Source organism: Corynebacterium sp. HMSC070E08 (assembly GCF_001808895.1).
In the GTDB taxonomy this organism is placed as follows: Bacteria; Actinomycetota; Actinomycetes; order Mycobacteriales; family Mycobacteriaceae; genus Corynebacterium; species Corynebacterium hiratae.
Window position 1 is genome coordinate 1 of sequence record NZ_KV794753.1, and the last position, 55,950, is coordinate 55,950.

The window sequence follows — 55,950 nt, forward strand, 5'->3', positions numbered from 1 at the left end:
CCCCGCTACGCACTCTAAAACCGGAAGAGCCCCTATACTGATCGCATGGCTTCCTCTTCCACGCCCGAAACCAGCGCGCCCAGCACTGAGTGTTGCTCCTTAAGCACAGGCCCGCTCAGCGACGCCGAGGCGAGGCATTTTTCGCAGCAATTCAAAGTGCTGGCAGACCCTGCCCGCCTGCGTCTTTTGTCCATCCTGTGTGATGAAGGCTGTGGGCCCATGAGCGTCACGGAACTCACCGAGCTCACTGCGCTGAGTCAGCCCACGGTCTCGCACCACCTAGCGCGCCTGCGGGAAGCCGGCTTGCTATCCAGACAGCAATGCGGCCGCACCGTCACCCATCAGGTGCACAAAGACGCTTTTGCGGCCTTGCGCACGCTGCTGTCGTTCGACTAACCGGTACCTGATCGGATCTGCGCTCGAGCACACAGGACGGGTTCGGGTTAAGGGTCAGAAATGACAAAAGCCCGAGCGCTATGCTCGGGCTTCGTTACGCGCTCAGCGCGGTAATCATAGTTAGAGGTTCGGGAACCAGATGGAGATCTCGCGCTCAGCGGACTCCGGGGAGTCGGAACCGTGGACGACGTTCTCGCCAACGGTCAGAGCGAAGTCACCGCGAATGGTACCCGGGGTAGCCTTCTCCACCGGGTGGGTGCCACCGGCCAGCTGACGCCATGCGGCGATAGCGGACTCGCCCTCGACGATGCCAGCAACCAACGGTGCAGAGGTGATGAAGTCAACGAGCTCGCCGAAGAAAGGCTTGTCCTCGTGCTCGGCGTAGTGCTTCTTTGCGGTCTCCTCGTCGGCGACGCGCAGATCCATGGCGACGAGCTTCAGGCCCTTGCGCTCGATGCGGGAGATAATCTCGCCCACGTGGCCGTTCTTGACGCCGTCCGGCTTGATGAGAATCAGTGTACGTTCAGTCATAGGGCACATAGTACAGAATGGGTGCTCCCGCGTCCTGCCAGTGGGCCAATTATTAAGCGCTACGTAAGACGTTGCACGATTTCCTCCGCGCGCTCATGGCTCGTGCCACGAAACCACAGCTGCACTTGGCGCACGGCCGTGCCGTATTGACCGCTCTCCAGCAGGCCTTTCAGATCCTCGCGCTGCCACTCCTCCAGATCCGCAAACTCCACCGGCTTCTCATCGCGCTGCTGCTTGAGCATGCCCACGACGAGGAACACAAAGGCCGGGAGCATCAGCGCAAGCGGGAGCGCAAAGCCCCCAACATACAGCTTGGCCACGAGTGCGGCGATGCACAGCAGCGCGGAAAGACCATAGAGGAGAAAGAGCATGCCCGTTAGTGTAGCGCGTCCAGCGTCGACTGCAGCCAGGCGCGAGAACTCATGAGCAGGCGCTTTGCCACCGCGGTATGGGGAGCCCACAGCTCGAAGGCATGCACGCCGCCGTCTACGACCTCGCATTGCGTGGGCACGCCGGCAGACTTCAGACGCTCGGCGTAGTCCACAATTTCGTCGTAGAAAAGCTCACTGCTCCCCGCATACAACCAAGCCGGTGGCAGACCTGCTAACTCCGCGCGGCGACCGGGCACGGCATAGGGTGCGTCTGGGTTGCCGTTGGTGTAGTAGCGCCAAGCCTGCGCATTGGAGTCCGCGTCCCAGATGGGATTGCGGTCGGTGGAGGCAGCGCGGTCATCGAGCATCGGGCAAAAGAGCCACTGCCCCGCCGGCTGAATTCCGCCTTCATCTAGGAGGCGCTGGCACAGTGCGGCGGCGAGCCCTCCCCCGGCGCTTTGGCCGCCGATGACAATCCGATCTGGGCTGATTCCCAGATCTTCCGCATGCGTGAGGAGCCAGTGGTGGGCCGAGTGGACGTCGTCAAGCGCGGCCGGATAGGGGTTCTCCGGGGCATAGCGGTAGTGCGGCGCAATGACGGTGACACCGACTTCCGCGGCGGTCTCCTTGAGGTGTTTGACGTCTTGGCGCGGATGGCCCATGAGCAGCCCTCCGCCGTGGATCCACAGCACAGCGCCGCGCGGGTTCTCCGGGCTATAGATGGTCGCGCGGATATCGGAATTCTTCACCTGCTGCGTGCGCACGCCCTGGATATAGGGTGCGGGCCACAGCGCGGGAACTACACGCCCGGCGCGGCGGATCAGCGGATTGGTTGGATCCCACAGTGAGATGAACGCCGCGCCCGCGCGCAGCTCCGGGCGAATATACACCGCTGCGGCCTACTTCTCAGTCAGGTGCTGCGTGGTGAGGTAACCGCGTTCCATGCGGGCGACGATCACCGAGCGCATATAGGCCGCGAGCGCCCAGAGCAGGGCGAAGATGATGAAGATCGTGGCCACGGACCAATGGACCATGAAGCCGAGAACAATGCCGATAATGTGGAGGACAATCTGTGCCCCAACGATCCACGGCTTATTCATGAAGGGGAAGGATGCAAGCAGTAGCACCATAAAGCCGATCACCACGCCGTAGTTAAACGGGGTCCACAGAGTGCCGTCATACAGCTTGTACAGCATTGGCAGCGCCAGAACCAGGGTGATCAGTTCCATGGTGAGGGAGCTGGCCACCACCATGCCGCCGAATTGCTTGAGGGGATCCTTGGCCGGTGCTTGGCCTAGTCCGAGCGGGCCGATCTCCTCCTCAGGGATGGGTTTGCGGGGGCTCATGCGGGCTCCTTTCCAAAGAGTGCGCGGGCGTCACCAGCAGTGACCACCGAGCCGGTAATCACGATGCCGGATCCGGACTGCACGTCGGCGTCCTCCGCCAATTCAACGGCCTGAGTATAGGCACTAGGCAGGTCGGGCTCGACGTACACCCGTTCTTCACCGAAGATGTCGCGCGCCAGCTCCGCTAGCTCATAGGCATCGCGGGCGCGCGGCGAGGTGTTCTGTGTGATCACGACTTCCGTGAGGACCGACTCGAGGGCAGTGAGGATGCCGGCGGCATCCTTGTCCGTGAAGATGGATACCACGCCGATGAGGCGCGCGAAATCGAAGTCTCGGTCGAGCGCTGCGGTCAGGGCCTTCGCGCCGTGCGGGTTGTGGCAAGCATCCAGGAAGGTCGTGGGGCTCGTGCGCACGCGCTCCAAGCGGCCGGGGGAAATGGCCTTGGCAAAGCCGGTGCGCACCGAAGCAATGTCGAGTGGGTGGCCCGCCGACGCCCCGAAGAACGCCTCCACCGCCGCCAACGCCACGGCCGCGTTCTTGGCTTGGTGCTCGCCGTGCAGGGGCAGGAAGATGTCTTCGTAGAGACCGCCCAAACCCTGGATCGTGAGCTGCTGGCCGCCCACCGCAATGCGGGATTCCAGCGCGGCGAATTCGGAGCCGGCGCGAGCCACGCCAGCGCCGACGTCCACGGTGCGCTGCAGGATAACCCGCATGGCTTCTGGGTCTTGCTCGGCAATGATGGCGATGTTCTCCCCCGGCGTGAGCACGTCGTCGGCATCGTGCTCACGGGCCTTGATAATGCCGGCCTTCTCACCGGCGATCTCGGTGATGGTGTCACCGAGGTAGTCCGTGTGGTCGAGGCCTACCGGCATGACCACGGCCACTTCCGCGTTAACCACGTTGGTGGCATCCCACGTGCCGCCGAGGCCCACCTCGACGACGGCGACGTCGATGGGGGCATCGGCAAAGGCTGCGTAGGAAATGGCAACAAGCACTTCGAAGGTGGACATGGGAATGTCGGAGCGGGAATCCACCATCTCCACATAAGGCTTGATTTCGCGCCAGATGCGCACGAAGTCGCGCGGGTGGATGGGGTGGCCGTCGATGCCGATGCGCTCGGTCACCAGCTGTAGGTGGGGGCTGGTGACGAGGCCTACGCGGCGGTGGAAGGAGCGCAGCAGCGAATCGATCATGCGGGCGGTCGAGGACTTGCCGTTGGTTCCAGCGACCTGGATGACGTGGAAGGAACGCTCCGGATTGCCCAACAGATCCATGAGCATCTCGATGCGCTCGAGGCTGGGCTCAATGATGGTCTCTGGGGCGCGCGCGTTGAGCTCCGCGGTTACCTGAGCCAGCTCCGCGAGCTCCTCCGGCGTGGCCTGCTCGGGCGCTGCCTCCTCGTAGTCATCCTCGCCGCCGAGGTTGAGTGTTAGGCCGGAGTCGGTGATTTCGACCGGCCCGCCATCGGTGCCCTCCGCGAGGGCATCGACGACCTCAAATTCCTCGCGGTCTTTCTCCCCCGCCACTACTTGAGTCCCTTCAGACGTGCGGTGATGCGCTCGACTTCTTCCTGGGCCACCTGCTGGCGAACGCGGATCTTCTCCACGACTGCCTCCGGCGCCTTGGACAGGAAGGCCTCGTTGCCCAGCTTCTTGCCGGTCTGGTCCAGTTCCTTCTGGGCCTTGGCCAGATCCTTCTCCAGGCGCTTGCGCTCGGCTTCGACGTCGACGGCGCCGGAGGTATCCAGGGTGACCTCGACGGTGGCCTGGGACAGGCGCACCTCGATGGAAGCAGAGGCGGTGAAGTCTTCGCCCGGCTCCGTGGTGTTGGCCAAGTTGCGGATGAGCCCCTCCTGCTCCTGCAGGTCGGCCGCGGCGAAGTCGAGGCGGCCCGGGACCTTCTGGGAAGGCTTGACACCCTGATCGGAGCGGAAGCGACGCAGCTCGGTGATGAGCTTGTCGGCGTCCTGAATGCGGCGCGCGGCCACCTCATCCTTCTCCGCGCCACCGTTGGTGTGCTCCTGGGTAGGCCACTGCGCGGTGACAATGGTCTCCCCGCCAGTCAGAGCCTTCCACAGGACCTCGGTGACAAACGGCATGGTCGGGTGCAGCAGGCGCAGAACCAGGTCAAGAACGCGGCCCAGAACGATCTGGGTCGTGCGTCCGGTGGCCTGCTCCTCGGCGCTCGCCCCATCGAAGTCACGCGGGATCTGGGTCTTGGCAATCTCCAGGTACCAGTCACACAGCTCATCCCACACGAAGTGGTAGAGCAGCTCATTGGCCTTGGCGAACTGGTAGTCATCCAGGTAGGCGTCCACCTTGGCGCGGACCTCTTCGGAACGGTCGAGGATCCAACGGTCGGCGTCGGTCAGCGCGTCGCGTGCCGGCAGCTCAGCCACGCCCGCGCCGTTCATGAGCGCGAACTTGGTGGCGTTGAAGAGCTTGGTGGCGAAGTTGCGACCGGCGGCGGCAGCGTCGACAGCCAGCGGCAGGTCCACGCCCGGGTTCGCGCCGCGAGTCAGGGTGAAACGCAGTGCGTCCGCACCATAGTCGCGCACCCAATCCATCGGGTCGATGCCATTGCCCAGGGACTTCGACATCTTGCGGCCCTGCTCATCGCGCACCAGGCCGTGCAGGTAGATGTCGGTGAACGGAACCTGCGGGCGGCCATCCTTGCCCTCACCGAGCAGCTCCGGGGTGTGGGCGCCGGCGAAGGTTCCGAACATCATCATGCGGGCGACCCAGAAGAAGAGGATGTCATAGGCGGTGACCAGCACGTTCGTGGGGAAGAACTTCTCCAGATCGGCGGTCTTTTCCGGCCAGCCCATCGTGGAGAAAGGCCACAGCGCGGAGGAGAACCAGGTGTCCAGAACGTCCGGATCCTGGACGTAGCCTTCCGGTGCTTCCTCGTCGGGGCCGAGGCAGACAATATCTCGCTGGCCGTCCTCGCCCTCCGGGCCGTACCAGATTGGAATGCGGTGGCCCCACCACAGCTGGCGGGAGATGCACCAATCGTGCATGTCATCAACCCACTCGAAGTAGCGCGGCTCCAGGGACTTCGGGTGGATGGTGGTATCGCCCTCGCGGACGGCGTCGCCAGACATCTTCGCCATCTTCTCCACGGCCACGAACCACTGCAGGCTCAGGCGCGGCTCGATGGGCTCGCCGGAGCGCTCCGAGTGGCCCACGGAGTGGACGTAGGGGCGGATCTCCTTGACGATGCGGCCCTGCTCGCGCAGCGCCTCGCGGATCTCCACGCGGGCTTCCTCGCGGGTCAGGCCGTCGAACTTCGTGCCGGTGTTCGCGATGTGTCCGGTGGTGTCCATGATGGTGGGCATGTCCAGGTCGTGGCGCTGGCCCATGGCGTAGTCATTCGGATCGTGCGCCGGGGTGATCTTCACCGCGCCGGTACCGAATTCCATGTCCACGTAATCATCGGCGATGATCTTCAGGCTAAGATCATCGCGGAAGGGGTGCGGCAGCTCCTTGCCCACCAGGTGGGCGTAGCGCTCGTCCTCGGGGTGGACGGCGATGGCGACGTCGCCCAGCATGGTTTCCACACGGGTGGTGGCCACGATGAGGTGCGGTTCATCGTCGTTCAGCGAGCCATAGCGAATGGACACGAGCTCGCCCTCGACGTCCTTGTACACGACCTCAATATCAGAGACGGCGGTCTCCAGCACTGGGGACCAGTTGACCAGGCGGTTGGCCTGGTAGATCAGGCCCTCGTCGTAGAGGGTCTTGAAGATGGTCTGCACGGCGCGGGAGAGGCCATCGTCCAGCGTGAAGCGCTCGCGGGACCAGTCCACGGAGTCGCCGATGGCGCGCATCTGGTTCTGGATGGTGCCGCCGAACTCTTCCTTCCACTCCCAGACCTTGTTGATGAATTCTTCGCGCTCATAGTCCCAGCGCTTCTTGCCTTCCTGCTCGCGCAGGCGGGCCTCCACCTTGGTCTGTGTGGCGATACCGGCATGGTCAGCACCCGGCAGCCACAAGGTGGCATAGCCCTGCATGCGCTTGCGGCGAATGATGGAGTCGATCAGAGTGTGGTCCAGGGCGTGGCCCATGTGTAGCTGGCCGGTGACGTTCGGCGGCGGCAGCACGATGGAATAAGGCTCCGCCTCCGAGGACGCATCCGGGGTGAAGTAACCGGCGCTTACCCAGCCTTCGTAGAGGTCCTTCTCTACTGCCTGCGGCTCCCAGGACTTGGGAAGCTGGTCCGCGCGGTTGGTGCCAACGAGTTGCTCTTTATTCTGATCAGTCACCTGGCCAACTCTACCCTGTGCGTCAACTGGCACCAGCGGCCTGTCTAGAGTAAGGGCATGTCTCACAATCCTGGCCGCCGCGCCCGTCTCCGCACCCGCCATTTCGCCCGTGCCAAAGAAAACTCTCAGGCCTTCCCGTGCCTGACGAGCTATGACTGCATGACCGCCGAAATCTTCGATGAAGCCGGGGTCGATCTCCTGCTCGTCGGCGATTCCCTGGCCAACGTGGTGTTGGGCCGCGAAACCACGCTCTCGCTCACGCTCGATGAGATCATTCCGCTGGCCCGCGCCGTGGTCTCAGCCACCTCCCGCGCCTTCGTGGTGGTGGATCTGCCCTTTGGTTCCTATGAGGCCGGCCCCACCCAGGCCCTGGAGTCTGCCGTGCGCGTCATGAAGGAAACGGGGGCGCAAGGCGTCAAGTTGGAGGGCGGCGCCGAGCGCGCGCCCATTGTCGCCGCGCTTGTCGACGCCGGCATCCCCGTCTGCGCCCACATCGGCTTCACGCCCCAGCAGGTCCACGCCTTGGGCGGCTTCGTGGTCCAAGGCCGCGGTGCCGGTGCGGACAAGCTTCACGACGACGCCCGCGCCCTCGCCGAGGCCGGCGCCTTCGCCGTGGTGCTGGAGATGGTCCCGGCCGCGTTGGCTGGGGAGGTCACCAAGGAGCTGCCCATTCCCACCATTGGCATCGGCGCGGGTGCGCAGACCGATGGCCAGATTCTGGTGTGGACCGATGCCTTCGGCCTGGGCGGGCCCAAGGCGCCGCGCTTCGTGCGCCGCTACGCCGACCTGCGCGGTGCGCTGCTGGAGGGTGCGAAGGAATACGTGGCGGATGTGGGCGAGCGCTCCTTCCCCAACGCCGAGGAGTCCTTCGAGGACTAAGGTTTTGGCCATGCAGATCCTCACAACTAAATCTGAACTCCGTGCCTTCCGCGCCGCAGTCTCCGGCACCGTGGGCTTGGTGCCCACGATGGGCGCGCTTCACGACGGCCACGCGTCCCTCGTGCGCCGCGCCCGCGAAGAGAACGACACCGTGGTGTGTTCGGTCTTTGTCAATCCCCTCCAGTTCACCGACCTCGGCGACTGCGAAGACTACCGCGCCTACCCGCGCGATCTGGATGCGGATGCCGCGCTGCTGGACTCGCTGGGTGTTGATGCTGTCTTCGCCCCCAGCGTGGAGGAGATGTACCCGGATGGCACCCCGCGGGTGTGGGTGCGCACGGGCGAGATGGGCTCGGTCTTGGAAGGAGCCTCGCGCCCCGGCCACTTTGACGGCGTGGCCACCGTGGTGAGCAAGCTGTTCAACCTCGTACGCCCCGACCGCGCCTACTTTGGGCAGAAGGATGCCCAGCAGGTGGCCATTATTCGGCGCTTGGTGGCGGACCTTGACCTGCCGCTCGACATCGTCAGCGCACCCATCGTGCGAGCAGCGGACGGCGTGGCCGAGTCCAGCCGCAACGCTCGTCTGCGCCCTGCCGAGCGCGAGCAAGCCGTGGCGCTGTCCCAGGCGCTCTTTGCGCTGCGGGACGGTGCTTCCCTCGACGAGGCTGAAGCCCAGCTCGCCTCCTCCCCCGGCGTCATGGTGGACTACCTCACCGTGGTGGACCCGGCCACGCTGGAGCCCATTGATGCGCAACACCGGCCCGCCCTGGCGCTGGTGGCGGCGCAGGTGGGGCCGGTGCGGCTCATCGATAACTTGGTGCTTGAGGCTTAGCCCTTGAGCAGGTGGGCTACGGCCTCGCGCTCCTCACGCAGCTCCTGCACAGAGGCCTCGATGCGTTCCTTCTGGAAATCGTTGAGCTCGAGACCCTGAACGATTTCCCACTTGCCGTCGCGGGCGACGGTGGGGAAACCTGCGACGAGGCCCTCGTCCACGCCATAGGAGCCATCGGAGACGACGGCTGCGGTGCGCCAATCCTCGGTGCCGTGGATCCAGTCGTGCATGTGGTCCACTGCCGCAGACGCTGCGGAAGCGGCTGAGGACTTGCCGCGCACAGCAATGATCTCGGCGCCGCGCTTAGCCACCTTCGGAATCATTTCTTCCTTGTACCAGGTCTCATCAACCTCCGCGTTGGAGAAGGTCAGGTCCGGGAACTGGGATGCAGAGTGGTTGCCCCAGACGGCAACCTTGGTCAGCTCCGCGGTGGGCATGCCCGTCTTGAGGGAGACCTGGCTCTGGGTGCGGTTGTGGTCCAGGCGCATGAGCGCGGTGAACTGGCTCGGGTCCAGGTCCGGTGCACTGTTGGCAGCGATATAAGCGTTAGTGTTGGCCGGGTTACCCACGACGAGGACGCGGACGTCGCGCGCGGCGACGTCGTTCAGCGCCTTGCCCTGCACGGTAAAGATGGCACCGTTAGCCTCCAGCAGGTCTGCGCGCTCCATGCCCTTGGTGCGCGGGCGGGAGCCCACGAGGAAAGCGGCCTTGGTGTCCTTGAAGGCCACATTCGGATCATCGGTCACGGTGATGCCGCGTACCAGCGGGAATGCGGAATCATGAAGCTCCATCGCCACGCCCTCAGCTGCGCCAATGGCGTCCGGGATTTCCAGCAAAGCCAGCTCCACCGGGGTGTCCTTGCCATAGACATCGCCCGCAGCGATGCGCCACAGCAGAGAGTAAGCGATATTTCCGGCGGCGCCGGTCACGGTAATCTTGACGGGTTGGGAAGCAGTCATGTGTGAATCCTTTCGGCTCGGTACTCACCTTCCCAGCCTAGTCCCGTTTTTCGCCCCCATGGGGTGTAATTTTACCCCCGAAAGATGCGAGTTCTTTGTACTTGAGCTCCATGACCGTCTTTTTTCGGCATAGTGGACAACTGTACGCATATTCATCGACTAGACGGGACTTTCCATGAGCACTGAGACTGCATCGGTCGACTCCGGCTCTGTTGAGCGCGTGATCGATGTTGCGATTGCAGAGTTTGCTGAGCACGGCTATGCCGAGACCAAGCTCGAATCCGTGTCGAAGCTGTCTGGGATGTCCAAGCGCATGATCCACTACTACTTCGGGGACAAGAAGGGCCTCTACCAGCAAGCCTTGGCGGCGGCGGCGCGGCGCCTCAACCCGCCGGAGGGCAGCCTGGAGATCAACTCCGCCGTTCCGGTCGAGGGCGTGCGCACCTTGGTGGATTGGTTGTTCCGCCAGCATGTGGATAACCCTGAAGCCATTCGGATGCTGACGATGGAATCCGCCCACAGTGTGCTGGAGTCCTCGCAGGCGCTTGTCGACGTTTCCGAGATCTCCCTCCACCTAGACCGGCTGCTTATGCTGGGCCAAGATTCCGGCGCGTTCCGCCCAGGCATTTCCGCCAACGACATCTTCACGTTGATTTCTGCGCTCACGATGTACCGGGTGACGAATCACGCGATGATGAGCAACCTGCTCGACATCGACATGCATACCCACAACAACACCGAAGGCCTACACCGCATGGCCGTCGATGCCGTGCTGGCCTTCCTCACAGCGAATATCCCCGACATCGGTTTTGAGTCCTACCTCGCTCAGAACGAAACTGAGCTTGACGCCGAGTCAGCACCCTTGGATGTCTACTCCACCGAGGATGAGGGCGACGTGCCCACGGGTCTCTACGGCTAGATCCCTCTCCCAGCACCGCGCGGGCAAAGAGACCAAAGCAGAGGAACCATGTGCGCGCCGGCCTGAGCAAAAGCCCAGGTCACGATCTCACGCCATAGCTAAATGGTCCCACTCATCTGGTCCCTTTGCCTCAGCACGAAGATGGCGGCGTTTTCAGTCCTGAAACGCCATGTAGACAGCACAAAAGGCACCTTCAGTCTTGAAGATGCCCTTTAAGAGATGCCGTTTAAGCGGATTCCTTCGCCTCGTCCGAGTACACGAATTCCGGCTCGCCGCCGTCAGTCACGCAGTCCTTCGTGATGTGGACGCTGGCGATGTCCTCGCGGTCTGGGAGGTCATACATGATGGGCACGAGCAGCTCCTCCATGATGGCGCGCAGGCCGCGGGCACCGGTCTTGCGCTCGAGTGCGAGTTCGGCGATTGCTTCCAGCGCCGCGTCTTCGAAGTGCAGCTCCGCACCGTCCATGCTGAACAGGCGCTGGTATTGCTTGACCAGAGAGTTCTTCGGCTCCACGAGCACCTTCACCAGCGATTCGCGGTCCAGGTTATCCACCGTGGCAACCACCGGCAGGCGGCCGATGAACTCGGGGATGAGGCCGAACTTCACCAGGTCCTCCGGGCGAACCTGGGAGAAGAAGTCGACTGATTCCTTCTCATCCTTAGTCTCCAGCTTGGCACCGAAGCCCACGCCCTTCTTACCCACGCGCTCCGAAATCACCTTGTCCAAGCCCGCGAACGCGCCGGCCACGATGAAGAGGATGTTGGTCGTATCCAGCTGGATAAATTCCTGGTTCGGGTGTTTGCGCCCGCCCTGCGGCGGAATCGCCGCCACGGTGCCCTCGAGGATCTTCAGCAGCGCCTGCTGCACGCCCTCACCGGACACATCACGCGTAATCGAGGGGTTCTCCGACTTGCGAGAGATCTTATCCACCTCATCGACGTAGATGATGCCGTGCTGCGCGCGCTCCACATCAAAGTCCGCTGCCTGCAGCAGCTTGAGCAGGATGTTCTCGACGTCCTCGCCCACGTAGCCAGCCTCGGTCAGGCTGGTGGCATCCGCGATGGCGAAGGGGACGTCCAGCAGACGCGCCAGGGTCTGCGCCAGGTAGGTCTTACCGGAGCCCGTCGGGCCCAGCATCAAGATGTTGGACTTGGAAATCTCAACTTCTTCATCCTGTGCCTTCTTCCGGCGGCCCTCCAGGCCCGCGGCCTCTTCAGCCTTGATGCGCTTGTAGTGGTTGTAGACCGCCACCGACAACACGCGCTTGGCCTGATCCTGACCAATGACGTACTTATCCAGAAAAGCCGAAATCTCCGAAGGACGCGGAAGGCGCATCTCCTTCTCTTCGTCCGCCTCGGCCTGAGCCGCGCCGAGCTCCTCCTCGATGATTTCGTTGCAGAGCTCGATGCACTCGTCACAAATGTAGACGCCGCCGCCGGCGATAAGCTTCTTCACCTGCTTCTGGCTCTTTCCGCAGAAGGAACACTTGAGCAGGTCAGCGCTTTCTTGCATACGTGCCATGAAGGCCTTTCAACTCTTTTCTCTGGGGCTATGGTGGGGCGATTTTACCGCAGTTTGTTCCACTCTAGTAAACCACTTGGACCCAAGCGCTATTCCGCACGCGACGGCGCGCCACTGAATTTAAAACGGCAGTTAGTAGACATAGACAGAGCGGTTCACTAACTTACATCGAAACCGCTCTATCAGCAGAAAGATTTTCATGGACATCCGCGAACTCATCGACCGCTCCCCCATGGGCGCGCGCCAGTGGCTCATCATCGCCATTGCCCTCTTCCTCAATGCCCTCGACGGTTACGACATGGTCGCCATGGCCTTCGGCGCCGGCACCGTCAGCGAAGAATTCGCGCTGTCCGACTCTTCCCTCGGCTGGCTCCTGTCCGCCGCCCTCATCGGTATCGGCCTTGGCTCGCTCTTCCTCGCCCCGTTGGCTGACCGCCTTGGCCGTACCACGCTCATCACGGTCTCGCTCGTCATCGACCTCATCGGCCTTGTGCTCACCGCTCTCGCGCCTACGTTCAGCCTTCTCCTTATCTGCCGCCTCATCACCGGCATCGGCGTCGGCGGCGTCCTCGTCTGCGTCACCGTGCTCGTCAGCGAATACTCCAACCTGCGCTTCCGCGGTCTCGCCGTCGCCATCTACGCCTCCGGCTACGGCCTCGGTGCCTCCTTCTGCGGCGTCGTCGCCTCTTCCTTCGATACCTGGCAGCCCATCTTCTGGGTCGGTGCCGCACTGACCGTCGTCGCCCTTCTCCTCACGGTTGCTTTCGTCCCCGAATCCGCCGACTTCCTCGCCGCGCGCGGCCGCATGGATTCTGTCCGTACCATCGCTGCCAAACTCGGCCTCACGGGAGAGGTCAGCGTCCGCCCCCGCACCGCCCACAAGGCCTCCTACAAGGACCTCGTCTCGCCGCAATTCCTGCGCACCTCCATCAAGCTGTGGCTGGCCTTTAGCTTCATCATGTTTGCTTACAACTTCACCTCGCAGTGGACCCCGAAGTTGCTCACCGCCGAGGGACTTACCGCGCAACAGGGCATCATCGGGGGCATCATGCTCTCCTTCGGCGGTGCCATCGGCGCCATTCTCTTCGGCCTATTTACCACGCGCATCGACGCCCGTCCCTTGCTCATCGTCTTCTGTCTTATCTCCTCCGTCGTCCTTATCGGCTTCATTAACTCCACCACCGTGCCTTCCCTCATGTTTGCTCTCGGCGTCGGCGTAGGCCTTACTCTCAACGCCTGCATCTCCGGCCTCTACACCGTCACCCCGGAGGCTTACCCTTTGGCGCTGCGCACCACCGGCACGGGCGCTGCCATCGGCATCGCTCGCGTGGGCGCTACCCTCGCCCCCATCCTGGCGGGCTACCTCCTCGAAAGCGGCTGGACCCCCACCGGCCTGTACACCCTTGCTGGTGTCACCGCAGTACTTGCAGCAGTCTCCCTCATCGGTGTGCGCGCCTACACGGCAACCACCAAGCAGACAGCACCCCAGCCTGTGGCGGCCTAGGCTGGAGGGCGCACACAGACCCAACCACTGAGGAGCACCACATGTTTGATCTTCAGGACCACGTCGCCATCGTCACCGGCGGCGCCGCCGGAATCGGCCGCGGCATCGTCAGCGCTCTGCGCGAAGCAGGTGCCACGGTCGTCATCGCCGACCTCAACCTCGAGGCCGCCCAGAAGGCCGCCGAGGAACTCGGGGCGGACGCCCTGCTTGTCGACGTCACCTCGCGCGACTCCGTCCGCAACCTCTACAGGGACGTCGTCAAGCGCTATGGCCGCATCGACATCGTCTGTTCCAACGCCGGTGTCTTCCCCAACTGCCCACTCGAGGACATGACCGACGAGCAGTGGGATACCATGTTCGCCATCAATACGCACGGCACGTTCACCGTGGTGCAGGAAGCACTGCCCTACATGAAGAAAGCGGGCTACGGGCGCATCGTCATCACGACGTCTATCACCGGCTCGCACACCGGTTACCCAGGCTGGGCGCACTACGGCGCTTCGAAGGCCGCACAACAAGGCTTCATGCGCTCCGCGGCACTGGAAGTTGCCCGTGATGGCATCACCATCAACGGTGTTCTGCCAGGCAACATCCTCACCGAGGGTTTGGAGGGCCAAGGCCAGGAGTACCTCGACCAAATGGCACGCTCCGTCCCCATGCACCGCTTAGGTTCCCCGCGCGATATCGGCAACGCCGCGGCCTTCCTCGCCTCCCGCGAGGCAGGCTACATAACGGGACAGACCATCATCATTGACGGCGGCCAGATCCTGCCTGAGTCCCCGGAGGCTATCCTGCCTCCCTACGAGAGCTAAGAGCCTTATAACGACGTCAAGCCCCGCTACCGGAAACATCCGAAAGCGGGGCTGAATTCGTCTATTCAGCTATGCGTTGAGCTTGCGGTAATCAAAGACGGTATCGATAAGACCGTATTCGACGGCTTCCTGCGCGGTGAGGATCTTGTCGCGGTCGGTATCGATGCGCACCTGCTCCGCAGTGCGGCCGGTGTGCTCAGCCAGGGTCTCCTCCATGAGGCGGCGCATGCGCTCGATCTCGTTGGCCTCGATCTCAAGGTCCGACACCTGGCCCTGCGTGCCCTGCGTACGCGGCTGGTGAATCAGCACACGAGAGTTCGGCAGAGCGGCGCGCTTGCCCGGAGCACCGGCTGCCAGCAGCACGGCGGCAGCGGAAGCAGCCTGGCCCAGGCAGACGGTCTGCACGTCAGGACGCACGTAGCGCATGGTGTCGTAGATGGCCATCAGCGCGGTGAAGGAGCCACCCGGGGAGTTGATGTACATCGTGATGTCGCGGTCCGGATCCTGGGATTCCAGGACCAGCAGCTGCGCCATGATGTCGTTAGCAGAGGTGTCATCGACTTGGGTGCCCAGGAAGATGATGCGCTCTTCAAAAAGCTTGGAATACGGGTTGGTGGTCTTCGATCCCTGTGCGTTCTGCTCAATGAACTCCGGCAGAACGTAGCGGGAAGAAGGCATCTGAAGGTTAGACATAGTGATAAAACTCCTTGTTCCCTAGTTGGTGATAGGACCGTTAACGGACTCGATGACGTGGTCGACGATGCCGTATTCCTTGGCCTGCTGGGCGGTAAACCAGCGGTCGCGGTCCGAATCCTTAGTAATTTGCTCGAAGGTCTGGCCCGTGTGCTCAGCGATGAGCTCCGCCATCTCACGCTTGGTCTGCGCGAACTGCTCCGCCTGGATGGCAATGTCTGCAGCAGTACCGCCAACACCGGCAGAAGGCTGGTGCATCATAATGCGGGCGTGCGGCAGCGCGTAGCGCTTGCCCTTGGTGCCGCCTGACAGCAGGAACTGGCCCATCGAGGCAGCCAGGCCCATGCCATAGGTAGCCACGTCGCACGGCGAGTACTTCATCGTGTCGTAGATGGCCATGCCCGCGGTAACGGAGCCACCCGGGGAGTTGATGTAGAGCGAAATGTCGCGCGTGGGGTCCTCTGCGGACAGCAAGAGGATCTGGGCGCACAGCTTGTTCGCAATCTCATCATCAACCTGGGTTCCCAGGAAAATAATACGCTCGCGCAAAAGGCGCTCATAGACGCTATCACCCAGGTTCATACCCGTTGAGGATGAGTCCATGGAAATATTCTCAGACATTAGTGGTTCTCCTTGAAGTGAAGAATGCTTTAACTGGCCCCACCTTACCGGCATTCCTCTCAAACTTGGCCTCTGTTCGCTATGAGCGTTGGGGCGCAGCGCCAAAGGCGCATACGGAAGCTGGGTTAACATTTACTCATGTCTGTTTCCGAGCTGTCCACCAGTACCCAGAACTATTTGAAAGCTATCTGGGGGCTAAAAGAATGGTCATCCGAGCCCGTTACCGCCACACTTATAGCGAAACAGCTGGGACTCAAGCTCTCCTCGGTCTCCGATGCAGTGCGCAAAATGTCGAAGCAAGGGCTCGTGTCACACACGCCCTATGGCTCTGTGGAGTTAACCGAACTTGGCAGGCAGTACGCATTGGTCATGGTGCGCCGCCACCGATTGCTTGAGTCTTTTTTGGTTCAAGCATTGGACTACACGTGGGACGAAGTCCATAATGAAGCCGAAAATCTCGAACACGCGGTGTCCGACATGCTCATAGAACGTGTAGATAAGTTCCTTAATTACCCCACTAGGGATCCGCACGGCGATCCTATCCCTACGGTTGATGGACAGATCACAATCCCCAGTGCGCACCGTCTCACCGACAGCGGTGCACAACCGCAAGTGACCGTGGAACGCATTTCTGATTCCGACCCACAACTGCTGAAGTTCCTTGAAGAGCGCGGCATTGTCACAGGGGCTGTTCTTAGCACGCGCGAGGGAGCGCCCTTTTCAGATTCTCTCGAAATACAGGTGGCCGGCAGCACTCAGTGGGTAGTGCTTGGACGCCCAGCTACCGACGCAGTGTTTGTAGCACACCACAGCCGTTAGACCTTCCCCTTTGCATTAATCCTACTCTCACCTGCCCTTTTCAAAACTACGTTGGGCCGTAGTTGCAACTACGCCATTGCGCAGTTAGTCTTTTCGAATATCACCTATCCCACTTATGGCTAAGGCCAGGATGAGCAGGATTGCTATGTCAGACTCACCAGATTTGGTGTATTTTTCTAGCGTTTCAGAAAACACAAAAAGATTCGTCGAACGCTTAGATAGACCCGCGGTGCGCATTCCGCTGCGCCCCAAGAAAACCGGGATGATCCAGGTTTCACACCCGTACGTACTCATCGTTCCCACCTACGGCGGAGGCTCGCTCAAACGCGCAGTCCCCAAACAGGTCATCGACTTCCTCAATGACCCAATCAACCGCTCCTTTATCCGGGGCGTTATTACCTCAGGGAATACCAACTTCGGAAGTGCTTACTGCGTCGCCGGACGCATCATTTCCGCCAAGTGCCACGTACCGGAGCTGTATCACTTCGAGCTTCTCGGCACCCAGAAGGACATTGCCGCCGTAAAGCAGGGCCTTCAAAAATTTTGGGAGCAGCAAAAGCAGCTAACGATGACACCCCATTAATCCCCCACAAGATGAAGAACACATCCGCATCACACAGATTGGACAACACAATGCGGCCTCTTGATGCCACCCCCACACAGACTATTGGCGCTACGCCCCGCACTGCTTCAGCAGACAATGCCGGCGGTGTCGGCAAGCGCAAAAGCTACCACGCACTCAACGCGCAGCTGAACTTGTTCGACGCTTTTGGAAAAATCCAGTTTGACAAGGACATTCAGGCAGCACAAGACTATGTCACGCACCATGTCGCTCCCCGCATGCATCAGTTCGATTCCACCAAGCAACGCTTGGAATGGTTGGTTGATAACGAGTACTACGAGCGGGATTTCCTTGAGCTTTATGATGACGCCTTTCTGTGCGCCATGTACGACAGAGCACACCAAGCTAAACACCAGTTCCGCACCTTCCTCGGCGCATTTAAGTTCTTTACTTCATATGCACTGAAAACCTTTGATGGCTCGCGATTTCTGGAAGGCTACGAAGAACGCGTCGCCACCACAGCTTTGTACCTTGCACAGGGCGATGAAGAGCTTGCGGGGAAGCTGGTGGATGACATCATGACCGGACGCTTCCAGCCCGCCACCCCTACTTTTCTCAACGCAGGAAAAGCCCAGCGTGGCGAAATGGTCTCCTGCTTCCTCCTTCGCATCGAAGACAATTTGGAAAGCATTGGCCGCAGCGTGAACTCTGCACTGCAGCTTTCAAAACGCGGCGGTGGTGTGGCCTTGTTACTGAGCAATCTGCGCGAATCCGGAGCCCCAATCAAAAAGATTGAGAACCAAGCTTCCGGCGTAGTCCCAGTCATGAAAATTCTGGAAGATAGCTTCAGCTATGCCAACCAATTGGGCGCTCGACAGGGCGCTGGAGCCGTCTACCTACATGCGCACCATCCAGATATTCTTCGTTTCCTGGATACCAAGCGGGAAAATGCCGATGAGAAAGTCCGCATTAAGACTCTTTCGCTGGGAGTTGTTATTCCAGATATAACCTTCCAGCTGGCCAAAGAGAACAAGGATATGCATCTTTTTAGCCCGTATGACATCGCTCGCGAGTACGGCGTAGCCATGTCTGACATGTCTATCACCGAGTATTACGACGAGCTGGTTTCCAATCCGCGAATTTCTCACACGACCATTAAGGCCCGCGAGTTTTTCACCACGCTGGCTGAGCTTCAGTTTGAATCCGGATACCCCTACATACTCTTTGAGGATACGGTCAACCGCGCTAATCCCCTCAAAGGACATATCAATATGTCCAACCTGTGTAGTGAAATCCTCCAGGTCAACACGCCATCCACCTACGGAGCTTCGGGTGACTACACCACCGTCGGCCAGGATATTTCCTGCAATCTAGGTTCGCTCAACATTGCGAAGGCTTTTGAATCACCGGACTTTGGGGAGACCGTCGAAACCGCAGTACGTGCCCTCACGAAGGTTTCAGACCTGACGAATATCGAAGCTGTTCCTTCCATCGCTCACGGAAATGCCTCCATGCATGCCATTGGTCTGGGCCAAATGAATCTCCACGGTTTCCTGGCTTCCAAGCGTATTCCTTATGGCTGCGCCGAGGCACTGGACTTTACAAATATCTATTTCCTCACGGTGACCTACCATGCGCTCCGCGCATCCCATGCACTCGCGGTTGAAAAAGGTCAACGATTCACAGGCTTCGAAGAATCCACCTATGCCACTGGCGCCTACTTTGACAAATACATCGACAAAGACTGGGTGCCAGCCACTGAACACGTAAAACAGCTCTTCCATGAAGCAGGCGTGCAGATTCCTCAACGCGAGGATTGGCTACGGCTCAAGAAACAAGTGATGCAAGACGGCATCTACAACGCCTACTTGCAGGCAGTTCCACCCACTGGATCAATTTCCTACATCAATGACTCCACCGCGTCCATCCACCCGATTGCCTCCAAAATTGAAATACGCAAGGAAGGCCGCTTGGGGCGCGTGTACTACCCCGCGCCGGAAATGACCAACGACAACCTGGAGTATTTCGATGACTCCTACGCCGTGGGATACAAAAAAATCATCGACACCTACGCCATGGCCACCCAACACGTGGACCAAGGACTTTCCCTGACCTTGTTCTTTACCGCTGATACCACCACGCGGGACATCAACAAGGCACAAATCTATGCCTGGAAAGCCGGAATCAAGACCCTCTACTACATCCGTTTACGCCAATCCGCGCTCCAAGGAACCGAGGTCGAAGGCTGCGTCTCCTGTGCTTTGTAGGAGCACGGCCCTCCCCTTGTCTACAACCATTCACTCAGAAAGAAGGAAGCTATGTCTTCAACATCAAACAGTGCTGAACTAACCAGCATTTCAGTTACTCCGCCGAGCTACCGGCATGATCCTTCAGCCCGCATCCGCGCCATCAATTGGAACCGGGTGAGCGATGACAAGGATCTTGAAGTGTGGAACCGTCTCACCGCCAATTTTTGGTTGCCAGAGAAGGTCCCGCTTTCTAATGATCTCCCGGCGTGGCAGAAGATGACACCCGAGGAACGCAACCTCACCATGCGGGTGTTCACGGGACTCACCACCCTGGATACTGTCCAGGCCACTGTGGGAGAAATCTGTCAGATTCAAGATGCCCGCACCGAACACGAGGAGGCCGTGTATACCAACATCGCCTTCATGCAGTCAGTCCATGCCCGTTCATACTCTTCAGTGTTTTCTACCCTGAGCAGTACAAAGGAAATTGATGAAGCATACCGCTGGGCGGTGAATAACGACCTTCTCCAGGCACGCGCCAAGAAAGTGCTCGCGCACTATTTTGGGCCGGATCCACTCAAACGCAAGGTGTCATCGACGCTGCTTTCCTCATTGCTTCTCTACGCGGGTTTCTATCTTCCCTTGCACTTTTCTGTCCACGCCACCCTGACAAATACGGCAGACATGATTCGCCTCATTCTGCGTGACAAGGCAGTGCACGGCTACTACTCGGGCTACAAGTATCAGCGCGGTTTGGAATCCACGACCCCGCTACGGCAGAAGGAAATGCATGATTTCACCATTTCTTTGCTCGAAGAGCTTTATGCACTAGAGCTGGACTATTCCGGCGAGCTATATGAGCCTTTGGGACTCATGGATGATGTAGCCGTGTTCGTTCGCTATAACGCCAATAAGGCACTCATGAATTTGGGCTACCCGGACTATTTCCCGCCCGAAGAAACGGAAGTGAACCCAGAAATCCTCGCGGCCCTAGCCCCCGGAGCAGATGAGAACCATGACTTCTTCTCCGGATCTGGTTCCTCCTATGTCATTGGTACTGCTGAAGAAACGAGTGATGATGACTGGGATTTCTAAACCTTTTCCGCGACCGGACCAAGGAAGCTGGCTTGAGACCATCGCGCTGTTTGAAGCCATCCGCGAAGGAAACCAACCCGCAGCCATGCGGCTGTTGAATACATCCGCCGCACGAGAGGCCGTCCTCGGGGGTCTTCTAGGGCTCATCGAACTGTACTTCCGCCATGAAGAAGGAGACAAAGTAGATGGCTTCCTCACCGCCGCCCACGCTGCCGGCCCACCACCGGCCTTTGGCTGCAAGCCTTTTCTCCCTTGACCACGTCTCCCTACACCCAACTAAGAAAGAAGGTTTACCATGACCACCCCACGTATCAGCGTTATCGTCGGCAGCCTGCGACGAGGGTCATTTACACGCAAGATTGCACACGAGGTGCTCACGATGATCCCTGAAGACTACGAGGCAAACATCGTGGAAATCCGTGACTTGCCGCTCTATGACTTCGACTATGATGACCCCGACGTCACGGACAAGCCCACTCCGGCTGAGTACACCACCTTTCGCGAGTCCATCAAGAACTCGAGCGGGATCCTCTTCATTACGCCAGAGAACAACCGCACTATCCCCGCCTGCCTCAAAAACGCAGTGGACATCGGCTCTAAACCCAACTCAGATGTGGCGTGGAAGAACCTTCCCGCAGGTATCATTAGCCACTCTGTAGGCCGCATGGGCGGCTACAGTTCACAGAAGAACCTTCGCCTCGCCCTGTCCTACTTCGATATGCCGCTTCCTGGTCAGCCCGAAGTATTTCTGGGTCAATCCCCCACGCTTTTCGAAGAGTCCGGACATCTCAATGAACGCACCGCAGACTTTGTCAAGGATTACGTTATGCGATTCCTGCAGCTAACCGACAAGGCCTTTAGAGCCAAGAACGGCTAGCGGTATCCCCAGCCAACACCCATCACGCCCTCTACGAAGTACTCAAAGACTCCTAGAGGGCGTTCACAATGACACAAACCCCGGATTCAGGCTCATCCTTGAGTTACCTAAATCCGGGGTTTCACGCGCGCACGCCACCACACATGTGGCAGCGGCACATTACAAGCGGGAGATTACTTCTCCTCGGAAGCCTCAGCCTCGTCCTCGTCGATCTCACCGAAGTACTGGTCAACATCAACCTTGTTGCCGGCCTCGTCGGTGACCTCGGCGCGGCAGATAGCCGTAGCCAGAGCCTTGCCGCGGCGAACGTCGGAGAACAGGTTACCCAGCTGGTTGCTGGACTGCAGCTGCTGGATGAACTGGTTCGGGTCCATGCCGTAGGACTGAGCGGTGAACAGGATGTGGTCGGTCAGCTCCTGCTGAGACACCTCCGGCTCCTCAACCTCAGCCAGTGCGTCCAGGAAGAGCTGGGTGCGGACAGATTCCTCAGCGGACTTGCGAGCATCAGCGTCGAACTCCTCGCGGGTCGTTCCCTGTGCCTCAAGCAGCTGGGCCAGCGCCTTCTCGTCGTGAGCCATCTGACCCAGGATCTGATGCAGCTGAGCGTGAACCTGCTCATCAACGATGGAGGACGGCAGCTCGAAGGAAACCTCTGCCAGAGCGGCCTTCAGGACCTCATCGCGGATAGCGGCAGCCTGCTCAGACTTCTTGGTCTCCTCGACGCGGGTCTTGGTGTCCTCGCGCAGCTCGTCGATGGTGTCAAACTCGGAGGCCATCTGTGCGAACTCGTCGTCGAGATCCGGCAGCTTGCGCTCCTTGGTCTGCTGGACGTGGACCTTCACGGTGGCCTCTTCGCCCTCGTGCTCACCGGACTGGATGGTGGTGGTGAACTCGTTGTCTTCGTCGGTCTTCATGCCGCGCAGTGCGGTGTCGAGGCCCTTAATCAGGTTGTCGTCACCGATGCGGTAGGTCATCCCCTCGTGGGAAGCCTCCTCCAGCTTGGTGCCATCAACCTCGGTAGTGATGTCGATGACAGCGAAGTCACCGGTCTTCATCTTGCGCTTGGTGTCCTTGAGCTCACCGAAGCGGGAAGCCAGGTCCTCGAGGGCCTTGTCGACGTCTTCATCGCCAATCTCGAGCGCCGGCACCTTGACGGAAATCTTGGAGAAGTCCGGCACCTCGAACTCGGGGCGGATATCTACCTCAGCGGTGAACTCGACGAAGTCGTTGTCCTCCAGCTTGGCAATGTCGATCTCCGGCTGACCAATGACCTTGAGATCGTTTTCGGTAACAGCCTGCTCGTAGCGGGACGGCAGCATGTCGTTGACGACCTGCTCGAGGATGGGGCCACGACCAAAGCGGGCGTCGATAAGCTGGCGTGGTGCCTTGCCCTTACGGAAACCCGGGATGGAAACCTGCTGCGCGATCGCCGCGTAGGCCTGATCGATTTCCTTGTCCAGCTCAGCGAACGGAACGTTGACGGTGAGCTTGACGCGGGTATCGCTCAGCTTGTCTACGGTGGTCTTCACGAGAAACTCTCCTGATTGTGATCGTTTAAAGATGTAATTAAGGGGCCTGGATGTACGTCCAGGCCCCCATACGTCGGGGCGACAGGATTTGAACCTGCGACCCCCTGCTCCCAAAGCAGGTGCGCTACCAAGCTGCGCCACGCCCCGTATGGAAAGCCTCTGCGCCCGGAAGTTCCGCACGCAGCTGCGCTTCATACTGGGGCTAGTGTACCGATAGCTGCTTGACTATCCCAACACCGGCCCCAATTAAACTTTGTTTCCCCACGTCAGGGGCAGCTTTAGCGCTAGAAGTCGAAGTCGAAATCAAACATTCCGCCATCACCCCCGTCGCCGCCAAAGAGGCCATCGAAGAAGCCGCCTTCCTCGCCTCCCCCGGCGTCACCGGCACCCATGTCTCCGGCACCATCCATGGCACCGGGGTCCATGCCGTCGGCGCCGCCCATGTCTCCGCCCCAGTCACCGCTTTCTGCGGCTGCGGCGGAGTAACCAACGCCGGACATGCCCGCGAACATCGCGTTGAACATCATGGAGTAGCCCACCATCCACACGCCGGTGGTCAACGCGTCAGCCCACCACGGGCGTGAGTACCAACCGGCCGGGACCGGGCGTCCTGCTACGACACCACCCGGGTAGTAGTTGGGGGTTTCTGCGGATGCGCTTGGCGACGCCGTCAGGGTCTCCCCGTTGGCCTCCACCGTGCGGGTCTCCGTCACCTTGCCGGCCTGGCGCTGGCCTTCCAACGGCGGCAGCTCTGGACCCGGGTCCATACCCATAATTTCACGGGCCGCCGCAACATAGTAGAGACCCTCCAATGCAGATTCGCGCGCTAGGTGCGCCTGCTTGACCGTGGTGGCCTGGGAAATCGCGGAGTTTGCTGCGGTGAATCGCTCGGACGCATCCGCCATGGCCTGCTGGGAGGCAGTATCCGTACCGCTCAAGTTCATCACCTGACCACCGAGACGCTCGGTCCACCGGCGGGCATCCGCCATCGCATCATCAAAACGTTGGGATTCTCGCAGCTCTTGCTGCTTCTTCCCGTTTCGCGAGGACAGAAACCAAGCGCCGCCGCCAACGACGAGGATAAGGAGCAATAACGAGCTCACGAAAGCACCACTTTCATCTCAGTGTCGAATTGTGTGTTGTCGTAATTATGTACCTACCCAAAGTAACGCCTTTTACCCCTTTCTAGTTCCCATTTTCGTTTCAGCGCCCACGTGCGCTAAAGTAGTTCGCACGCCGATTCAACGGCTTTCAACGTTGAGACTTTCAAAGTCAAGGCCTTGAAAGTTGAAGATTACCGGTTGTGGGAATGTCGTATAGTGGCTAATACCTCAGCCTTCCAAGCTGAAGACGCGGGTTCGATTCCCGTCATTCCCTCCACTTGTAAGCTGGGACAACACACAATTCTAGCCTGTTCACGCACCGTTTGTGAACCAGTATGTGAACCACCCGTGAGGGTGGCCTAGTTCGTGTAAACAATCACCGCCCACGCTTTACCCGCATAGCCCTGCGGCGTGATGTAGCCAGACGGATTAAGCGCCACACGCGGGGTATAAGAATTCGTTGTTGATTGGGCAGACACCGGAACATAAGTCATTTTCGTGGGGGCAAATTCGGCTGGCATGACCTGTTGAGATTCCAGCCCTTCCAGACGAAGTTCAACCAGGTTCCCGGTTTTCCGCGCCGCCCAACCATCACCGGAAGCCGTCAGCACCTCGGGGTAGATACGCTTAAGAGCCATTAGCGCCCACCCCCACAGGGGTTAGTACAGCGGATAATTCACGGTGTGCCATACCTTGAAGTCGGCGGGAATTTGCTTGATATTGATTACCCCGTTGTACCCGACGTCCATCATCCCGCCGGTAATCTGAAAAGCGTAATCGATTGGGGGCCAGTACTCCTCCGGAAGTTCGATCCGCCGCTCCAATGTTCCGCGAAAGCGCAGGAACACCGTATGCCCTACCCTTGTCGCAGAGCCTCCCTTGAAGTTGTATCTGGTCATGCCCTCGTGAATCAGCTTTAGCGCCATGTCGCCACCACCTCACGAATGCGGCGGCAAAGTTTCCTAGACCGAGGGGGGGGGGATTGATTATCACCATGTGGGCGTCTCCCCTATCCGATTTCGATTTCTTGACCATGACCAATCCGTTCTCCTTAATCGTGATGCAATGCCACGACGCAGACCCCGTAACCGGGTACTCAACCCACGGGCTACTACCATCCTTGACCTGCACACTCATGTTCTCCATCGTGTTACTGATAAGCAGGAAGTACCGCCCCGGGGCAAACACTAGCTGGCGTGGGTTACTTGCTGCCGGGTCACTAAACCGGCACATACTCGGATAATCCGGGTCAGTGACCAACTTTTGAAACCCAAACGGGCCACGAACCTTCTTCAGCATCGCTAGTCTCCTTAGAATTCCAGTAGTCCAAGTGTCAGAATCACCTTGTCCGAGAGTGAACGACCGCTTGGTCTGGTGACGTGAAAGGCCACACTGTCATTCGTGGTTGACGACAGCACTGGTGCCATGTTGAACTTCAATAAGTCAGGACTATAATTACTGCGGCTCTTGTTGTTAGTCCGGGCCATAGCTAGCTGGTACACGTCAATCAGGTCATGCGGGTGTGTGCGCAGGACTGTCAGGTATGTACTTTTGTTGGCGTATGGCCTAGTGAAGCGGATATAGTCCACGTCTGCTTGGTACACGCTCACATGCGATTTGCTGCGGATTGTGGACGATTGGATTGGCAAGCACCACTCCCCATCTGACCCGTCATAGCGCCCTTTGTGTCCGGTTTGAAACTCGATACTGATAAGCGCAGATAGTCCCATGTTTGCGTTCGTTACCGCATTATCCACATATTCCTTTGACGGTGCGTAGTACCGCTCAGACGGCGTGCCAGTCGGAACGGTAATGTGTCCACCTGCGCTGCGCTGCACCAAGTCATCGGCGTACGCGCCAGTGGTAATACGCGGCAAGTTGGTTAGGTCTGCAATGGAATGCTTATGGGACTCCGGTGGGAACACGCGTGGCTTATCAGTGATGCCAGACCATGAGGTAGTACCGCCTTGCCCTGCCGGGCCAGGTGGGCCTTGCTCACCCCGCTCACCCGGAGGGCCGGGTGGGCCTTGTGGCCCTTCTTTACCGGTCGCGCCGTCTGCTCCACGCGGGCCTGCCGGGCCAGCAGGGCCAGCTTCGCCTTGCGGGCCAGGAAGACCACGCAGCGCTTCGATTTCCTGCCTGCCACCATTACCGTCTGGAATGAAAAGACGCATAGCTATTCCTCCCTGTAGATATTGCCGTTGGTTTCCACAATCACGCGGGTGTCCTTCGGAACTTTGCCGGATAGTGTCATGGCCTCCGCGTCCGTGTTCACGTAGATGGCGTTGGAGATGACGCGCCCTACCGTGCCTGACGGGTCGAGCCACACTAGGTTCTTATCCTCTGGCTCTTCGGTAGACACGACGATGCCTGCCGGGCCAGGCGGGCCTGGTTGACCATCCGCACCGGGCTTACCGGGGTCGCCTTGCTTGCCGGGTTCACCTGGTGGGCCAGCTGGGCCTGTATCGCCTGGCGGGCCTTGCTTGCCAGGAGTACCGGGTGCGCCAGGGGTGCCATCAACACCGTCTTTGCCCGGCGCGCCTGGTAGGCCATCTTTTCCGGGTGGGCCTGCCGGGCCAGTGAGCGAGGGTGATGTTTTACCGTTGACGGTGAGCTTGTCACCATTCCAGCTGGTGGAGTCAGCTATTTTGCTTGCGCGGTCTGCGCTGGTTTGTGCGGCCTTTGCCGATGCGGAGGCTTTACCCTCTGACGATTTTGCTGCTTCAGCGAATACTGCTGCCTTAGTAGCGCTGTTAGCCGCGTTAGTTTCTGAGGTTCCCGCGTTGGTTGCCGATGTGGCGGCGTTTTCCTCATGTGTGGTGATATTCTCCGCAGCCTCAGTAGCCTTTGCCGCTTCATCTTTCGCTGTGGTGATAGCCGTATCGAATTCACTGCGCACAGACTCCACAGCCGTTTTGGATGCGAGTTCTGCTGCGGTCTTGGCTTCTGCCTTCACCACATCCTCTAGGGGGATGCGGGCCATCTCGAAAGTGCCTGCCTCACTACGGGCGGTGATGACCAAAGCGCCTTTTTCTACACGGATTTTATCAATACCGGTACCGGCTGGACCGCGCACAATAGGCTCTGACGCGCCAGCTACAGGGGCAACCATCGTGAGGTCTACTTCCCCATCCGGTACCGCATCAAACATCACCGGCTTCAGCTTGAAAGCCCACCCACCGGCCTGCATATTGCTAAACGTGGCCTTCCACTGAATAAGGTTCGGTTCGCAGCCCTCACCGCCAGCAGCAAGGTAAATACCTTCGCCGCCACGGTGCATGATGATACCGTCACTGATTCGGCACTCGATAGGAGCAAGTACTAGGGATTCTGGGCCTTTCGGGCCAGCCCACTGCACAACATCGCCGTCCTTCAGCAGTGGGGTGAAGGTGACGCGCCCGTTAACCTTAATGTGTTCTGGGTCGCGGTCTTCATCCCAACTGTCAATAACGACGGCGCTGACAGCGCGACGTACACGGGTGTATTGCATCCAAGTCTCCTACAAGCATTTGACTGCCTGTAGTTGTACGGCGCTCACCGCGTTGTCTAGTTAGTCTTCGGAGTAATCGACGAAGTGGGGAAAATCAGTGCCGTAGCGTACTTATAGCTGCCAAACAGGCCACCATTACCCGAATAGAAACTCCGTGTCCGTGAGTCAATGTTGGACACCACAGTATCCACAGCACCATTATCCGAAACGGCCATCAACCACACGTAGCCAGACCAATTGCCCCTAGCCGTAAACTCAACCACACCACGTGACACCACACCGCTACTACTCCACGACAAAGTGCCAAAATTCCTACCCAAATCCACGCTAGTGGCCTTACTAGACCAAATAGTGTCATTGCCATGCAAGAACAGGAATCGGGGCACAATATCAATGGCAAGCTGTTGAGCCTCAATAGCTGACGTATTCGCAGCCGATGCGGCAGTCACAGACGCAATGGCCTGACTATTCGCCAAAGTAGCGTTCTTAACCGCCACCACAGCACGGTTAGTAGCAGAAATAGCAGTACTATTCGCCTCAGACGCTGTCACAACAGCGCTAACAGCTTTATTCGTTGATTGAATCGCCGTGCTATTCGCCTTAGACGAAAGCAGCGCTGACTCAACCGCTTTACTATTCGCCGCCACCGCTGTATTCGTCGCCGCGATCGAACGCGAGTTAGCTGCCGAAGCCTCAGACAAAGCATCAATCGCACGCGAATTAGCTGCCGAAGCCTGAGTCAACGCCGCCACAGCCTTATTCGTAGACGCAATAGCAGACGAATTCGCCTCAATCGCTGTAGTGTTCGCAGACACAGCCACATTCGTCGCACTCACCGCTTTAGTCAGCGCCTCAATCGCCGTCTTACGGCCCTCCACAGACTCCAAATCCGCAGACTCAGCCTTAGATAAAGCATCCCCCGACGTGGACACAGCGGCCTTAGAATCAGCCACAGCCTTCCCCGCCTGCTCCAACGCCTTACCGGAATCCTTTAGCGCCTTGTCCGCATCCGTACGTGCCGAAGCCGCATCCGCAGCCGCCACAGTGACACGCGCCCTAGCATCCTGCGCATCACGCAAAGCGTCCTGCGAATTCTGTAGCGAATCCTTCGCATTCTGAAGAGACTGCTTCGCATCCGCACGCGCACTAGCCGCATCCTCCAACGCACTGTTAGACGAATCCACAGCCTGCCTAGCCTGCTGCTGAGCCTCCCCCGCCTTCAACAAAGCCTTATCAGACTCAGCCAACGCCTTATCAGCCTGCTCACGCGCAGCCTGCGCATCCGCCAAATACCGCAAAGCATCCTGCTGGTGCTTACGCGCCTGCTTAATCAGGTCATCAACCGTTGACTTCTTCGTCATCGCCTGATTCAACGAATCAAAAATGTCAGGACGAATACCGTACGTGTCAGCACGGGTACGCGAGTTCTGAGGATTCGGAGGCGTGCCACCATAATCCAGGGTGCGTCGCTCCGCCTCATCCTCCAGCCACGGGTCTTTACCAGGATCCATCTCAGCCATGCGCCATCACCCCCTTAGGCGTAGGACTGGTTTACGGGCATAGCCATGAAAGACAGAGAGCTGTTTTCGCGCCAAAAGTCCCAGCCACCAATCGTGCCCCGCGTCTTCTTCAGCACGACGTAGATGGTCGTGGCAGTATTCGCTTTCACGACACCCACCGCACTACCTGGTGTCATCCTGGATGCTGTAGCCGGATAAATCTGTGTATGGTCTTCACGACGCTGATACGGCTTACCGATACCCCGCCCGATAATGTCACCACGCTGTGCATTGCCCACACGTACTTCCGCGTCGTACTGCACACCAATAGGCGTTTCCACACGCAGCTGGCCACCCAACACCACAGGGTGCCAGTCATACGGCAAACCAGGCACCGTGTAAGAGGCGATCATCTTTTCAGACACGTCACCAGACCCGATAAGGCCTTGGCTCACACTGGTGAAATCACCCTCACCCAGCACCCACGGGCCGATAGGTGCCAGCACGTTACGCGGTGCCCACTTAGACCCGTTCCACGTCAATGCTTCACCAGGAACCGGGGGGCGCGACACATCCACATCCGGGCTAGAAGACACATTGGACGCGGCACCCTCGTCACCCTTCTTGCCCTGCGGCCCCACCGGCCCCTGCGGCAGCACAAAGTCCAGAACAAACGTGTCCTTCGTCGATGCCGCCTGATTCACAGACACAGACGCATCCCCGCCAGGCTTCACAGAGCCAATCTGCACCTTTGGTGTTACGCCCGGTTCACCGCGCACACCAACAAAGTTGGGAATCTCGATGTAGTCTTGGCCGTTCCATACCCACGCAGACCGCGAATTCGTATCCACGTAGCACGCGCCTTGGTCTACCTCACGTAGATTCTGCGGCAGCTGGTTACGATTCGTAATGAGGTCACGAATCCACATCTGTGCACCAGCGTCACCCTTTTCGCCCTTCTCGCCACGGCGACCACGCGGCAGCTCCAGGAACGCGGCCTCTGGGGTTACCTCAATCAGGGCACGCTGAGTGGCTAGCACATCTTCGACGTCCGTCCACTTGAGGATAAGCTTTGTCTCAAGGTCGCGGTAAGTTGGGACGCTATCAGCCATGGGTGGGGACTCCTAACAGGGGAAACATCTAAAGCTGTCCCCATCGTTGCCCCACCGCCGCGTTGTCTAATCCACGTCACTTTGCGTGGTCTTGCGCCACACAGAAAAAGACATGAGCGGGGTAATCTGCGGATTCCATGAATGCTGCACCGCTAGCGAATACACCTCGCTAGCCCACTGCATTGCGTACTCCATCCACTTCTCCACCACGCGGCGCTCTTCCACCACATCCTCGATTCGTTGTTCTAGGCGCTGTGTTTCCGCCTCGTTACGGTCGCGCTCAACATGAAGTTGTTCCTCATACCATTTCCGGTCATAGGTGATCATGTTCTCCAGTGACTGAATCTTTTCCTCAAAGACCCGCACCCTTGCGTCTTCTAGGCGTTGCTCATGCTCAATCTGGCGGCGCTCTTTGTCCCGAAACCAGCGCACAATCTGTGATGCTTTGTGTCCGAACCATCCGAAGGACTGCTCCATCTTGTCGGTATCAGCCTTCGCAAGTGTCTTGACACCAATCCAGATAGCCAGCACCACGGTCACGAAAATGCCCCATGCCCCATCATTAGGCAAGCGGTCTAGCAGCTCTGGTGGAATCAATGTTATTGACCTCTTCTAGCTTTCTGCATCACTTTCGTGCCCCAGGCGAATAGTGCCCAGATGGTTGTGGTGAGGGCGAAGGATGAGGGGGTGCGCCATCCGTCGAGTGGGAATGTTTGTGCGGAGTGGTAGATGAAGGTGGCTAGGTGTCCGTAGGTGGCGAACATGCAGGTCAGTAGGATAATGATGGTTGATGCGATGCCTACGATGAGGCGGTGTTTCTTCACCACGATGGTTAGCGCTGCACACCCAATGCACATGAGGATGATGACCGCCCACATGAACGGTGTAGGGGCATGAATATCAGGGTCAACCAGTGCCGCCCAAAATTCAGACAGTGGGGTCATCCTAGTTAGCATCTTCATCGTGAGTCCCCACGTGATGCCGGAGTACAGCACCACGAAGTACAGGCACCCAGCGATGATGATGTTATGGCGACGGAACAACATACCTACTGTCACTACTAGGGAGGCCATGAGGAAAAGTGCGCCCCACCATTGCAGTGGCATGGCCTGCTCCACCAAGGTTAGCGACTGGGTAACATCCGGCCTGTCCCCGGTGATGTAGTCCACGCCACGGTTCGCGCCCTGCACCGTGAAAAGCGCAAAGATAATGAATGAGATGAGGGACGGCATACCGGGCGACCAGTCTCCCTGTCTTTGCGCTAGCCAGCTGTCACGGTTTTGGGGCCACTGCATCTTAAGCCCCTGTGGGGTAAATGCCCGGCGCGTCTTGGTCTACCTCATCCTCAGGTTCCGGTGCGGGGTGCTCTACTAGGTGGGTGAGGTTGGCTACCTGGCGTTGCAGTTGGGCTAGTAGCACTTCGCTGGTGGTGTCTTGTGGCTGTCCTGCCGCGTTGACGGCGGCGTTGAGTACATCCGCCTCAGTGCTCTTATCGTCACTGCCCCGGTGGGTCTTGGTGGCTGCGAAAATAAGACCAGCAGACGCTAGGTAGGCGGTGACTCGCTCAGTGGTAGACAGGGCGGTCTCAATCTGGGTGTCAGTTACCCACCCTGCTGTGATAGCCACAAACAGTGCCGCACCAAACAGGACGTACAGAATCTTTCGGAGAGGCCAATCAGCCTTATTGATGTTGCTCATTTACTTTACCTCCGGGTTTCCGCCTGCAAGCTGGGCCACAGATTCATTAAGGGCGGTGACTGCCTTAATGAGTTCGTCGAAGCTTTCAGACAGGTGCTGAATGGCTGCTTCTTGGCTGTTTTGCTTGTCCATGGTGCGGGCCACCATCTCTACTAGGGTGAGTCCCTTGCCGTTGGCAAGCTTGTCATTCGCCACCTTGACCAGGTGGTCAAAATCCCAGCCGTTGAAAGTAGGCTCGCCGTTCTTGTTGGTGCCGTAGCCTACGAATTGGTCTAGGGAGTACTTGATGCGCTTCTTGTCAATGTCGGACAAAGCTAAATCCTCTTTCTTTGCTGTGTTGGTTCCGTAGAACAAGTCTTTGAGCTGGTCTTTGGTTCCTCGGAATGCGTTTACGTCTACGTCCGCGAAACCGGCTACTTCTGCTTTGCTGCCGTATTGGAATAGCACCGGCTTTTGGTTGCCCAAGGGATAGTCCCAGTAGCGGGAGTTGTTGCCGCCCCGGGCTGCGTAGACCTGTGCGGGTGTGCCGTCCGGGTTCGTCCCGTAGTGTGCGAGCCAGACTTTGCCGTACGGCGCGGTTGCTGGCTCCCCGCCAATGGTCTTGCCCTCCCACCACGGGATATAGCTGTAGATGCCGATGACTCGCACACCGTGGCGCTCAAACTCCGTCTTGAATTCCTGCACGTGTTGCGCGGATAGACCAGCGGGGGTTTCACAATCCAGCCAGATGGGGCGCTTCATATCACCCATGACGGACACAGAGGTGGCTACCTGCTGCGCGATGCTGGTTCCCTCACGCGGGTTGCGGCAATAGTGGTAGGCGGCGGTGACCATGCCCGCGCTCTCCGCATCCAGCATGTGGGATTGGTAGGCCCAATCGCGGTGTGTGCCATCCGATGTTCGGATGATGGCGAAGCTAAGCCCCTCACTGGCGGCGCGCTTCAGGCTCATGCCGTTCTGGAAGTAGGACACGTCCACACCCAAAATATGGCCATTAGACGGTGTGGGGGTGGGCTGTGCTACTGGTTTAACTGCCCCTCCCGGCTGTGCCGCGCCCTGCAAATACTTCGCGGGGTCTTGGTGAGCACCACCCAGGCGACCAGGATGCCCCCACACTTCAAAGTGCAGGTGAGGGCCGGTGGACTGTCCTTCGTTGCCCACCACGCCTATCTGTTGGCCTGCACGTACACGGTCACCTGCTTTGACTAGGATTCCGTCGTGCTTTACGTGACCGTAGATGAAGTCCTTGCCTACGCTGTTCTGGCAGTCGAGCCAAATCCAGCTACCGAAGCCAGCTACGTTGTAGCGCTCTTTGCCTTGGACTACTACACCATCCGCTGCCGCGTAAATCGGGGTGCCTATGGGTGCTGCGAAGTCTAGGCCAGCGTGGAAGGTTCCCCAGCGCGAGCCGTAGCCGCTGGACACCCTGTAGGTGCCCTGTTTCATGGGGTGTGTGACCATGCATCCTCCTTTGTTGCCGACCATGAGGATGCGTTAGCTAGCGCGTTGTCTAGGTTGCTAGGCCGAAGTCGCGCACGGTCTCTGTCACCTTGTTCATTTTGTCCGTGAAATCAATAAACGGGTTGCTGGTGTTCTTACGCTTGCCGATGCGGGGTGAGATGCGCATACGCTCATCGTGATTGTCCTTCACGGTCACGCCAGTAATAATGTCAGACACCACCACGCCGGATAGGTGCTCTTCAAAGGTCACGCGGTCGCCAATGCGGTATCCGTAGCGAATCTTTCCGGTACTGTGCCGCTGGTCATCACCCAGCACCTTCGAGATAGTGTGCCCCATCGTCATAGTCACGGACTTACCGCCCTTAGAATCCAATAACGCACGCTCAGCCAAGGTAGATGTATCAAACGTGAACGCGCCAGCAGACGATTGAGTGAAACCCTCACGCAGATGGAACGGCCCCATCTGTGCCGCACGCTCAACATCCGTCCTATCAGTGAAAGACAACACTGTATCCTCCACCTGGTCTTTAATAACGCCACCCACCAAACCGCCAGCAAGCGCACCCAACGGGCCAAGAGCCACACCACCAATCGCGGTCAGAATGCCCTGCACAGCCCAGTCAATACCAAAGTTGATAGCCTCATTGACCCAATCATCCGACTTACCACCCACCACTTGGCGGGCAGCACCCGGCGCTTTACCAGACAGAGTGAACGAATCCACCTCACCACTGCGGGTGCTAAACCGCACATGAGGCCGGTCACGCACCTTGCGGACTGCCACAATAAGCCCCGGCTTGCTGGGAGGTTGAATCGGGTCATCATTCGGGGAGAATACTTGGTCAATGTTGGCATGAGTAAGGCGGCGTAGACGCTCACGCCCATCACCCTCAACCAGCGGAACCACCTTGCCCTCTGGGAAGGGTTGGCCAGGCCACCACATGCGGCACTCTACGTCATAGTCATACTGATTAAGAATGTCGCGCAATAGGCTATCCAAATTGGTCATGCGTGCCGATAGGTCGATACGTGGTGATTTGTCTTCGACCCGCTTGGGTGGCATGACGATATAGGCGGGCAGGCCAGAGCGGGCGATATTCTCACTCAGGTAGTGGTACACCACGGACTCTAGCGGGCCTGCCTGGTGGTCACGCTTGCCCTGCAATGCAAGCCCCGTGCGAGTATTCGCAAAAGCTAAGATGCTGCCCAGCTGCACCTTGTCATCAATCAGTGTGGCGGTGACTGTTTCGCGGCCTGGTTTGCCAGCGGCCTCGAATGATTCCACACGGCCTGTCCACGACCAGCCGTTGAATTCTGCCGTGATGGGGACTACATCGTGGTCGCACTGCATGATACGCGCCGCGAGCTTATGGTCAGCTGGAATAGTGACAGTGCCTGTACCAGCGTTCAGCCCAAACTCCGCGTTGAGTTCCACGTCAATGTATCCGGGCATACGGTACCGCTGCGTGTACTCATTATTGTGCACCATGAGGTTCAGCGGGTTAGCGCTATAGGATTCGTTAATGTCAGCTACCATGCTTGCTCCGCCCTAGGCGTATAGGACACCTCAACTCGGAAATTCTCGCCGGGGTTAATAGGTGTGATGTTCAAAGGCACCGTATTACCCCTGTGCACGCCACGCGGCGGCAGCGGCTTAGTCCAATAGATGTTAGGGAAATCAGGCTGCAAATCATCACCCGATGAGGTGAGGAAGGACGGCCAGAGTTCATTGGTGTCAATCCAATAGCCGTGTACAGGGTTCATGCCTGCTAAGAGTTCTTCTTCGGTGCGCAGAGTACGCGGGTCAGGGAGGAAGACCTCTTCTTTATCCACTCCAATAAAGCAGCCGTTGTGGTCGCCGGTGACAGTCCAGCGTAGCCATGCGGGCTGGTCGCCAAGGTTGAGCATGTGCGCGTTGCGGCATGTGTAGCGGTCGAAGCGTTTGCGTTCCTCAAACCGCTGCCAGAATGACCTATCAGTCTTCAACGTGACTAGCTCACCCATCTCACCTACTAGGCCGGGCCGTTGGTCAAAATAGTTCACGTCGCTAATGGATTCGACACGGGCATCAATCCACCAGTAGCCGGATTCCTTAGACACGGCAAACAGTCTCACAGTGTCCTTACCCCGTCCTAAAGACTCACGCCATAGGGAATGCTGCCGCCTAGCCCACGCCGAAGAACGCGGGTCACTCACCCACACCTGAAGCGTAATCGTGGCCTGCTCATCAATAGTGCCCTTGTAAATCGCGCCATCCATACCCGTCACAGTCTGGTAATCGTGCGTCACCGGGGCACCCTGCAACCCAGACGGCGGCTTATTCAACCGCACCGGCGACCCCGGCCCACCAAACCACCAGCGGGTCTTATGGTCAGCACCCACAAGGTAGAAACGCAACAGGTCGCTCGATTGGTATTCGTCACGACTCTGCCAACTTGTGTCAGTCAGTATCAGGCTCATAGCAGCACACTCCTCATAGCCATTCCTAGCTGCTTCTGCGCGTTATCCACCTGCCCCTGTAGATACTTCTTCGGGTCATTAATCTGCACCGGCCCATTGAACACCGCACCCACAGCGTTCTGGGCAGTAGCCTGCGCATGACGGCGCGTACGGTACTGTGCCGCCTCAGTATTCAGGCCAAGCTCAGCAGCGCTCAAAGACCCACCGGTGGAGAAATCGAGACGGCCCTCCACCAGCCCAGGGAGGCCGGAGGCAATGAAGTTGACCATGCTCATCACGTCCACACCCAGGCGTTTGCCGGTCTCAGCCCAAATATCTAGCGACTGAGCACGCTTATCACTAGACAGTGGAATGTAGGCTTCTGGGCCTGCCTCAGCCCACAACACAGCAGAATCACCCTCATTAATCTGCGCCTGGCGCAAACCGCCTAGAATGCCACCATCCGCCATAGCCGTAATCTTGGCATTCTTAGTGGAATTGTACTTATCCAGGAATCCCTGCGCTTCATCCATACGCTGCGCATAACGACCAGGGAACGCGGATACTTGTACGCGCTGGGCGTGGGCACCAGGGTCACCGGTGTTGTAGTCAGCCTTAACCAACTGGTCATAGAACATGCCAGCGCTCTTCGCGGGATCCATCCGGTCAGCCGTCGTTCCCCACGCGCCGTTATTACGCTGCTGGAAAAGACCCACAGAATCGTGGTCGTAGCCCACCGCGTCATGCGGCATCTGCATAGAAGCCGGGTCAGCAGGGTTGGCGTACATCTTCATACCGGATTCCACCAGCGCGGTCGCCAGAGCAATCTTGATACCCGTGTCCGTAATGCCCCTGCGCCTGCCTTCCTTGATGATGGCATCCGCGTACTTATTACCAGACGTGCCGCCCACGCCCTTCGTGGTGGTGAGTAGGTCACCGTACACGTCCAGGCCATCGGCACCGGATTGCAGGCGTTGCATTTCAGCTTCGAGTTCTTTTTGCTCTTGTTCGAGCTTGGCAATCTTCGCCTTAGTGTCCGCCACCTTCTTCTCAGCCTTAGCTACGGACTGGTCAGCAGCCGCCTTTTGCGAATCGGTGGCGGTCTTCTCGCCCTTCTTGTTGGTCTTGCCGTAGACCTCATCGCGCTTCATCTTCTTGATGCGGAGGTCTTCTTCAGCCAGCGGCAAATCCTCATTGGCCTTGTCCAGCTGGTCTTGAATCTTCTCTAGCTTCGCGGCGGTCTTTTCCGCATCCTTGGCATTCTTCTTTTGGGACTTTTCGGATTCCTTCGAGTACAGGCCAACCACGGTGCCCCAAGAGACAACATCGTCGGCCATGGGGGTTCCGGTCTTCTTCGAGTAGAGCGCGGCCATAAGCTCTAGGAATGAGCCATCCTCGATGAGGGTGCCAGCCCCACCGTTCAGCTCGCGGGATTCACTCTCCCCACCATCGGGACTGTAGGTGGAGGTGACCATGCCGCGCATAGCGTCCGTGACGGTACTGTAGCCGGGCATGCCGACAACACCATTGAGGGAATCTAGGGAGTCCAACCCCTCAGTGGTGAGGCCCATGCCTCCGCGCTTGTAGTACCAGTCTGTGAAGCCCCGGCCCTCTAGCGGGCCTGCCTTGCCACCAATGGTGAATCCACCACCGGTGTTACCACCGGATTCAATGTAGGTGCCGTCATCGAGCTGTAGCGCGGTGTGGCCACCACCAGGCCCACCATTGACCACGCCTACACGAATGTCACCGCTTCTGCCTCGGCCTTGCTTGTAGCCGCGTTTGCGCATGAACCCGTCTTGTCCTGCGGTTGCGGTGCGCTCTACCCATTCGTCTAGGCCTTCTGCCGCGTTGACTACTAGTGAGACCGCGCCGGAGCAGTCCACACCGGCACGTGACCAGCCGCCGAAGATGTATGGTGTGCCGTTCATGTAGGCAAGCCGCGCCTTAATCGCAGCAGCAGGAAGAACTGCACCATCCGCGAAGGTTTGCACCATCCCGGTTTCCCCATCGACTAGGTTGTAGCCGAATTGCCTTGCAACCTCATTGAGGATGCGCTCAGAGCGTCCACGCTTAGACGGGGCCATGGGGATGTAGGCCTCGCCGCCGGTTTCAGCCTCAGCCCACACGCGGTACGCACCAGCGGGGGCAATCTGTGCTTGGTGGGATGGCTCATGGTTAGAGTTGGCGCGGCGGGCCACTGCACGGTCAACGTTCTTATCACGATGACCACCGGAAGCGTAGGTTTCCACCGGCTTGTCGATACCGCCGTTGGCCCGCTCAAAAATATCTTTGATATAGCGGACAATACTAATCTCATGGTTGGAGAACGTATTAGTGTTTTCCTTAGACAGAGTGGTCTGGATGTGGCGGCGTGTTTCTTCCGCATTATCCGTGACGATTACGCGACCATCTGGCAAAGTAGTAGTTCTAATTCTTAGTTTGTCCAGCCGTTCCATATTCTCCTGGCTGGTGTCCGTAATCTCAATAGTTCCAGGCGGCAAGGACTCAGTTTGGATACCTAAAGCTTGCAGGTTAGCTAGCTTCTCCGGGGAGTTATCAGAAATAGCAAGGTGCCCATCCGGCAACTCAGTCGCCTCAATACCAACAGCAGCCAAGGCGTCGCGAACTTCTGGAGTGTTATCCAAAATGCGAACCTCGCCCGGGGGCAAGCTGTTAGCCGCGATACCAAGACCGTTGAGCGAAGCCAGCACCTCGCCCGTATTGTCTTTCATATAGACGTATCCTTCTTCGGTCTTGACAGCACCACCTAGCTCAATCTGCTTGCCAATAACCTCAGAAATGTTGTCCTTAATCCTGACTTCGCCAGTCACCGGGTCTTTCGCAGCTACACCCAAATCAATAAGGCGTTGCTGCACCTCGGGTGTATTATCGTCAACGCTAAATCGCCCGTCTGGAAGCGCCTTAATTTGAGCACCCAGATCCGTGATTATTTGGGTGATGTTGTGCCCCTCTGGGAACTTCACCTCAACCTGGCCGTTAGGAAGATCGTTAATCTCAATGCGGAGTTTATCCATTTCCTTACGCACTTCGGGGGCCATGGATTCCACATGAATGGTTTTTTCGTCAGGGATAGCTGTAATGGAATCCCCCACAGCGGAAAGAACCTTGCTAGTCTTCTCAGACTGAGTTTCCAAACCGTTCAGCTTGTTCTGAAGTTCTTTAGCCTTCGCTGACTCTAAGTCGCTATTTAGGGTGCCAACTTCTTTACCCAAGGTCATGGCGGCACCGGTGGTATCCTCCATCTCATTTTTGAGCGCCTCCCATGCTTGGGCCACACCTGGCTGGAGCATTGCATCGGAACTATTAATCTTGTCCATTGCGTCTTTATTGCCCACTAGGGCTTGGGTGACATCATCAATGGTGAGGCCTGAATCCTCAAATGTGCTACTAAGGGCTTCCCATTGCTTAGATCCAGTAAGTGCAGAATCTACAGCGCCTTCGGTGGCTACCTTCACCTCACGCATCGCATCAACGTTTCCGTTTACCGCGTCACGCACAGTGTCTTGCGCCATGCCTAGTTCGCGGGCAGCGTCCGTAGCGCCGGATTCCTCCAGGCGTTTGTTAATCAGCTCTTGGGTTTGGTCTGTGATAGCGCCGGTGGTTTCGTCTAGGCTGGCGCGCAAATCCCTTTGGGCTTGCTCATGCTCTTGCTCAGCCTGCTTAGCCTCCATGTGCTTATCAATAAGGATGCCCAGCACCGTAGTGGCACCCATGATTGCCAGTCCCCATGGCCCGCCAAGCATTCCAATGATGCCATTCACACCAGACTTGAAGCCCGACATGGCACCACTAGCCACACCCTTAACCGCTCCGCCGAAAGACTGCATGCCACCCATCGCGGTACCAGCCACACGAGACATACCAGACAGCTCACGGGCAGACACGCGAGTCTCACGGCCCAGTACCATCATTGGGCCGGAAGCGTTACGGAAAGCAGTAGCCATCTTGCCGCCGAAGCCCTCAGCAGAGCGGGCGTGCCCCACCCAGTTCTTCAGCGCACTAGTGGAATTATCCAGCGCAGAAGTCCACCCCTTATTACGGGCCGTCAGCGTCAGCAGACCAGCAGCCAGCACAGGGGTAGGGATAGACGTAATAGCAGAAGCCAACCCCTGCAAAAGCGGCAAAGACACCTCAACACCGTCGGACAGCACACCCAAAGCCGCCGTCGCCTGAGGAATGATAGCCGTCGCCGCCTCACTAATCGCAGGCGTAAGACGGGCAGACCACTCAGCAGCCATAGGGCCAACCACAGCCCCCAAACCATCCACCTGGTCTGTCAGTTCTTTAATAACCCCCGGAGCTTCGGAGAAAGCACCCTTCGCGGCCTCAGCACCCACACGACCAAACGCAGCACCCAGATTCTTCAACGCACCCGAAACAGTATCGCCCATACGTTTCGCGCCGCCGCCCACGTAGGACTCCATCGCATCCGCAAAGGTTTGGAAATCAATCTCACCATCGGATGCCATCGCAGACACCTCAGCAGAAGTCTTGCCAAGATGCTCACCCACGATTTGCAGCACTGGGATACCACGCCCCAGCATCTGCATCATGTCATCACCCTGGAGCTTGCCACGGGCCGCAACGGAGCCGAAGATTAGGCCCATATCCTCCATAGAGGTGCCAGCAATAGCAGCCGTATCCGCCACGGTACCCAGCACGGTTTCCAGCTCTTTACCAGGTGCAATACCAGAGGCAACCATGTTGGCGGAGACAGTAGCGGCTTCACCCAAGCCAAAACTGGTTCCCTTCACACTGGCCAGCGCGTTATCCATGATGTTTTGCACATCATTTCCACTATTGCCCAGGGCTTCGAGCTTGGCGGTGGCCTGGTCGATGGAGTCCAGGCGCTGGAAGCCCTTATGTAGGCTGGCGGCAACACCACCCACCACGGCGGTGCCAGCGGTCGCGGCGGTAAACTTCGTAAACTTCGCAGCAGCGCCCGCAAGACCATCGCCTACACGGTCAACAGACTTTTTAGCCCGCTCCGCATCCGGGGTGAAGTCCTTAGGGAACTTAATCTTAGAGCTGGCAGATGCGGCCTTATCAGCAGCACTCGCCAGATTGTCTGTGGCACGCTTGGCTTTCGTCGCCCCTGAGGTGTCCGCCTTGGTCTTAATGTCAAGGTTTTCAACCTTGTCAGCGGACTTTTTCACATCTGCTAGGTCACGCTTGACATTGCTGAGAGTGGAGGATACCCCATCGGTATCAATCTGGATTCGGGCGTTGAGGGTACCGACTTCGAGCGCCATAGCGTTCTCCTAGTGTGAGGTGGTTTCAGATGTGAGGTTGAGGGCTGTCCTTAGACGGCTAGGTTGGTTAATCAGGTCAAGGATTCTGGTTTCCAGCCACCGCCACGTGCGTTGTGTGAGTACGCCGGATTCCACATCGACCCCGTATTTTTCGTGGAGGTCACACTCAATCGCAGACCATTGATTGAGCACGTCTACCCACTGAAGTTTTTGCTGCCCTACCGGTTTCTGCGCTTCATGTGGTTCAGGGGCGTACCAGTCACGCAAACCGGTTTCCGGGTCATACGGCCCACCACCGGGGTCATCATCCCCATAGGCTCTGGGCCTAGGGTCGTAGGGGCCGTAGGGGCCGTCTAGGAGGTAGTCTTCTTGCGGCTGCGGGTGGTCTTCTTCGCCGGTTTCTTCTCCGCTGGTTTCTCCCGGGCCGTTGCCCACGCCACGATGTCCTCCGGCTGGATCGGTCGCTCTTTTCCCAGGCGGGTCTCCCACCACATCTCGCCAAACTCGGGAGAAACACCGTAGTGAGCCATGGCGGTGTTACCAACGTGCATACACTCTTCGTAGGGCACGCCGTTGGCTACCATTTCATCCCACAGGCCACCGCTCATACTGTCGGTGTCCTTGTCGTACTCCGCGCCTAGCAGCTTGGCCACGAAGTAGATTTCCTCAGCCGGGTCAGCCTCAGGGTCAGCAGTGAAACGCTTAATCTCCAAGCCCAGTTCAGCGTTCGGGGACTTCACGGTGTACACCTTGCCGTCGATGGGAAGATGTAGGTTCGGGTCGTGGAATTCACGCAGGTCGCGCACGGCGGGTATCTCCTATAGATAGACAAAAGACCAGGAACACCACTTAGGGTGCACCTGGCCTAGAGTTGTCCAACCCGTCTATTACTGGTCGGTTGTATCGCTTGCGGTACCACCAGCCATAACCGGGCCGTCACCCTCGCCCTCAACTGGGACGGACTTACCCTTATCGTCGGTGACCGGCTTAATCGCCACCGGCTTACCGCGAGACATCATCTCAAAGCTGAAAGAATCCAGGTCTTCATTACCGCCAGCCTGGTCTTCCCACTTCACAGAGAAGTAGGAATCATATCCCTCTTCCACACCGTCGGTGCGCCAGCAGCGGGCCTGAATCACGTTGTCAAGGCCCATCTTGCGGCCCTTCTCACGCAGAGCGGCCTGGCCGGGGTCTTGCTTAAACTTACCCTCATCCTTCTTGCCCTTGCGCTTGCCCTCACCCTTGAAGATCATCTCTAGGGCGGTGGCAATCTGGGACTTGTAGCCCTCAGAGTCAATATCGGAATCGTCCTGCATGGTTGGGGAGGATTGCGGGGCGAACTGGGACAGGCCACGGACGTAAACCCAGTTCGGTGCCTCTTGGGTGCCGGTGTTTACCTGTAGTGCCCAGTCGCGGGCGAGAGTGGAATTAAGGTCGTAGGAAGATGGTGCCTTAGCAACAGCCATTATGCTCTCCTAGTTGGGGTTGACTACGAATTCGTAGGACTCCACCCTGTGATAGACATTGGCTTCGTCCCGTTCCTCGTATGTGAGGACTCGCGCAGAGCGTAAGACTGAAACCCCGTTGTCCAGCTGGTAGTCAGTTTGCTCATGGAGCAATTGGTACACGTCGTCTGCGATGCGGGATGCGTAGCGCGGATCACGGGTGCCCTTGATACGTAGCTGCACACGGATACGGGGCGTGCCGGTGTCCTGCTGTACGGTGTCATCTGTGCCGAAGTGGTACACGGCTAGCCCAATGCTTGGGCCTGCTTCATCCGGTAGCACACCTAGATACACGGCGGGTGGGGTGAATTTTTTATAGATTCCGTTTGGTGCCCACTGGGCTAGCCCATTGCTAGAAAGATGCCGGGCTAAATCCTCACGCAGAGTTCCATAGGTTGGGGTCATCGCATCGCCTTCCCAATCTCTTTGGCTATCAGCTCAGAGATTCGTGTCTGATTATCCAAAAGCGCGGACTCTAGGTATTTGGCTTGTCCTTCCTTGTGCTGCCAGCCAACCTCTTCGTGCTGGCGGGCCGCGTACGGGGTGTTGTAGGACACCATGGCTTCGTTGCCCTCCACGCTGGCGCGGGCACTGTTGCGCAGCGTGCCGGTCTCTATCGGAGTGCGCTGTACAGCTTCGTCATGTAGTAGGTGCGCCCCGGCGCGCAAAGCATTCGTAGCGGCATGTTTAATGTCGCGGGCTACCTCTTGGCCGCGCCAATCCAACTCAGCCATATGGATTCACCACCCCTCCACCCGTGGACTCGCTGGGTATCGTCAGGGTTAGTTTCTGGTGGTCTGGTGTTTGGTTCCCTGCCCCGTCGAACGCGGCACGCTCGGTGACCTCCCACGGGCCGGTCTCAAACGGGTCTGGAAGTTCCACATGGTCGCCGCGCTCCACGACTAACCCAAGCGGGATGTACACCATCGTGTCAGTGACCGTTTGCTCCCCCTGTGGCCCCATGACACGGCGAGTGGCTTGACGCACGAAGCCCTTAAACGGGACTGGCTCCCCTTCTTGCCAGCCGTAAGGTGATTCGCCCGCCCCACGTAGGAGCACGCAATCATGCTTAAACCACTGTGCCGCAATGTCATTCTCTACCTTACCCACGGCCAACCCCCAATCAGCCCGGTGTTAAACAGAATGTCCAACGACGCATCACACAGTTCGTTAGCAGCTTGGTCTTTCGCAGATGCCGCCTCAACCGTGGAGTAAGACACAGATGCGTCACCGATAGACGATGAGGTCACCCCACCCGAAGAGGCCTCAATCACCGTAGGATTAATGTCGTTTTCCACCCACACAGTGACCTGCTCACACACCGCACCCCGTAGAGCATCCATCACGTCTGGGTCTTCCGGCATCCCCGCAGGGGTCACCTCAAACCGTGCAGCCCTCACGGCGCGCTGCACCATAGACGATGCACGCCTAATCAATGGCTGTAGGTTCACATCGTCATCAAATTCGTAGCCAGCCCACTTAACCACGTCATCCGGCTGGGCAAATACAAGCATTCTGATTTTTCTCCTCTAGATATGCGAAAAGCGGGGCGGGGTAACCACCCACACCCCGCTAAACGGTCTTTACCGACTAGGCAGCATCAGCCGGTGCGGAACCAAGCGTGCCCGGCTTCACATCGGCTTCCAGAGTCACCACAGACTCCGGGTAAGCCAGTGCAGAACCCCACACCTGAAGACCACGGAACGCATCCGCAAAGTGATCCTGGTGACGGAACGCCTCAGCGGTTTGCAGCTGGGACGCAAAGTCCAGAGCGTTCGGAGCTCCACCGATAATCGTCTCGCGGCCAGCGGTTACCGGAACCTGGTTAGAGGTGTACACGGTGAAACCAAGCGTCTTGATGGCACCAATCTGGCCATTGCGCAGAATGGTGTCAGTACCGGCCTTGTCAGCCTCAGTGAAACGGCGGTCTGCAAGCAGTGCCGCCGCCATGTTCGGGCCAACAACAACCCAACGGTCAAGGGACGGGGCGGACTTCTTGTTCAGCTGCTTAGAGAACTCGCGCAGAACATCCCACGCGGTCATCTGGCCCTCGGCGGGGCGGAAGAAGTCAGCGCCGTCAAACACGGCCTTGTTGCCCAGCTTGGTCTTCGCACCGTCCTTAAGCACTCCGGCGGTGTGCGTATCGACCTTTGCGGCCATGGCGTAGGCGTGCTGGCGGGTGGACTCGTTCTGGAAGTCGCCAGCGGCCTGAGCACGGTCAATATCCTCAACGAGGAATGCGTAGTACTCTTGCTGATCCATGACCAGCTCAGTGGCCTCGGTAGACAGGGTGTCGTAGGTGATTGCCTCACCCTGGACGTACTTGCGGGTCTGGACTGCGCCAAGACGGTTAATCTTGACACTCTTGCCGGAGTTTTGCAGTACCGGCTGGAAGCGGGCGTTTGCCACACCAGTCTGGGAGTAAACCAGTGCGTCCTGGAAGGGCGCGTCAAGGGCTGCGGCCCAAAGGATTGGCTTAAAGGATTCGACAGACATAGGGTCTCCTAGTTGGTGTAGAGGTGGTCAAGCTTTCCGGCTTTTTGGGCCTCGTAGATTTCCTTGCTGGTCATCTGTTGGAGGTCAGCCATGGTGATTGCTTGGTTTCCTCGGGTTGTGTTGGACGTATCCACACCGGATGCCTTGTGAATCGCCTGGATTAGGGACGGGTGGGATTCAAGTTTTTGGGTGACGATTGTTTCCACCTGGGATTCGAAATCATCTGCGTCTACATCTAGTTGGGTGTAGGCGTTGTCCGAATTGAGCAGCGCGTTCAGAAGTGTGGTATCCACGTTGCCGTCTACCTTTTCGACAGCACTTCGCATTGCGTCGTTGCGGCGATACTTGGTGAGGGTGTCGCGCATTTCGTCGCGTTCCTTGGCGGCAGCTTGCTCACGCTCTACTGCTGCGTCAATGAGCTTTTGCGGGTCGCTAGTTTCATCCTCAACAAGTCCTAGTTTCTTACCGATGTCTTGGATGAGTTGGTTGCGCTCCGCTTCTGCCTTTTCTTGTGCGGCCTTCAGTTCATCTGCCTTAGCGGCTTCCGCATCCTTGCTGCGGGTGCGGTACTTGGCGGATTCGTCGCGGAGGCTGCGGATTTCCTTTTGTGCCCATTCGGGTAGGTCTTCGATACCACCAGCGGGTTGATTGGTTTCCTGCTGCGGTTGGGTTTCTGGTTGGGTGTTTGGCTCCTGGCCTGCCGGGTTTTCCTGCGCCTGGCTGGTGTTTTCCGGGTTGGTGTTTTCGGGCACCGCTGTTCTCCTACGTGTTGGGTGGATGGTTACCCCTGTAGGGTGCAAAAAAGTGTGCGTTGTCCAGAGTTACAGCGGCGTTGTTTGCCCGCGCAGATTAAAATCTAAAGGTATGTCCAAAGAAGTTTCGTTCAAAATAAAACTGTCTGATGCTGAACAGAAAATACTCGAAGCAAAAATAGAAGAAGTCGGAGCACCTCTCATTGCAGCGATCGACTCTGGCCGCCCCTATGAAATAGCTAACTTCCTTACGAAGAACTACCACCAACGTGAAGTAGCTAGGCGCATCTACGAAGCTATTTACAAGGCATACTTTGAGCATGAAGATTGGGTGAATGCTCATTTCTCCTTGAGTAGATTGCTAGAGCTTTACTACCGTGATCGAGACCAGGCGAATAACTACGAGGTGTCGAAACAGATATGCGCTCAAATGATTTCAATTGAATCTAAGGTGCGTGACCACATGGTCAGCGACCATAGATACCTCGTTGAATCGATCAAGGAACGCAATACTAAGTTCGGATTACACCAGAAAGAACCAGCCTTTTCATTCCCCGCGCACGCAGGGTACCGACAACTGTGCATCATCTTTGAAAAAGAAGGACGGTTTGAAGATGCACGACAGCTTTGTTTCGATGCGAAACTTAATGGTTGGAATGGTGACTGGGACAACCGAATCGAACGCTTGACCAAGAAGCTTGAAAAGGATTCAAAATGAAGAAGGTAATAATTTCCCTCGCACTTGTGCCATTATTCCTGGCTGGTTGTAGTACCACCAATGAAGTTAGTTCCGTTTCCGGAGTTAGGGATAAACTCGCGGATACAAATTGGGCTTGCGACGGCTGGGAAGAATATGAACCTGGTGTAGCAGCTACGTGCGGTTTGCCTTATGGGCAGGGCACAGCCTGGGTTCGTGTAACCGATAACCCAGAGATGTTTAGCGCGGTTTCTTTCGACGAACATCTGGATATGGAAGCTACGGTTATTGGCGATAATTGGGTTTACCAGTGTCGCGCTCCGTTAGGGGCTAGTGATTGTGAGTATCTTGCAGGCTTACTGGATGGTGAACTAATTAAGCGTGGGCACTGGAGCAACTAAATGTTGTGTAACGCAACATTATGAAATAACGTTTACCCGATAAAAGGAGGCAGCATGGAGTCGCATGACGAATTACTAGAAGCGGCCATTGCCGCCCAGACGAACTACGAGAATGTACTTGAAAAAGCGCGCACTGCGCGCCAAGCAGCGTTTCAGGCGGCGCTTCGCGGCACGGTTACTGGGCGCGAGATTGCCAAAGCTACAGGACTGTCAGAATCGCTAGTAAGCAAAATTAAAGCAGGTAAATACTAACTGTTGTAATTTATTACAGCGCATGATAGGGTTGTTTCCATACCAAGGAAATGACCCTCTTGCTATTTCTACGGTAGGCACATAAAAGCCCCAGCGTGGCGGCAACCACCCGGGGCGCGGACTCAAACAACGGAGGTTTGAATCATGTCTGATTCTCCCATGCCCGCAAACACGGGCGCAAATGACAACGTGGTTATTCCACTCACCGACAACAATGGGGTTCAGGCCGTCATGGGCCGCGACCTCCACGCATTCCTAGAATCCAAGGAAGCGTACACGCGATGGATCGCCCGCCACGTCGAAAAGTACGGCTTTGTCGCAGGTCAGGACTTTATGACAAAAATGTCAGAAAGTACCGGAGGGCGACCATCCGAGGATCACATCCTCACAATGGACATGGCCAAAGAGCTAGCCATGCTTCAAGGCAATGCCAAAGGCAAGCAAGCCCGCCAGTACTTCATCGAATGCGAACGGCGGGCAAAGCAGCCCACAATCAACGGCGCAGAACTCACCCGCATGGAACTAATCCAAATCGCCATGAATGCGGAAACTGAGCGTCTTCAACTCGAAGCGAAAAATAAGGAACTCGAACCCAAAGCAGACGCTTACGATGAGTTCATAGATGCTACCGGCAAGTACAACATTGGTACGGTGGCCAAGATGTTCGGCAAGGGTCAGAACTGGTTGTTCCGCGAGCTGCGGAATGCCGGTGTCCTGATTTCTAAGGGCGCTATGCGTAACACCCCGTACCAGCAGTACATGCACCACTTTGAGGTGAAGGCTCATTCCTTTGAGCGCTCCAATGGCGAACAGGGCGTTAGCTACACCACCTACGTGCAGCCGTCCGGCATCCAGTTCATTCAACGCAAGCTGGGCCTTTCCAGTATTGACCCAATGCTGCCGGAGGTGGCATAAGCCATGGCTGATGTGATTAACATGTTTGACTACTTCACTGAGCCTGAGCCTCCCCAACCGCCACTAGCCCAGGTTATCTACCTACATGAATGGAGCGCTGCGTAATGAAGCTTAAGGATATGGGGCTGCAAGAACAGCACATGGTGCGTGAGCATGAGGGAATGGAGCAGGTTCAGCGGGTGCAGTCCGGAAGGTTTCGAGCGTATTTGGTGAATCGGTATGGTTCTGCGATTGCTCCGTTTGTGGATGATTTGCAGAATGAGTTTGTGGAGGTTGCCCATGGGATGATGGCTGTTTGGTGTATGCCTTGGGAGGATTATCTCGGTGAGGATTATGCGGATGCTACTTGGGCTGATTTTTTGGCCAGCAAGTCTTCATCTGAGAGCAACGCCGCCTAAATGGTCACAGTGACTTTAATCGCCTATGTGTTTACATGGGCGATTTTCCTCATTTTTCAAGATGCGCGCCCCCTAGTGTTGGGTTACTATCACCTTGGTTGTTGAGCTCAGCTCCAACCCGCAACCCCCATCCCCCCGTGGTGGGTTGCGTCATGCCCTAATCATCAAAGGATAAGCCCACTGCCCCGCTGGCTGGTTTGCGGAGTTGTTCGCGGTGGCGGCGGCGCGGTAAATCATGCTCCGCCACGTGGTCGCGTAGCTTCGCCTGATACGCGTTCTTGCGTTGGCGTGCAGCCCTCACATCCGTTTCATCAATCGCAGCAGCTTCCATCCGCTTCGAGGCGCGGATCTGTCGCTCTAGGTAGCGTTGCTTCTGGGTGGCCTTATAGCCCGAATCGTCCTCATCGTAGGGCGCGTCGCTTACCCGTGTGTAGCCGGGGATGTAGGCAGAATGTGTATGGCGGCAATTGTGTGATATAATGCCATTAATGCTGTATATACCATCTGCCGTTTGGAAGTCATAAGCATGGCCCGAAAAAGAAATCCTATCGACACTGACAATATAGTCCGTCTCTACCGGGCCGGGCACAGCTACGCAGACATCTGCCGGATTCTGGGAATCGCCAGCTCTTCGGTTAGCAAAGGCCTTAGAGACGGTGGAATTGGTCCAATCAAGCGCAGGAACCAACAAATCGACATGGAACAGCTTATCCCCATGTATTCCAGCGGAATGACCTGCCAACAGCTCGCCCCCGTATTCAACACGTCCGAATCCACTATTCGCCGTCGATTGTCTAAAGCTGGTATCGAAATTCGACAAGGCCCGTCCTACCGAACTAAAGATACCCCCGCCACTAAGCGCAAGCGGGCTATCGCAAACTTCACTACCCCTACCCATATCGGGCCAAACGAAACGCACTTCGCCGGTTTCCTTGACGATCTCAGTGTCCGGTACAGGCAGCAAACAATCATCGGTCACTACAACGTCGATTTCACCCTTGAGGAATTGCCTATCGTCATTGAAATTATGTCCGGCGGCGGGAATTCTCGTTACCACGCCACGATTTTTGAGAGAAACAAATTCATCCTCAACAGTGGTTGGCACATCTTCGAGGTTCGTTTGACCAATGACTCCGGTGCTGCTCCGTTGACCAGGGCCGGTGTTGAACACATAATCTCCTGCGCGCAGGCTCTCGGCAGTACGCCACCCACGGTTGGTAAGTACAGGGTGTTTCGGGGAAACGGTCGCCACGTTTCCCTTCGCGGTGCGAATCGTGAACGCTGGGCCAGCATAGGCGCACTTTGACGCGCCGACAGCGCCAGCGAACGTGTCTATCGCTTGGTCGCCACCAAGGATAGCGTTCGGGTGATGTAGGCCACTTTCTTCTGCTTGTTGCATCGTAGCCGTCACACTCACAATATTGTCCCCAATACGGTGAGTGCCCGGCGCGAACTGCCCAGTGAGTGACAGTACTTTCCGCTCGAACGGGGCGCACTGTGGGGCCGGATTCTTATGTGAAGACACCACTACTAGGTCAATACCGTGCTCAATCATGGTGTTGGTGTGGCCAGCCCGCAAAGCCTTATTCGTCATAGTCCGTACAGCCATTTCCGCATACGTGTCTAGTCCCCACTTGCGGCCCCGCTTATCCACATAGAACGGTAATCCCTCCCGGGCCATGCGGGTAAAAGCACGCTGCGCCGCTTGCTGCGTAGTCATCACCCCCGTCACGCTATAACCGGTGGCCTCCACCTCAATACGCCGCCAAATGTCATCCACGCGGCGCACCAGATTACGGTGCACCGGCTCCATCGTGGTAATTGCCTCAGATACAAGCGCGTACACAGCGGCGCTACTCTCAAACACCGGTATGGATGGTGTCGGGCGTAAATGCTCTGGTAGTGCGGCGAGTTCCTTCTCTGCCTCAATCTGCCCACGCAGATACGCCGCATCAATTGTGCTGCGCCACGTTGTGCCCAAACGCTGGTGCAGCGCGTCTGCCATGCCCTCAATGTTTCCGCGCTCTTGCCGAATCGCAAGCAGCTGGGACTCAGCCCACGTAGGTGACTCCCCTGTCCTGATTAAGGCGCGGCGGATTACCTCAATCAAATACATTTCGGCACGTCGATACAGGGCTACAACATCATCGTTGAGCCCCTCTGTGCGTGCCGGGTCAAAGACCATTAATCCTCACTTAGTGGGTCTTCATCTGGCCTAATGTTACCCAGCGGGTCAAATGTGCCACCCTGTTCTGCAAGGATGCGGTCTACCTCTGCTTGCTTATCCTCTTCATCCCACTCATTGTGCAGCATGTCAATCTTTTGCTGGGTGGAGATAGCGCGTGCCGCGTCCAGGGCTTGGATGGTGGATGCCTTATCCAGCATGGTTTCTTGCACGGGTGCGGTCATGTCTACCTTTACCCGCTCTGTGGGTGGGGTGATGTTGTGCAGCCAAGCATGAACTTCCAATAGTGCGTTGGAGAGTTCGGACAGCCCGGCGCGCATGTAGCGGCTTTTCGCCTTCCACGTTTGGATGGAGGCTTGGTATTCGGATTCAATCTCGCGTGCTGTCTTCTGCCCGGTGGAGGTGGTTTCTGCCAGCCCAAACGTGGACGGGGAGTAATTAGCGCGGCGTAGAATCTCTAGCACAATCTTGTCTGCAAGGTTCAGGTAGTACTCAAACCGAAGCTCTGGGGAGTAGAACTGAACCCCCTGCCCCTCAGTAGGGGTAGAGGCCACCGCGTCGTAGAATTCGCGGTCAAGGTCAAATATCTGCCCCTTGCCGAAGCCCTGCTGTTCTAGCCAGTATTCGGGTACTACGGCGCGTTGCTTACCTAGGCGCATTTCGCGCTTGAGGTCTGTCCATACTTCATCCAGCATGTCGAACAGTGGGAACAAATCAGGGCTAATGTCAGGGCGACCAATGTTGCGGAGTTGCCCGTCATTACGGAATCCCACCACCGGGCGGGCATTAGGAATGTAGGTCGCGGCAATGCCCGTAGTGTGGGAGTCCACCCCGCCCTGAGCGTCTACGATGTCCGCGAGTGGTGCGGTAGAAGGATGGTCACCTAGTGGGTGCTGCTCACCTAGATTCTGCTCCCTACCCTTGTACAGGGCGTACTCAATACGGCCCTTGGTGTAGCGGGATAGTAGCCGCCACACGTGCTTTTCGTCTTGCTTGGGTAGTTCCTCATGGAATGTGATTGCAGTCAGCTTGCCGTAGCTAAATTCGGGGTAGGCGCTGTCAGCGTCCACGAAATCAATCCACGGGTCATCTGACACGTCGGTGTCCCACATGATACGGCCGTACACACCACCCAACGCGGCGCAGGATTCCGCCATGACCAATAGGTCTGCCGGGAAACGGTCATCGTTGAGCATGTCATCCAGATACGCTTGGGCTTGCTCATCCTCCACCGTAAAAGTAGGTGGCGTATCAAACAGCAGGGATGCGGACGTAGCGGCAATGTCAGCCGCGATAGGCAGATGCATCTTCCGATTCGACTGGCCCTGCGGGGTGGGCTGTCCCCAGAAGAAGCGCGACACCGCCCCCACTACCCCGCCCGCAAACTGGGATTGGCGGTACACCACATTCATGCCACCGTAGTGAGCATCCAGCTGCTTCGTATCACCCTCCCACCATAGGGCTGCATCACCGACTAGGTTGGTGACGGGTGCCCACTTTTCCGGTGGCCACGGGGACTTAGCGGCGGGCATTGTCATACGCTTCTCCTATGCGGTGATGCTCCTAGACCACAGGTAGCGAGACGAAAAGACTGCGTAGCGTAAGGCATCGGAATAGTGGTCATTTTCCTTAATCGGTTTGTCTATGCCGCGCTCTGCTGCTTTTTCGTCCCACCGGTAGCCGGGGATTTCATCTATCAGGTTCCTACACTGGGACGATATGAGTAGATTCCCGTTGTCTAATAGAGATGCCACGGTGCGGATACCGTCGAGCACATCATTGTTGGCGGTATCAATTCTGTGTATCCCATCCTCATAGAGTTGTAGCCCGAAGGATGCAGCAGCGGGGTCATAGTAGATCCATTGCGGGTGCGGCCTATCCTCCATCCATGCCTTGAGGTCTTGCACTAGCGCAGCGTTGGTTTGCCTGCCTGGTGCCCATTCATCCACCGCATAGAGTCGGTTATCCTCGCCTATGGCTAGCAGGATTCCTGCGGTGGCGTTGGTGGTGCCGTAGTCGATTCCTAGGCCTAGGGTTTGCCGCATGGGTGGCATATCGTCCGGGTCGATGACATGCTTGGCTTCGTCCCACATCTGATAGATTGCGCCCTCTGCTGCTACCCACAGGCCTTGGATGAATCGGAGGTACCACATGCCTGTGTATTCTTTGCGCAGATTGGATTTGTATCCCTCGGTTAGTGAGGGGTTGTCATCCATGGTGAAGTGCCAATAAGTCCAATCTGCCAATTCATCTTCCGGCTGGGTTTTCTTGTCATAGTGCATGCAGCCAGGCACGCGGACTAGGTAGTCTTTGCGCAGCCAATGATTCTGCGAATCGGGGTTAGTGGTGCAAAAAAGTTTCGAGTAGGACTTAGACAAGCGCGACAACAACTGCTTAAAGAACGCGGGATGCAACAGCGTAATCTCATCCGCAAACGCTAGGCCGATGGTCATACCGCGAATCTTTGACTCTGCGCCCGCATCGTTCGCACCGATAATGTGGACGTGCCTACCGAAGATAGTGGCCTTAGCCGCACCCTGCCGGTACACCACATACTTCTTGATAGGCACGAAAATAGCTAGGGTTTCGATTGGCTCAAACACGTTACGATAAATCGAATCGCGGTTCTTACCTGTGATAACAATGGCCGCTGTACCCTTGTACGCAGCCACCAAAGCCAGCATGAGCAGCGTCCACGTATACGTCTTACCCGAACGTACGCTACCGTCCCAGATGTTCACGCGGCCCGTCGAGCCAGAAAAAGCATCCTTTTGCTTCTGGCTAAAGCCCATAACCTCCGCTGTATCAAGCACCCTGCTGGTCATCCTCCACAGGCTTGGCGGTAGGCCCATTCTGCAACGCGCTAATAATCTGGGTCATAGCCTCCTTAGCCGCATCCAGGCCGTCGTTATTCTCGATGGAGTCCAGGCCCATGAGTTGCGCCCGGTGCTGCATGATACGCACAGCCGCGTTAATCGCCTGCGGTGAGCCAGACCTCAGCTTCTTCTGCAAAGCCAGCTCCATTTGGTTGAGCTTGTCTAATTCCATGTCGCGCAGCTCAATCGCATTCTCACGTGGAATGTAGTCCATGTGCGCTTTCACATCGTTGCGCACCGTATCCGTGGATACTTTCAGGGTGTCTGCGATTTGGTGGTAAGACGCGCCTTGAATACGCATTTCGTAGGCTTTGCGGCGTCGTTCCGCAATGATTGCTTTGGTGCGGTCTTTATGCAGGCTGGGCATTCGTTAAACCTCCTGGGTCTAATCAACAACCCCTTACGCTAACCGTGGTGGGGCGTTGTCCCTCATGTCGATACCATCCCCGCGCAGCACATCCAACCACACTTCGTGTTTCTCAGCCTCACGCCTACCAGCCTGCTTATTCCAGTCACAGCATGGGCACTGGTAGGACGATTTACGGCCAAAGCCCCGCAGCTTACACCTCACCAACGGTCACACCTTCGGCAAGCAGCCGGGCCTTAATGCGGGCTTGCTGTTCCGCATTCTCACACTCCACCAAAAGGTTAAAGCCCTCTGGGGTTGGTTCATCGGGGCGCTCTGGAATCTCAGTCTCCGAAATCTCCAAAGTCTCCAACAGCTCGTCTACCTCATCACGGGTGAAACCCGTGGCCTCCAAAGTAGGCAGCTCCGTGAGTAGGTTAACGAGGTCTTCCACATCGTAGGTGGACTTATCATTCGAGGCGTTATCGACAAGTACCGTGCGCTTGGCCTGGTCTTCATCCACATCAATGACATACACGTCCACGGTCTGCCACCGCTTATCTTGCGGGTTTTCATCCGCTAGGCGACGTATCGCCATGAGGCTATGGTTTCCGCAAAGCACCTCATTAGGCCTGCCGGTCTTCGTTCCACGATTGACCACTAATGGCTTATACACGCCATTGTGCTGCATGGATTCCATAATGAGGTCAACGTCACCACGGCGAGCATTCTTGTAGTAGACGTTAAGGTCTTTGGTGGGAACTGTTTCGAGCTGTCCGATTCCCGATTTCATTTCCATCTCCTAATCGTCCCAATCGTCGAAGGCTTCAGCGGCTTCGCATTCTTGCAGGTAGGAAAGAATGCCGTTGCGAACTATTTTGTCCGCGACTCTGCCGGTGTCGGGGTCTGTCCATGACACGCTGACTAGGCTTTCCCCGTTGGTGTCGTATCCGTAGTTAACTTCGAGGTGTCCTAGTCGCATCACAATGTCATCCATAAGGTTGGAGGCTAGTTCTCATGTGGCGTTGCGCGGTGCTTGCCGGTGTAGAAGTAATCCTCCACGGTTGGGTAGGCGACGATGACAACGATACTGACAGCCAGAATAGTGGTGGGGATAATCATGGTGGTTCTCTTTCTGTGGTTGGGTGAGAAGATTGGCGGGGTGCAGGTGTGCAGTGCCGGAGGGCCAGTGTTCAACCCTTCGGGTGCAGCCTTGACGCTCCATTTCGCCTAATGGTCAGGACAGATGCGCTTGACACCCCTGGCGGTCAGCCGGGGAATCGAACCCCAGTGTGCTTACAAGAATCCATCCGCAACGGTTGTAGTTACAAGTGATGAATTCATAATCCTTTCTGACCTGAGTGCTTCGCCTGGGAGTCGAACCCAGATACCCAGTGGGTACCGCATCCTAAGTGCGGCGCGTATACCAATTTCGCCAACGAAGCGCTCCCTCGCCACGCTTCGATCGTGGAACTTCCGGGTCAAAGCCGGAGATGTTGCCAGTTACACCACAAGGGATTGTGCGCGCCCTTCATGTTGGTTAGGCATGTTGGGCGGCTATGCGGCTGCCACCAAAGGAAATTCTCGGCACCCGTACCACAGGGCGCTTATTCCCATTCGGGAACCCAGACGGCAGCTGCGTGCGCCCGGCTGGAATCGAACCAGCTCACAACCATTGCACATAACCACAACATGCCAGTGTGGTCGGGGCTAGTACTCGCCCCCAAGGATGCGGCTTATAGGACATGCTCTACCAATGAGCTACAGGCGCGGGATGTACCTACCCAATCAGTTGAGCAAGGATGACTAGTAGGAGACTGACAATTAGCAGTAGGTCGTTTCCCATGCTTCCTCACTTTGGGTAGGTGGTGTGGCTTTGTATCAGGTGGCCTTCCTGGCCTAGTGGGGGTGTGTGGAATCTGGGATTACATCCCCTCATCGGCATAACAAACGTTACCTCATAGTGTTGTGTGACGCAACTTTTCGCGCCACTTTTGATGCTTCTCTAGCCACTGGCGCGCATGTTCCTCATCCCCAAAGTTCGCAACAACCGTCGGGTCATTCTCATGCTCAACCCACTGTTTCGGGGACACAACCCACCGGCCCCGCCACGTCTCACTCACATACAGTTCAGGCATTCTCCCACCACCTGTACGGCTTCGAGGTGGTGTGCCAGCATCCGCATTCGCAGTGGTAGATACGGATTGGCATGTGCTTTCCACGGCCTTCGCGCCATTCTTTCCATAGTGCGTTCTTAGCGTGCGCTTTG

The 55,950-nt window shown here is 57.6% G+C and carries 56 protein-coding genes, 4 tRNA genes and 1 pseudogene; 19 read left to right on the plus strand and 42 right to left on the minus strand.

The window, feature by feature from the left end; all coding sequences use genetic code 11:
* The first annotated feature begins 45 nt into the window (after positions 1-45).
* Positions 46-396, plus strand: coding sequence for an ArsR/SmtB family transcription factor (locus tag HMPREF2526_RS05810; protein ID WP_046648980.1), 351 nt, complete (start codon positions 46-48; stop codon positions 394-396).
* Between the two features lie 120 nt (positions 397-516).
* On the opposite strand, the gene ndk is transcribed toward HMPREF2526_RS05810, so the two are convergent.
* From ndk to HMPREF2526_RS05840, 6 genes are read right to left on the minus strand one after another with little or no spacing between them, the layout of a single operon-like run.
* The gene (ndk, locus tag HMPREF2526_RS05815) at positions 517-927 is read right to left on the minus strand and encodes a nucleoside-diphosphate kinase (protein WP_039676402.1); all 411 of its coding nucleotides are present in this window, start codon (positions 925-927) and stop codon (positions 517-519) included.
* A gap of 59 nt (positions 928-986) precedes the next feature.
* Entirely contained in the window at positions 987-1,298 is a 312-nt protein-coding gene (locus tag HMPREF2526_RS05820; protein WP_046648979.1) for a hypothetical protein, read from the minus strand.
* A gap of 5 nt (positions 1,299-1,303) precedes the next feature.
* On the minus strand, positions 1,304-2,188 hold the full coding sequence (locus tag HMPREF2526_RS05825; RefSeq protein ID WP_070509952.1) for an alpha/beta hydrolase: 885 nt from the start codon (positions 2,186-2,188) through the stop codon (positions 1,304-1,306).
* A gap of 9 nt (positions 2,189-2,197) precedes the next feature.
* The gene (locus tag HMPREF2526_RS05830) at positions 2,198-2,644 is read right to left on the minus strand and encodes a DUF4233 domain-containing protein (RefSeq protein WP_049157140.1); all 447 of its coding nucleotides are present in this window, start codon (positions 2,642-2,644) and stop codon (positions 2,198-2,200) included.
* A complete protein-coding gene (locus tag HMPREF2526_RS05835; protein WP_070546342.1) occupies positions 2,641-4,170 on the minus strand; it encodes a bifunctional tetrahydrofolate synthase/dihydrofolate synthase in 1,530 nt (509 codons plus the stop codon). The genes HMPREF2526_RS05830 and HMPREF2526_RS05835 overlap by 4 nt, the downstream gene beginning before the upstream one ends.
* A complete protein-coding gene (locus HMPREF2526_RS05840) occupies positions 4,170-6,908 on the minus strand; it encodes a valine--tRNA ligase (RefSeq protein WP_070546344.1) in 2,739 nt (912 codons plus the stop codon). Before HMPREF2526_RS05840 ends, HMPREF2526_RS05835 begins: the two co-directional genes overlap by 1 nt.
* A 57-nt stretch (positions 6,909-6,965) precedes the next feature.
* Here HMPREF2526_RS05840 and panB point away from each other — a divergent pair, with 57 nt between their 5' ends.
* Both panB and panC read left to right on the plus strand, forming a co-directional pair.
* Positions 6,966-7,787, plus strand: coding sequence for a 3-methyl-2-oxobutanoate hydroxymethyltransferase (panB, locus tag HMPREF2526_RS05845; protein ID WP_070546346.1), 822 nt, complete (start codon positions 6,966-6,968; stop codon positions 7,785-7,787).
* A gap of 10 nt (positions 7,788-7,797) precedes the next feature.
* Positions 7,798-8,619 (plus strand): pantoate--beta-alanine ligase, encoded by an 822-nt coding sequence (gene panC, locus HMPREF2526_RS05850; protein WP_070546348.1) that lies wholly within the window; start codon positions 7,798-7,800, stop codon positions 8,617-8,619.
* Here panC and HMPREF2526_RS05855 read toward each other — a convergent pair.
* Complete coding sequence (locus HMPREF2526_RS05855; RefSeq protein ID WP_070517916.1) at positions 8,616-9,578, minus strand: malate dehydrogenase; 963 nt, start codon at positions 9,576-9,578, stop codon at positions 8,616-8,618. The genes panC and HMPREF2526_RS05855 overlap by 4 nt on opposite strands.
* Before the next feature lie 175 nt (positions 9,579-9,753).
* On the opposite strand from HMPREF2526_RS05855, the gene HMPREF2526_RS05860 reads away from it, so the two are divergent.
* Positions 9,754-10,497 carry a TetR/AcrR family transcriptional regulator gene (locus tag HMPREF2526_RS05860; protein WP_070546350.1) on the plus strand — a complete coding sequence of 248 codons (744 nt, stop codon included), beginning with the start codon at positions 9,754-9,756 and terminating at the stop codon, positions 10,495-10,497.
* 226 nt (positions 10,498-10,723) lie between these two features.
* Here HMPREF2526_RS05860 and clpX read toward each other — a convergent pair whose 3' ends face one another.
* Positions 10,724-12,019: an ATP-dependent Clp protease ATP-binding subunit ClpX gene (gene clpX / locus HMPREF2526_RS05865; RefSeq protein WP_046648969.1), complete on the minus strand. Its 1,296-nt coding sequence runs from the start codon at positions 12,017-12,019 to the stop codon at positions 10,724-10,726.
* Between the two features lie 199 nt (positions 12,020-12,218).
* Here clpX and HMPREF2526_RS05870 point away from each other — a divergent pair, with 199 nt between their 5' ends.
* Complete coding sequence (locus tag HMPREF2526_RS05870; RefSeq protein WP_070546352.1) at positions 12,219-13,523, plus strand: MFS transporter; 1,305 nt, start codon at positions 12,219-12,221, stop codon at positions 13,521-13,523.
* A gap of 41 nt (positions 13,524-13,564) precedes the next feature.
* The gene (gene fabG, locus HMPREF2526_RS05875) at positions 13,565-14,335 is read left to right on the plus strand and encodes a 3-oxoacyl-ACP reductase FabG (protein ID WP_070546354.1); all 771 of its coding nucleotides are present in this window, start codon (positions 13,565-13,567) and stop codon (positions 14,333-14,335) included.
* A 69-nt stretch (positions 14,336-14,404) separates the two neighbouring features.
* On the opposite strand, the gene HMPREF2526_RS05880 is transcribed toward fabG, so the two are convergent.
* Positions 14,405-15,028: an ATP-dependent Clp protease proteolytic subunit gene (locus HMPREF2526_RS05880; RefSeq protein ID WP_070447792.1), complete on the minus strand. Its 624-nt coding sequence runs from the start codon at positions 15,026-15,028 to the stop codon at positions 14,405-14,407.
* Positions 15,029-15,049: 21 nt separating this feature from the next.
* On the minus strand, positions 15,050-15,649 hold the full coding sequence (locus tag HMPREF2526_RS05885) for an ATP-dependent Clp protease proteolytic subunit (RefSeq protein ID WP_070517922.1): 600 nt from the start codon (positions 15,647-15,649) through the stop codon (positions 15,050-15,052).
* A gap of 138 nt (positions 15,650-15,787) precedes the next feature.
* Between HMPREF2526_RS05885 and HMPREF2526_RS05890 the strand changes: the two genes are divergently transcribed.
* From HMPREF2526_RS05890 to HMPREF2526_RS05915, 6 genes are all read left to right on the plus strand, one after another.
* A complete protein-coding gene (locus HMPREF2526_RS05890; protein WP_010190918.1) occupies positions 15,788-16,468 on the plus strand; it encodes a metal-dependent transcriptional regulator in 681 nt (226 codons plus the stop codon).
* 115 nt (positions 16,469-16,583) lie between these two features.
* A complete protein-coding gene (nrdI, locus tag HMPREF2526_RS05895; protein ID WP_005324049.1) occupies positions 16,584-17,051 on the plus strand; it encodes a class Ib ribonucleoside-diphosphate reductase assembly flavoprotein NrdI in 468 nt (155 codons plus the stop codon).
* A gap of 50 nt (positions 17,052-17,101) precedes the next feature.
* A complete protein-coding gene (nrdE, locus tag HMPREF2526_RS05900) occupies positions 17,102-19,297 on the plus strand; it encodes a class 1b ribonucleoside-diphosphate reductase subunit alpha (protein WP_070546357.1) in 2,196 nt (731 codons plus the stop codon).
* A gap of 51 nt (positions 19,298-19,348) precedes the next feature.
* Positions 19,349-20,374, plus strand: coding sequence for a class 1b ribonucleoside-diphosphate reductase subunit beta (gene nrdF, locus HMPREF2526_RS05905; protein WP_023020918.1), 1,026 nt, complete (start codon positions 19,349-19,351; stop codon positions 20,372-20,374).
* A complete protein-coding gene (locus tag HMPREF2526_RS05910) occupies positions 20,358-20,630 on the plus strand; it encodes a hypothetical protein (protein ID WP_034655492.1) in 273 nt (90 codons plus the stop codon). The genes nrdF and HMPREF2526_RS05910 overlap by 17 nt, the downstream gene beginning before the upstream one ends.
* Positions 20,631-20,669: 39 nt before the next feature.
* A complete protein-coding gene (locus HMPREF2526_RS05915; RefSeq protein WP_070546359.1) occupies positions 20,670-21,251 on the plus strand; it encodes an NADPH-dependent FMN reductase in 582 nt (193 codons plus the stop codon).
* Between the two features lie 173 nt (positions 21,252-21,424).
* On the opposite strand, the gene tig is transcribed toward HMPREF2526_RS05915, so the two are convergent.
* The 3 genes from tig to HMPREF2526_RS05930 form a co-directional block, all read right to left on the minus strand.
* Positions 21,425-22,780 carry a trigger factor gene (tig, locus tag HMPREF2526_RS05920; protein ID WP_070546361.1) on the minus strand — a complete coding sequence of 452 codons (1,356 nt, stop codon included), beginning with the start codon at positions 22,778-22,780 and terminating at the stop codon, positions 21,425-21,427.
* 73 nt (positions 22,781-22,853) lie between these two features.
* Positions 22,854-22,927: transfer RNA gene (locus tag HMPREF2526_RS05925), tRNA-Pro, on the minus strand.
* 137 nt (positions 22,928-23,064) lie between these two features.
* A complete protein-coding gene (locus HMPREF2526_RS05930) occupies positions 23,065-23,883 on the minus strand; it encodes a hypothetical protein (protein WP_070546363.1) in 819 nt (272 codons plus the stop codon).
* Between the two features lie 202 nt (positions 23,884-24,085).
* Here HMPREF2526_RS05930 and HMPREF2526_RS05935 point away from each other — a divergent pair.
* Positions 24,086-24,160, plus strand: a tRNA-Gly gene (locus HMPREF2526_RS05935).
* A gap of 82 nt (positions 24,161-24,242) precedes the next feature.
* On the opposite strand, the gene HMPREF2526_RS13195 is transcribed toward HMPREF2526_RS05935, so the two are convergent.
* The 20 genes from HMPREF2526_RS13195 to HMPREF2526_RS06045 all read right to left on the minus strand — a co-directional run bounded on the left by HMPREF2526_RS13195 (position 24,243) and on the right by HMPREF2526_RS06045 (position 45,611).
* Positions 24,243-24,521 (minus strand): hypothetical protein, encoded by a 279-nt coding sequence (locus HMPREF2526_RS13195; protein WP_148139542.1) that lies wholly within the window; start codon positions 24,519-24,521, stop codon positions 24,243-24,245.
* Positions 24,522-24,542: 21 nt separating this feature from the next.
* Complete coding sequence (locus HMPREF2526_RS05940; RefSeq protein ID WP_070546366.1) at positions 24,543-24,809, minus strand: hypothetical protein; 267 nt, start codon at positions 24,807-24,809, stop codon at positions 24,543-24,545.
* A 384-nt stretch (positions 24,810-25,193) separates the two neighbouring features.
* Entirely contained in the window at positions 25,194-26,057 is an 864-nt protein-coding gene (locus tag HMPREF2526_RS12880) for a collagen-like protein (RefSeq protein ID WP_083295530.1), read from the minus strand.
* A 2-nt stretch (positions 26,058-26,059) separates the two neighbouring features.
* Complete coding sequence (locus tag HMPREF2526_RS13600) at positions 26,060-27,373, minus strand: collagen-like triple helix repeat-containing protein (protein WP_070546373.1); 1,314 nt, start codon at positions 27,371-27,373, stop codon at positions 26,060-26,062.
* Between the two features lie 56 nt (positions 27,374-27,429).
* Positions 27,430-28,893 (minus strand): coiled-coil domain-containing protein, encoded by a 1,464-nt coding sequence (locus tag HMPREF2526_RS05960; protein WP_246819865.1) that lies wholly within the window; start codon positions 28,891-28,893, stop codon positions 27,430-27,432.
* Between the two features lie 14 nt (positions 28,894-28,907).
* Complete coding sequence (locus tag HMPREF2526_RS05965) at positions 28,908-29,984, minus strand: phage tail protein (protein WP_070546376.1); 1,077 nt, start codon at positions 29,982-29,984, stop codon at positions 28,908-28,910.
* A 66-nt stretch (positions 29,985-30,050) separates the two neighbouring features.
* A complete protein-coding gene (locus HMPREF2526_RS05970) occupies positions 30,051-30,581 on the minus strand; it encodes a hypothetical protein (RefSeq protein WP_070546378.1) in 531 nt (176 codons plus the stop codon).
* A gap of 2 nt (positions 30,582-30,583) precedes the next feature.
* Positions 30,584-31,216 (minus strand): hypothetical protein, encoded by a 633-nt coding sequence (locus HMPREF2526_RS05975; protein ID WP_246819866.1) that lies wholly within the window; start codon positions 31,214-31,216, stop codon positions 30,584-30,586.
* Between the two features lie 64 nt (positions 31,217-31,280).
* Positions 31,281-31,682, minus strand: coding sequence for a hypothetical protein (locus tag HMPREF2526_RS05980; RefSeq protein WP_070546383.1), 402 nt, complete (start codon positions 31,680-31,682; stop codon positions 31,281-31,283).
* A complete protein-coding gene (locus HMPREF2526_RS05985; RefSeq protein WP_070546385.1) occupies positions 31,683-33,143 on the minus strand; it encodes a peptidoglycan DD-metalloendopeptidase family protein in 1,461 nt (486 codons plus the stop codon).
* Positions 33,144-33,192: 49 nt separating this feature from the next.
* Positions 33,193-34,680 (minus strand): Gp37-like protein, encoded by a 1,488-nt coding sequence (locus tag HMPREF2526_RS05990; RefSeq protein ID WP_070546387.1) that lies wholly within the window; start codon positions 34,678-34,680, stop codon positions 33,193-33,195.
* The gene (locus tag HMPREF2526_RS05995; RefSeq protein ID WP_070546390.1) at positions 34,674-35,603 is read right to left on the minus strand and encodes a hypothetical protein; all 930 of its coding nucleotides are present in this window, start codon (positions 35,601-35,603) and stop codon (positions 34,674-34,676) included. Before HMPREF2526_RS05995 ends, HMPREF2526_RS05990 begins: the two co-directional genes overlap by 7 nt.
* The gene (locus HMPREF2526_RS06000; protein WP_070546393.1) at positions 35,600-40,858 is read right to left on the minus strand and encodes a tape measure protein; all 5,259 of its coding nucleotides are present in this window, start codon (positions 40,856-40,858) and stop codon (positions 35,600-35,602) included. Before HMPREF2526_RS06000 ends, HMPREF2526_RS05995 begins: the two co-directional genes overlap by 4 nt.
* Before the next feature lie 353 nt (positions 40,859-41,211).
* Positions 41,212-41,664: a DUF7426 family protein gene (locus tag HMPREF2526_RS06010; protein ID WP_070546397.1), complete on the minus strand. Its 453-nt coding sequence runs from the start codon at positions 41,662-41,664 to the stop codon at positions 41,212-41,214.
* A gap of 81 nt (positions 41,665-41,745) precedes the next feature.
* Positions 41,746-42,324 (minus strand): phage tail tube protein, encoded by a 579-nt coding sequence (locus HMPREF2526_RS06015; RefSeq protein WP_070546399.1) that lies wholly within the window; start codon positions 42,322-42,324, stop codon positions 41,746-41,748.
* A 9-nt stretch (positions 42,325-42,333) separates the two neighbouring features.
* Positions 42,334-42,768, minus strand: a complete 435-nt coding sequence (locus HMPREF2526_RS06020) for a minor capsid protein (RefSeq protein ID WP_070546402.1) — start codon at positions 42,766-42,768, stop codon at positions 42,334-42,336.
* A complete protein-coding gene (locus HMPREF2526_RS06025; protein ID WP_070546405.1) occupies positions 42,765-43,097 on the minus strand; it encodes an HK97 gp10 family phage protein in 333 nt (110 codons plus the stop codon). Before HMPREF2526_RS06025 ends, HMPREF2526_RS06020 begins: the two co-directional genes overlap by 4 nt.
* A 363-nt stretch (positions 43,098-43,460) precedes the next feature.
* Positions 43,461-43,877, minus strand: a complete 417-nt coding sequence (locus HMPREF2526_RS06035; RefSeq protein WP_070546410.1) for a head-tail connector protein — start codon at positions 43,875-43,877, stop codon at positions 43,461-43,463.
* A gap of 76 nt (positions 43,878-43,953) precedes the next feature.
* A complete protein-coding gene (locus HMPREF2526_RS06040; protein WP_070546412.1) occupies positions 43,954-44,859 on the minus strand; it encodes a phage capsid protein in 906 nt (301 codons plus the stop codon).
* Positions 44,860-44,867: 8 nt separating this feature from the next.
* The gene (locus tag HMPREF2526_RS06045) at positions 44,868-45,611 is read right to left on the minus strand and encodes a hypothetical protein (protein ID WP_070546414.1); all 744 of its coding nucleotides are present in this window, start codon (positions 45,609-45,611) and stop codon (positions 44,868-44,870) included.
* A 112-nt stretch (positions 45,612-45,723) separates the two neighbouring features.
* Here HMPREF2526_RS06045 and HMPREF2526_RS06050 point away from each other — a divergent pair, with 112 nt between their 5' ends.
* The 5 genes from HMPREF2526_RS06050 (at position 45,724) to HMPREF2526_RS06065 (ending at position 48,274) form a co-directional block, all read left to right on the plus strand.
* Positions 45,724-46,329 (plus strand): hypothetical protein, encoded by a 606-nt coding sequence (locus HMPREF2526_RS06050; protein WP_070546417.1) that lies wholly within the window; start codon positions 45,724-45,726, stop codon positions 46,327-46,329.
* A complete protein-coding gene (locus HMPREF2526_RS13200; protein WP_148139543.1) occupies positions 46,326-46,709 on the plus strand; it encodes a hypothetical protein in 384 nt (127 codons plus the stop codon). The genes HMPREF2526_RS06050 and HMPREF2526_RS13200 overlap by 4 nt, the downstream gene beginning before the upstream one ends.
* A gap of 54 nt (positions 46,710-46,763) precedes the next feature.
* Positions 46,764-46,961 (plus strand): hypothetical protein, encoded by a 198-nt coding sequence (locus HMPREF2526_RS06055; protein WP_070546420.1) that lies wholly within the window; start codon positions 46,764-46,766, stop codon positions 46,959-46,961.
* Between the two features lie 144 nt (positions 46,962-47,105).
* Positions 47,106-47,876 carry a phage antirepressor KilAC domain-containing protein gene (locus HMPREF2526_RS12890; protein ID WP_210384397.1) on the plus strand — a complete coding sequence of 257 codons (771 nt, stop codon included), beginning with the start codon at positions 47,106-47,108 and terminating at the stop codon, positions 47,874-47,876.
* Positions 47,877-47,980: 104 nt separating this feature from the next.
* Positions 47,981-48,274, plus strand: a complete 294-nt coding sequence (locus HMPREF2526_RS06065; protein ID WP_070546422.1) for a hypothetical protein — start codon at positions 47,981-47,983, stop codon at positions 48,272-48,274.
* Positions 48,275-48,431: 157 nt separating this feature from the next.
* On the opposite strand, the gene HMPREF2526_RS13775 is transcribed toward HMPREF2526_RS06065, so the two are convergent.
* Positions 48,432-48,863 (minus strand): phage minor capsid protein, encoded by a 432-nt coding sequence (locus HMPREF2526_RS13775; protein WP_371326143.1) that lies wholly within the window; start codon positions 48,861-48,863, stop codon positions 48,432-48,434.
* 141 nt (positions 48,864-49,004) lie between these two features.
* Between HMPREF2526_RS13775 and HMPREF2526_RS13780 the strand changes: the two genes are divergently transcribed.
* Positions 49,005-49,580 carry a DUF559 domain-containing protein gene (locus HMPREF2526_RS13780; RefSeq protein WP_371326144.1) on the plus strand — a complete coding sequence of 192 codons (576 nt, stop codon included), beginning with the start codon at positions 49,005-49,007 and terminating at the stop codon, positions 49,578-49,580.
* A 66-nt stretch (positions 49,581-49,646) separates the two neighbouring features.
* On the opposite strand, the pseudogene HMPREF2526_RS13785 reads toward HMPREF2526_RS13780, so the two are convergent.
* From HMPREF2526_RS13785 to HMPREF2526_RS13375, 8 genes and pseudogenes are all read right to left on the minus strand, one after another.
* A pseudogene (locus HMPREF2526_RS13785) lies at positions 49,647-50,459 on the minus strand (phage minor capsid protein); the annotation flags it as partial.
* Positions 50,459-51,997, minus strand: coding sequence for a phage portal protein (locus tag HMPREF2526_RS06075; protein ID WP_070546424.1), 1,539 nt, complete (start codon positions 51,995-51,997; stop codon positions 50,459-50,461). The gene HMPREF2526_RS06075 and the pseudogene HMPREF2526_RS13785, both read right to left, overlap by 1 nt.
* 9 nt (positions 51,998-52,006) lie before the next feature.
* Positions 52,007-53,272, minus strand: coding sequence for a PBSX family phage terminase large subunit (locus HMPREF2526_RS06080; RefSeq protein WP_246819867.1), 1,266 nt, complete (start codon positions 53,270-53,272; stop codon positions 52,007-52,009).
* Positions 53,265-53,702, minus strand: coding sequence for a sigma factor-like helix-turn-helix DNA-binding protein (locus HMPREF2526_RS06085; protein WP_070546427.1), 438 nt, complete (start codon positions 53,700-53,702; stop codon positions 53,265-53,267). Before HMPREF2526_RS06085 ends, HMPREF2526_RS06080 begins: the two co-directional genes overlap by 8 nt.
* 193 nt (positions 53,703-53,895) lie before the next feature.
* On the minus strand, positions 53,896-54,474 hold the full coding sequence (locus tag HMPREF2526_RS06090; RefSeq protein ID WP_070546429.1) for a ParB N-terminal domain-containing protein: 579 nt from the start codon (positions 54,472-54,474) through the stop codon (positions 53,896-53,898).
* A gap of 9 nt (positions 54,475-54,483) precedes the next feature.
* Positions 54,484-54,678, minus strand: coding sequence for a hypothetical protein (locus HMPREF2526_RS06095; protein WP_148139544.1), 195 nt, complete (start codon positions 54,676-54,678; stop codon positions 54,484-54,486).
* A gap of 365 nt (positions 54,679-55,043) precedes the next feature.
* Positions 55,044-55,126 (minus strand) — tRNA-Leu (locus HMPREF2526_RS06100).
* Positions 55,127-55,322: 196 nt separating this feature from the next.
* Positions 55,323-55,452: transfer RNA gene (locus tag HMPREF2526_RS13375), tRNA-OTHER, on the minus strand.
* Between the last annotated feature and the right edge of the window lie 498 nt (positions 55,453-55,950).

Coding starts and splice junctions, on each gene's coding strand:
- HMPREF2526_RS05810 (WP_046648980.1), top strand. CDS start 46: ATGGCTTCCTCTTCCACGCCCGAAACCAGCGCGCCCAGCACTGAGTGT.
- ndk (WP_039676402.1), bottom strand. CDS start 927: ATGACTGAACGTACACTGATTCTCATCAAGCCGGACGGCGTCAAGAAC.
- HMPREF2526_RS05820 (WP_046648979.1), bottom strand. CDS start 1,298: ATGCTCTTTCTCCTCTATGGTCTTTCCGCGCTGCTGTGCATCGCCGCA.
- HMPREF2526_RS05830 (WP_049157140.1), bottom strand. CDS start 2,644: ATGAGCCCCCGCAAACCCATCCCTGAGGAGGAGATCGGCCCGCTCGGA.
- panB (WP_070546346.1), top strand. CDS start 6,966: ATGTCTCACAATCCTGGCCGCCGCGCCCGTCTCCGCACCCGCCATTTC.
- panC (WP_070546348.1), top strand. CDS start 7,798: ATGCAGATCCTCACAACTAAATCTGAACTCCGTGCCTTCCGCGCCGCA.
- HMPREF2526_RS05855 (WP_070517916.1), bottom strand. CDS start 9,578: ATGACTGCTTCCCAACCCGTCAAGATTACCGTGACCGGCGCCGCCGGA.
- HMPREF2526_RS05860 (WP_070546350.1), top strand. CDS start 9,754: ATGAGCACTGAGACTGCATCGGTCGACTCCGGCTCTGTTGAGCGCGTG.
- clpX (WP_046648969.1), bottom strand. CDS start 12,019: ATGGCACGTATGCAAGAAAGCGCTGACCTGCTCAAGTGTTCCTTCTGC.
- HMPREF2526_RS05870 (WP_070546352.1), top strand. CDS start 12,219: ATGGACATCCGCGAACTCATCGACCGCTCCCCCATGGGCGCGCGCCAG.
- fabG (WP_070546354.1), top strand. CDS start 13,565: ATGTTTGATCTTCAGGACCACGTCGCCATCGTCACCGGCGGCGCCGCC.
- HMPREF2526_RS05880 (WP_070447792.1), bottom strand. CDS start 15,028: ATGTCTAACCTTCAGATGCCTTCTTCCCGCTACGTTCTGCCGGAGTTC.
- HMPREF2526_RS05885 (WP_070517922.1), bottom strand. CDS start 15,649: ATGTCTGAGAATATTTCCATGGACTCATCCTCAACGGGTATGAACCTG.
- HMPREF2526_RS05890 (WP_010190918.1), top strand. CDS start 15,788: ATGTCTGTTTCCGAGCTGTCCACCAGTACCCAGAACTATTTGAAAGCT.
- nrdI (WP_005324049.1), top strand. CDS start 16,584: ATGGCTAAGGCCAGGATGAGCAGGATTGCTATGTCAGACTCACCAGAT.
- nrdE (WP_070546357.1), top strand. CDS start 17,102: ATGCGGCCTCTTGATGCCACCCCCACACAGACTATTGGCGCTACGCCC.
- nrdF (WP_023020918.1), top strand. CDS start 19,349: ATGTCTTCAACATCAAACAGTGCTGAACTAACCAGCATTTCAGTTACT.
- HMPREF2526_RS05910 (WP_034655492.1), top strand. CDS start 20,358: ATGACTGGGATTTCTAAACCTTTTCCGCGACCGGACCAAGGAAGCTGG.
- HMPREF2526_RS05915 (WP_070546359.1), top strand. CDS start 20,670: ATGACCACCCCACGTATCAGCGTTATCGTCGGCAGCCTGCGACGAGGG.
- HMPREF2526_RS13195 (WP_148139542.1), bottom strand. CDS start 24,521: ATGGCTCTTAAGCGTATCTACCCCGAGGTGCTGACGGCTTCCGGTGAT.
- HMPREF2526_RS05940 (WP_070546366.1), bottom strand. CDS start 24,809: ATGGCGCTAAAGCTGATTCACGAGGGCATGACCAGATACAACTTCAAG.
- HMPREF2526_RS12880 (WP_083295530.1), bottom strand. CDS start 26,057: ATGCGTCTTTTCATTCCAGACGGTAATGGTGGCAGGCAGGAAATCGAA.
- HMPREF2526_RS13600 (WP_070546373.1), bottom strand. CDS start 27,373: ATGCAATACACCCGTGTACGTCGCGCTGTCAGCGCCGTCGTTATTGAC.
- HMPREF2526_RS05960 (WP_246819865.1), bottom strand. CDS start 28,893: ATGGCTGAGATGGATCCTGGTAAAGACCCGTGGCTGGAGGATGAGGCG.
- HMPREF2526_RS05965 (WP_070546376.1), bottom strand. CDS start 29,984: ATGGCTGATAGCGTCCCAACTTACCGCGACCTTGAGACAAAGCTTATC.
- HMPREF2526_RS05975 (WP_246819866.1), bottom strand. CDS start 31,216: ATGCCGTCCCTCATCTCATTCATTATCTTTGCGCTTTTCACGGTGCAG.
- HMPREF2526_RS05980 (WP_070546383.1), bottom strand. CDS start 31,682: ATGAGCAACATCAATAAGGCTGATTGGCCTCTCCGAAAGATTCTGTAC.
- HMPREF2526_RS05985 (WP_070546385.1), bottom strand. CDS start 33,143: ATGGTCACACACCCCATGAAACAGGGCACCTACAGGGTGTCCAGCGGC.
- HMPREF2526_RS05990 (WP_070546387.1), bottom strand. CDS start 34,680: ATGGTAGCTGACATTAACGAATCCTATAGCGCTAACCCGCTGAACCTC.
- HMPREF2526_RS05995 (WP_070546390.1), bottom strand. CDS start 35,603: ATGAGCCTGATACTGACTGACACAAGTTGGCAGAGTCGTGACGAATAC.
- HMPREF2526_RS06000 (WP_070546393.1), bottom strand. CDS start 40,858: ATGGCGCTCGAAGTCGGTACCCTCAACGCCCGAATCCAGATTGATACC.
- HMPREF2526_RS06015 (WP_070546399.1), bottom strand. CDS start 42,324: ATGGCTGTTGCTAAGGCACCATCTTCCTACGACCTTAATTCCACTCTC.
- HMPREF2526_RS06020 (WP_070546402.1), bottom strand. CDS start 42,768: ATGACCCCAACCTATGGAACTCTGCGTGAGGATTTAGCCCGGCATCTT.
- HMPREF2526_RS06025 (WP_070546405.1), bottom strand. CDS start 43,097: ATGGCTGAGTTGGATTGGCGCGGCCAAGAGGTAGCCCGCGACATTAAA.
- HMPREF2526_RS06035 (WP_070546410.1), bottom strand. CDS start 43,877: ATGCTTGTATTTGCCCAGCCGGATGACGTGGTTAAGTGGGCTGGCTAC.
- HMPREF2526_RS06040 (WP_070546412.1), bottom strand. CDS start 44,859: ATGTCTGTCGAATCCTTTAAGCCAATCCTTTGGGCCGCAGCCCTTGAC.
- HMPREF2526_RS06050 (WP_070546417.1), top strand. CDS start 45,724: ATGTCCAAAGAAGTTTCGTTCAAAATAAAACTGTCTGATGCTGAACAG.
- HMPREF2526_RS13200 (WP_148139543.1), top strand. CDS start 46,326: ATGAAGAAGGTAATAATTTCCCTCGCACTTGTGCCATTATTCCTGGCT.
- HMPREF2526_RS06055 (WP_070546420.1), top strand. CDS start 46,764: ATGGAGTCGCATGACGAATTACTAGAAGCGGCCATTGCCGCCCAGACG.
- HMPREF2526_RS12890 (WP_210384397.1), top strand. CDS start 47,106: ATGTCTGATTCTCCCATGCCCGCAAACACGGGCGCAAATGACAACGTG.
- HMPREF2526_RS06065 (WP_070546422.1), top strand. CDS start 47,981: ATGAAGCTTAAGGATATGGGGCTGCAAGAACAGCACATGGTGCGTGAG.
- HMPREF2526_RS13780 (WP_371326144.1), top strand. CDS start 49,005: ATGACCTGCCAACAGCTCGCCCCCGTATTCAACACGTCCGAATCCACT.
- HMPREF2526_RS06075 (WP_070546424.1), bottom strand. CDS start 51,997: ATGACAATGCCCGCCGCTAAGTCCCCGTGGCCACCGGAAAAGTGGGCA.
- HMPREF2526_RS06085 (WP_070546427.1), bottom strand. CDS start 53,702: ATGCCCAGCCTGCATAAAGACCGCACCAAAGCAATCATTGCGGAACGA.
- HMPREF2526_RS06090 (WP_070546429.1), bottom strand. CDS start 54,474: ATGAAATCGGGAATCGGACAGCTCGAAACAGTTCCCACCAAAGACCTT.
- HMPREF2526_RS06095 (WP_148139544.1), bottom strand. CDS start 54,678: ATGGATGACATTGTGATGCGACTAGGACACCTCGAAGTTAACTACGGA.